Below are 57,399 nucleotides of genomic sequence, written 5' to 3'. Positions count from 1 at the left end.
GAAAAGGTGGGCAGCAATCTTCTCACCCTCCGCCCGGGTCAGGGCTGGGGGCCGCAATCCGCGCCGCTTTTCAGCCAGGACGATCTGGATTCCATCCGGGATCAGATCCCGGGCATCCGGTCGATCGCCCCGATGTCGAACACCAGTGTCCAGGCGATCTCCGACGAAGAGGCCCGGCAGACCGACATCCAGGGAACCACTCCGGCCTACTTCCCGATCGGAAACTGGGATCTCTCCGACGGACGCTTCTTCACGGACGAGGAGGTGGTCGATGGAGCGACGGTCGCCGTCATCGGCGAGACGATCCGCAAGGAGCTTTTCCCCCACGGCGATGCCATCGGTCAAAAGATCCGCCTGCAAAGCACCGCCGTCACCGTGATCGGCATCACCGCGGTGAAGGGACAGGCCGGCTGGGGTGATGACCTCGATGACAACATCATCATCCCCATCACCACGCTGCAGCGGCGGTTGAACGGCCAGCTTTCGAAGCAAAACCTCGGGCAGATCATGATCTCCACCGAGGACAACTACCCCAGCGAAGCCGTGGTGGCGGACCTGACCTCGTTGATGCGCGAGCGCCGCTACCTCAGCCGGAACCAGCAGAACAATTTCTCGGTCTTCGACAGCCGCCAGATCGCGGACGCCGTCAGCTCCAGCACGCAGGTGCTCACCTCGCTGCTCGGTGCGGTGGCCGGGGTCAGCCTGCTGGTCGGAGGCATCGGCATCATGAATATCATGCTGGTCTCCGTGACCGAGCGGACCCGCGAGATCGGCATCCGCATGGCCATCGGTGCGCGAGCGCGGGAAGTCCTTCTCCAGTTCCTGGTGGAGGCGGTGACCCTCTCCTGCGTCGGCGGCTTGTGCGGCATCGCCCTCGCCTACGGCCTCTGCGTGGGACTCGCGGAACTGGTGGGTGCGCCCTTCACCTTCGATCCGAAGATCAACGGCATCGCCTTCATCTTCTCCGCTGCCATCGGCATCCTCTTCGGCTTCATGCCAGCGCGCCGTGCGGCGAGCCTGGATCCCATCGAAGCACTCAGGCATGAATAGCGGGTGGAAGATGGCAGATGGTGGATGGCAGTGAAAAATGCCAACCGTCTTTCTTCCCTCTTCATCTACGATCCTTGCATCTACCATCCACGATCTCCACATGCGCCTACTCGTCATCGAGGACGATCCGCTGCTCCTCCACAGCCTGAGCGAAGGGCTGCGGGAGGAGTTGTATGCGGTCGATACCGCGGCGGATGGCGAGGAGGGACTGAGGAAGGCCCGCGAGACCGACTACGACAGCATCGTGCTGGATGGCATGCTTCCCGGCATCGATGGCTGGGAATTGCTCGCTCGCCTGCGCCGCGAGAAAAAGACTCCCGTGCTGATGCTCACCGCGCGCGATGCCGTGCCGGACCGCATCCGCGGCCTCGATGCCGGTGCGGACGACTACCTGACGAAGCCCTTCGATTTCGAAGAACTCCTCGCCCGCCTGCGCGCGCTCATCCGCCGCAGTTCAGGCCTCGGGACCAGCGTTCTCGAAATCGACGGCATCGAGGTGGATACCGCCGCGCGCATTGTCCGCCATGGCGGTGAAGCGGTCTCTCTCACGCCCCGCGAGTATGGCCTGGTGGAATACCTCGCGCTCCATCGCGGCAGCGTCGTCAGCAGGACGGAACTCTACGAGCACCTCTTTGACGAGAGCGACGACACGCTTTCCAACCTGCTCGACGTGCACGTCTCGAACGTCCGCAAGAAGCTCGGTGCCTCCTTCATCTCCACCCGCCGCGGCCACGGCTACTGCATCGAATGAAGCTGCTCTTCCAATCGGTGCGCTGGCGGCTGCTCCTGTGGTATTCGCTCATCCTGCTCGTGCTGATCACCGGGCTCTGCCTGCTTTCCTACCGGCTGGCCTCGAACTACCGCACGGACCAGATCGACCGCGAGATCCGCAGCTTCCAGGGCACCTTCTTCCGCAGCCTCTTCGCGTCACGGCCACCATCGGACAAGAAGGACTCCGAGAGCTTCGACAAGATCCTCGAGCGGCTGCGCAATCCCGCGGAGGTCTCGTCTTTCCCGCCGGAACTCCACGCGCTTTTCGAAGGCGGCGAGGGCGGATCCTACATCGCCTTCTGGGACAGCGACGGCTCACCGCTTTTCATCTCCGCGAACGCACCGGCGAACCTCTGCCCGCCGACAACCCCGACAACTGAGAATCCGACGAAATACATCGAGAAGGGAAACTTCCGCGAGCATCACCGCGCGAACCCCGACGGCATCCGTTCGATCACCGGTCGGGATATCCGCGCCGAGCAAACGGAGCTGCGGAACTTTTGCTTGCTGCTTGCACTGGGTGGCAGCGCCGTGTGGCTCGCCGGCCTCGGCGGCGGCTGGTGGCTGGCGGGACGCGCGCTCAAGCCCATCGACACCATTGGCCGCACGGCCTCGCGCATCGCCGCCGGCAATCTCGACGAGCGCATCCAGATCGCGAACACGGACAACGAGCTCGACCGCCTGGGCCACGTGCTGAATGACACCTTCGAGCGACTGTCCGCAGCGGTCGAGCGACAGAAGCGCTTCACCGCTGATGCCTCGCACGAGCTGCGCACTCCGGTGACGATCATCCTTTCCGAAACCCAGCGCGCCCTGAAACGCGAGCGTGAGCCGGAGCAGTATCGCGAGATCCTGGCGAATTGCCGCACCGCCGCCGAGCGCATGCGTGCCTTGGTCGAGTCGCTGCTCGTCCTGGCGCGGCAGGACCTGCCGACCTCAGGGACCGAGCCGGTGCCCTGCGATCTGGCGGACATCACGACCGGCGTCGCGGACCTGCTGCAGCCGCTCGCCGATGAGCACTCGATAACCGTGCGCCGCGAGCTTTCCCCCACCCCGCTGAAGGGCGATCCGCACTCGCTGGCGATGGTCGTGCAAAACCTGCTCTCTAATGCCCTCGTCCATCCGCCGTCTGGCAGCACCGTGGTCTTGAAAACCTTCGTGAGCACGGATGGCACGATACTGGAAGTCTCCGACGACGGCCCCGGCATCGCGGCGGAACACTTGCCGCGGCTCTTCGACCGCTTCTATCGCGCCGACTCCGCTCGCGGGCAGATCAATGGCCACACAGGCCTCGGACTGGCGATTGCGAAGACCATCGTGGAGAACCACGGCGGTCGCATCGAGGTGGAGAGCAACCGCGGCACGACCTTCCGCGTGGTGTTGCCGTGATGTGCTTTCCGGGAAGATTTCCCGCCGTCATGCCTCCCACTCGCCGGAAATTTGCTTGGATTTGCACATCGCTTGAAACATCCGGCACCTCCGGTGCTTAAACTCTCCCTATCATGAATGCGAAGAAACCCCAGTGGATCTGGAGCGCCGGTGGTCTCGCCCTAGCGCTCGGTGCCGGCGTGATGATCGGTCGAGTCAGCGCGCCCGATGGCGGCGACGCAGCCACTGCTGCCGGTGACTCCGCTGCGGGACGTGACGGGAAGAGCGGCGGGCCCGTGAGCCTGACTGAACGCCTCCAGCAAAAGAAGCGCGCGGGAGAAGATCGCGACTCCGCCAAGCCCGTGGACCGCGATCTCCAGTCGATCCTCAGCGCGACCAGCCGCCTCGATCGCACACAGCGCCTGCTCGCTTATCTGGACCGACTGCCCGCCGATCAATTCGCCGGAGTTTACGATGAACTCCGCAACTCCCCGTCCGCGAACCTGCGCGGATCGGAACGCTCGCTGATCCTCCAGGCATGGGCGGAGCGTGATCCGATGGGTGCCGTGACTTTCCTCCAGCAGGGCACCGCCGATGACTGGGAGCGCGAGACAGCCCTCTCCTCCTGGGCCGCGAAGGACCCGCAGGCGGCCTTTGCCTGGGCGTCGACCGCACCAGACGAGGGTCAGGTGAACAACTGGCTGCTCGGCGCGGCCCGCGGTATCGCTGCGGCCGATCCCCTGCTTGCGCGCGATTATCTTTCCCAACTCGAAGGCCGCACCCGCGATCAGGCCATCGATGCCATGCAGCCGTATGTCACGCAATTCGGCTTTGAATACTCCGCATCCTGGGTCGCGGGCTTGAGCGACGAGGGCCTGCGCAATCAGGCATCGCGCGAACTCGCCAGCGACATGGCACGGCTCGACCCGGCGCAGGCCGGTCAGTGGAATGCGGCCATCACCGACGTGAACACGCGCCGCGACGTCTCAGAGACCGTGGCCGACCGCTGGGCGCGTCAGGATCTCAACGCGGCACGGACCTGGGTGGAGGGCCTTCCAGAAGACACCAAGTCGGAAGCCGCCGAAGGCGTGGCCCGCCAAGATCCCGCGGGGGCTGCGCAGTGGCTCGCCGGTCTCGGCAACAATCCCGACCTCGACGGCGCGCGGCAGGTTTATATCGAGGAGAGCTTCCGCAACTCTCCCGAAGCATCGCTCGATTTCGTATCAAACGTCAGCGACCAACGCCGTCAGCAAGGCTACTACTGGCGCTACCTCGGCGACTGGATGCGCCGCGATGAAGCCGCAGCGCGCCAGTGGATGAATACGAATTCACAGCAACTCCCGCCACAGCTCATCGAGCGCTTCAACCGCCCACGCCAGCAGTGAGGTCCGGCGTTCTCCGGTCCGCGCCATCGCCGACCGGAGACAGGGCATGTCTGATCAATCGAGCACGGGGACATCGACCCACCCGCCGGTCTCGTGGGACTTCCAGCTTAGCTCGGCGAGTTGGACTCCCTTTGCCCCTTCACGCAGCGTCCAGCGGAAGGGCTCGTCATTGACGACGTGCTTCAGGAAGAGCTCCCACTGGATCTTGAAAGCATTGTCGAAGGCGAGTTGATCCGGCACCTCCACCCAGCGGTCGTAGTAGTTGATCGGGCTGTCGATGTCCGGATTCCACACCGGGCGCGGCGTGGTGCTCTGGTGTTGAGCCCAGCATTTCCGCAGGCCGACGACGGCCGAGCCTTCGGTGCCGTCGACCTGCATGGTGAGCAAGTCGTCGCGGCGGACGCGGACATTCCATGAGGAATTGAACTGGCAGATGATGCCGCTGTCCGTCTCAAACAAGGCATAGGCCGAGTCATCGGCGGTGCACTTGAAGGGCTGACCGCTTTCATCGACGCGATGCTCGATGTGGGTCGCGGCCTTGCAGAAGACGCGCGTCACATTGCCGAAAAGATTGTCGATCACGTAGCGCCAGTGGCAGTGCATGTCCACGATCATGCCGCCGCCATCCTCGCTGCGGTAGTTCCAGCTCGGACGCTGGATCGGCTGGCCCTGATGTTCACCGGTGAAGACCCAGTAGCCGAATTCTCCACGCACGCTGAGGATCTTGCCGAAGAATCCCTGCTCCTTGAGAAGCTGGAATTTCCGCAGGCCCGGCAGCCACAGCTTGTCCTGCACCGCGCCGTTCTTCACGCCCGCTTTCTCCGCGACTTCGGCGATGCGCAGCGCTTCATCGAAACTCACCGCGGTCGGCTTTTCACAATACACGTGCTTGCCCGCGGCAATCGCCTTCTCGAGGAAGCCGATGCGATACGGTGTGCCCGAGGCATCGAAGAAGATCTCGTTGTGAGGATCGGCCAGCGCCGTATCGAGGTCCGTGGTGAAGCGCTCCACGCCATGCTTTGCAGCGAGCGCACGGATCTTGTCTTCATTCCGGCCCGTGAGGATGGGATCGGGAATGACGAGCGTGTCACCACACACAACCCCGCCCTGGTCGCGGATGGCGAGGATGGAGCGCACGAGGTGCTGGTTGGTGCCCATGCGTCCGGTGACGCCGTTGAGAATGATGCCGAGCTTCTTGGATTTCATATTCTTTAAAAGGCAGTGTGCCGGGTGATCGGTGATCAGTGATCGGTGGAAATTTGTCGCAACGAGGCCGGATGGTAGAAGGCGGCTCTTGGTTTCTCACCGGCCACTCGGCCAATCGCTCATCAGAGCGGTTCGCAGCTTTCGATGATCTTCCCGAGAAAGTCGTGTTGGTTCTCGGACCAATACTTGCGTGAGAAAATTTCGACTTCGCTGAGTCCGTCAAAACCCGCAGCCCGAACCATCTTCGCGATGCGTGCCGCGGCATTCACGCCTTCGCCGGGTAGGCCGCGGTCAAGGAGGACGTGGTCGAAGTCCGGCTTGAATTCACAGACGTGGAAGGCGAACAACCGCTTCGCATCTGCACATCGCTGGATCTGCACTTCCAGCCCGCTCTCCCACCAGACGTGGAAGACATCGAGCGCCACACCGACCAGCGGATGATTGATCGACTCGGCGAGTTCGTTCGCATCGCGCATCGAGGCGACGGCGGAGCGATCACCCGCATACACCGGGTGCAGCGGCTCGATGGCGAGCTTGATCCCGGCACTCTCGGCCTGTGGTAAAAGCGCCGAGATACCGTCGCGGATCTGATCGAGATTCTCCTCCGGCGTCTGTCCGATCGTCGCGCCACAGACAAGGACGATCATCGGCAGGCCAAGAGCTTCGGCCTCGATCAAGGCGGATCTGTTAGAATCGATGGCGGCCTCGCGGGTCTCCGCATCCTTACCTGTGAAGAAGCCGCCGCGGACCAGACTGACAGGCTGAAGGCCGCTGTCATCGAGGTGCTTCTTCACCTTCGCGAGATCCTGCCCCGCCACGGTCTCACGCCAGATCGAGACGCCGCCGATGCCGCGACGCGCGTAGTTCTCCAAGCACTCGTGGATCGACCACGGCTTGTTCGTGAAGGTGTGGATGGCGAGGCGGTCGGGCGTCATGGCTGGATGGAAGGAGCGGCCGGGGTGGAATCCCCCGGCACAAGTTGGCCGCTCACCCGAAGAAGGGCTGCGGGCGCTTCATTCTCGATGATCTCCGCTTGCAGGCGCGTGGCGGCATAGCGGGCAAGCTCCTCCACCGGCAGACTGACCGTGGTGAGCAGCGGGCGGGAAAGCCGGCGCACCGGCGAATCGTCAAAGCCGGTCACGACCATCTGAGCCGGAACCGAAATGCCGAGGCGATCCAGCTCCGTCAGCACGACCGTGCCGACGATATCATTCACGCAGACCAGCACGTTCGCTCCCTTTGCCGCTGTGGCGACCTTGGAGGATTGGATCGATGCGATGTCACGGATCACCGTCGTGTCTTTCTCCCGGTCGAAGGAAATCCCGCGTCGTCGGCAAGCTTGCTCGAAGCCATCGAGCCGCTCCTCATGGATCTGCCCGAGGCCTTCGATCGAAACGAAACGCGGGCGGATCTCCCCCATCGTCGAGCGCAGGTGATCGAGCAGGTCCAGCATTCCCGCGGAGTGATCCGAGGCGACACAGGGCAGCCCGGGGATCGAGCGGTTCAGCACCACGAAAGGCGTGCCGTGCTCACGCAGGCTTTTCAGCGTCTGCTGCGACGGGCGTTGGAAGGCGAAGACGAAGGCATCGATGTCGCCTCCCTTCTTGTGCGGATAGGGCTCGAACTCGGGTGAATTGATCTCGCACAGGAGATTCAGCCCGCACTGGGTGAAGCCACGACGCAGCCCCTCGATGAGTGCGGCGAAGTCGTAGAATAGCGCCCGCTCCGGCTCCGCGTGGCGCGGCAGCACGAGCTTCACGCTCAGGATCGCGCGCCCACGATGGCGGCGGATACTACGTTTCTCGTAGCCGATCCGGTCCGCCACCTCGGCGACTTTCGCCCGCATGTCTGCCGTCACCAGCCGCGATCCATTGAGGGCACGCGAGACGGTGGCGGAGGAGATGCCCAGTTCGCGGGCGATGTCGTCGATCGTTGGCATACCTTCAGAGATCGTATCCGAGGCGCTTCGCGCAATCCCCGATGATGCCAGCCTCCCAGTCCGGACGGCGCGGGCAGAGCGGATGCGGCTCGGACGTGGGGATGCGGCCGATGAGATGCTGGAAGACGGCGCAACTGTGCTTGTAGGCAGGCACGGGCGCACGGAAGCCCACATTCCCGAGATACTGCAGAGCATCGGTCAGCTCCGCGTAGCGTTCGTCGCCCTCCAGCCAATACTGGTCGCGCAGCGCGAATTTCTCCGGGCAAAAGGCGGCGAGCCCGAGCAGGTAGTCGGAGCCATACTCGGTCATGTCGATGCCGAGGTCATTGCCGGTGAAGATCATGAAGTCCGGCCGCACCTCATCGCGGATCTCCAGGCGGCGGAGTTCCTTCCCGCGATCCAGAGAGGAGTGTTTGATGCCCTTCAGTGCCGGGATCGTCATCAGCCCGCGAATGGTTTCCTCATCGTAGATCATGCCATTCGGCGCGAACATCTTGCCGAGTTCGAAGCCGAAGACGGACTCGTGCCCTTCGCAAACCCTCGCATACAGCTCCACGATCTGCGCGGGCGTCCAGTCGTGAAAGCGGGTCGTCTGGAAGAGAATCGGCGTGCCACCGAAGGAGACGATCTCGTCCATCTGGCGGCGATAGAGATCGACGAGTTCTCCTTCCAGTCCCTCCACGAAAACTCCGGCCACGAAGTCGCGGCGACCTGCGATCACTTCCCTTGTTAGCCCCAGGATTTCGGTGCGCTCCGCTGCGGTCAGGTAGTTCGCGTAGCCGGTATCCATGTTCACCGCGCAGCCGAGACCGGCATCGGTGGTGCGGGCGACGGCCGCCTGGAATGCCTCGCGCGCAATCGACCCGTCGGCTTCGAAGGGCAAAAGGCATGCGGCATATCCGGTGATCTTGCGGCGGAAGCGCTTGGCGGCGTGGCGGGTTTCGAGCGACATGACGCCTCACTATTTGCATGCAAATTTACTGACGCAAGCAATTCCCGCTCACCCATCCATGGCATTGCGTCATGCGGGAAAGCCGCCTTTTCTCATGTCCATGCGCTATGCCATCTGCAATGAGACCTTCGGAGCCATCCCCCTCGCCGAGGCGGCAGCCATCGCATCGCGGATCGGCTATACGGGCCTGGAGATCGCTCCCTTCACTCTCGCGGATGACGTGCGGACGCTCACTCCTACGGATGCGAAGACGCTGGGAGATCAGGTGCGCGACACCGGCATGGAGGTGGTAGGCCTCCATTGGCTGCTGGCAAAAACCACCGGCTATCACCTGACCACTCCGGACGATGCGGTGAGAAAGGCAACCACCGACTACGCGCGACACCTCGCCGATCTCTGCCACGCCATGGGTGGCACGATCATGGTGTGGGGCAGTCCGGTGCAGCGATCGCTGGAGCCGGGATGGAATTACGATGACGCCTTCGCCCGGGCAGTGGAGGTGCTGCGTGCCGCCGCGGAACACTGCGGGCCTCTCGGCGTGACCATCGCGATGGAGCCACTGGGACATGTGGAGACGAACTTCCTCACCAGTGCCGCCGAGACAATCCGCCTCTGCGAAGCCGTCGCGCATCCCTCCTGCAAGCTGCACCTCGACGTGAAAGCCATGAGCTACGAAGACAAGCCCATCGGCCAGGTGATTCGCGAGAGCAAGGACTGGACCGCCCACTTCCACGCCAATGACCCGAACCTCCGCGGCCCCGGCATGGGAGCGGTTGAGTATTCGCCCATCGTCGATGCGCTGCGGGAGACGTCGTATGATGGGTGGGTGTCCGTCGAAGTCTTCGACTACTCTCCCACGCCCGAGGTCATCGCCACGGATAGCCTCGCGAACTTGAGGAAATTCTTCTCCTGAAAACACAAGCCGCCTTACCGCGCACGAGATCACGGCAAGGCGGGCTGCCTTTCAAAAGCCGGTGTCTTCTCAGCCACCGCAGCAGGCGTTCTTCGCCGCTTCTTGGATCTGCTCCGGAGTGAGGTCCTCGATGTGCGTGGCGACTGACCACTGGTGGCCGAAGGGGTCTTGCAGGCAGCCGTAGCGGTCGCCCCAGAACATGTTCGACAACGGCATCTTCACCTCGGCTCCGGCGGCGACGGCTTGCTCGAAGGTGGCATCCGCATCCTCCACCTGCAGGTGGATCGACACCGGCGAACCCTTCAGCGTGACGGGTGCCATCGCACCGCACTCCGGCATTTCGTCGACGAGCATCAGCGCGGAATCGCCGATACGGATCATGCCGTGCATCAGGCGGCCATCGGGGCCTTGCAGGCGGGCGATCTCGATGGCTCCGAAGGCCTTTTTGTAAAACTCCATCGCCGCCACCGCACCGGCACAGACGAGGTGCGGGGTGATGGTGTGCATGCCTTCCGGCACGGGCTTCACGGAAGACTTCGCGGCGGCGGGATTATCAATGGTGGACGTGCTCATGATGGTGGTTGGTTTCAAGGTTTGCCCGACCCCGACAACAGGGCCTCTACCATGACCGACGAACGAGCTGTCGAATTCAGGACACCGCAAATGGATTTTTCCCGCGCTCCCCCTCCCGCGCCGGAAAATGAGACATCTTCGGAAAAACTTCCGTTGCTTGTCCCGGGATCGTTCCTGTGTTCGTTGTTTGGGTGAACCTTATCTTGTCACCATGAGCATCCCTGCCATTCCCGATCTCACGAATCATCCCGTCGTCTCCCGCGAAGCATGGCTCGCCGCGCGGAAGGAACTGCTGGAAAAGGAAAAGGAAGATACCCGCGCCCGCGATGCCCTCAGCGCCGCACGCCGCGACCTGCCGTGGGTGAAGGTGGAGGAAAACTACGTCTTCGAGGGCCCCGATGGCCCGGTCACGCTGGCGGAGCTCTTCGACGGTCGCAGCCAGCTCGTCGTGTATCACTTCATGTTCGGCCCCGGGTGGAAGGAGGGCTGCTCGGGCTGCTCCTTCCTGTGCGACCACGTGGATGGCGCGCGCCAGCATTTCGAGAACGCGGGCGTATCCTACGTCGCCGTCTCGCGGGCACCGCTCGCCGAGTTCGCCCACTTCAAAAAGCGCATGGGCTGGAAATTCAACTGGGTGTCCTCCGCGGGGAACGACTTCAACTTTGACTACAAGGTTTCCTACACGCCCGAGCAGGTCGCCTCAGGGAAGGTGGAATACAACTACGGCGAGATCGAGCCGTGGGGCGAGGAGGCGCACGGCACCAGTGTCTTTTACAAGAACGAAGCCGGGGAGATCTTCCACACCTACTCCTGCTACGCGCGCGGTTGCGAGCAGACCGTCGGCGCGCTGATGTTCCTCGACCTCGTTCCGCTGGGTCGCAATGAGGAGGACACCATGAGCTGGGTGCGTCTCCACGACCAATACGAGCAGGCAAAGGGCTCCTGCTGCGGCTGCGGAAAGGACGCGTGATGAAGGCATGCTGTCAGAACTCCGGGCCCGATGTTCCGGTAGCCCGGGCAAGCAAGCCACCCGCGAGGGCGCGCCGCCTCGCCGGGTGGCTGGTGCCCGGTGGCTTACTACTGCTGGTGCCGAAGTGCCCGGTATGCCTCGCCGGTTACGTCGCCGTTTTCACTGGCATCGGCATCTCGCTGCCGGTGGCAACGTGGCTGCGCTATGGTCTCATCGCGACATGCTTGGCCATACTGGCAACCCGATTCCTGCTCCCCGCTCTGCGCGCGGCCCGGCAGCGGTGAGATAGGCCGGATTATCTTCACGAAGAATTCACGATTCCCCTGAAGAGATCTCCACGGTCCGCGCGTTGTATACTCAGGCGCTTCGCCGCGCTACCATGAGTCATCATCCTGCTCCAGAGCGTCACGTTCCCGGTCCGCTTCAAGCGCTGGCCTTCCAGTTCAAGTCGCGCGTCTTCCAGTTGAAGCGTGGCGTGGGGGAAATTTCGTCACGACCACCGAGACACGGGCGGGCCTCGGCGCTCGCGGACTCGCCGGTCATCGCCGAGAAAAGCGCGCCGCTTTGGCGGGAGATCACGCCCGCGGAATTCCCACTGACTGCGGGCAAGGTGGAGAACCTCCGCTGCGCCGCGCGCGCCTTCCATGGCGTGGAGATTCCGGCCGGGAAGGTCTTCAGCTTCTGGCGGCAGCTTGGACGTACGACCAAGGGCAAGGGCTTCACCGCAGGCCGCGAGTTGCGTGAGGGATGCCTCGTCCCGGCGATCGGCGGCGGGCTCTGCCAGCTCAGCGGATTGCTCTATCAGGCGGCACTGGAAGCGGGGCTGGAAATCGTGGAGCGTCATGGCCACTCGCGGGTGGTCCCGGGGTCGTGGGCGGAGCAAAATCTGGATGCCACCGTTTTCTGGAACTACGTGGACCTGCGCTTCCGCGGCACCTCGGCGTGGCGCGTGGAGGTGGAGCTGACCGCGGCGGATCTGGTGGTTCGCATCCGGTCGGCTGGCGCGGCGATGACGAAGACGGCGGCACCACCTGCGGAGGCCATCCCCCGCCCCGCGCCATCCGGAGACTGCCTCACTTGCGGCATGCTCTCGTGCTTCCGCCATCCGGCAGCGACGGCTGCGCATGCGCCTTCGATGGGGCACTCCGCATTTTTGTTAGACGCGCGCTGGCCGGAGTTCGACCGCTGGTGCCGCAGCCACTCGCGCGAGGGCGACCGCTGGCTGGTCCCACTGGACGGGCGTCGATGGAAGAAAGCAAACTACAAGTGGTCCCCGCCACCCGGCGTGACCACCGAGCGCGCGACGCTGCAGGCACTGCTGCGCTCGTGGCAGCAACGCCGCCTGCCGGGCCAAGGGGCAAAGCGGCAGCTCGCCCTGCTGGAGGGCGATGCCGCACTCGCACGACGCTACGCGAAGATGCTCTCGCCGGAATGCCGCCACCTCGTCGTCGCCCAAAACCTGCTGCCGCACCTGTGGCAGGCCGGGGTACTGGGTGGACGCAGCTTTGACGTGCTCATGCAGCGCTGGCCGATGGATGAGCTCCAGCGGCGGCTGGATGTGGCGAAGGAAAAGCACCCGCACTCCACCACTCTCGGCGACTTCCGCGCAGATCCGGAATTGGTGCGAGCGGAGCGCGAGGCACTGGCGGCTGCCGCACGACTGGTCACGCCGCATCGCGCCATCGCCCGGCACTTCGGCGCACGAGCCTGGCTGATCGATTGGGACATGCCCCAGCCACTGGAGTTGCAGCCCGCGGAAAAGGACACCGTTTTCTTCCCCGCCTCGCGTCTGGGTCGCAAGGGAGCTTTCGAGCTGGCCGCAGCGCTGCTCGATGAGCCGCTGGTGGAGGTGAAGTGCTTTGGCCGGGCGACGGAGGGCGCGGCGGATCCCTTCAAGGAAATTGCCTGCTCGCCCGGCACGGCGGCGGATCTCGCGGCAGCGCGGGTGCTGATCCTGCCCGCATGGATCGAGCACCAACCGCGTCTCGCGCTGCAGGCACTGGCCAGCGGCATCCCGGTCATCGCCACCGAGGCATGCGGTCTGCCGGAGCATCCGCATTTGCACACGCTTTCCTCGCCCGATCCCGCAGCCATGCGTATGGTCCTGCGCGCGGTGCTCCAACCCGCGCCCCCCGCATGCGTCGCTTCCTGATGATCTCCCTGCTGCCGCTGGCATGCCTCTGCGCGTGCCGGGAAAAGGCACGCACGGCGCAGGATACCGCCGCGCCCCGGGAGGAAAACAGTGCCACGCCGGACACTCCGGCTCCCCAGCCGCAGACGATGCAGAAGCCCGCGCCCAAGGCCCCGACCCGACCGGAAGATCTGACGCTCCCTGAAGACCCGGCCACGGCGCTACCCATGCCCGGTGCCGCCGATGCCATTCTCGTGAAGCCGACGGTGATTCCACAGGGAGTCATCCTGCCGGAAGAGCGCGCCGTGAGCTCGGACATCCCCGGACCGGAGCGCGCGAAGGCAGCCGCCGCGAGGGTGCGGCCCGAGTTGGAACGGTCGCTGGCCGTGAAAGGCCTGCATTTCGGTGATCCCGTCTTCATCCGCGCCTTCAAGGAAGAGGGGCAGGTGGAGGCGTGGATGAGAAGACGCGACACCGGAAAGTACGAGCACTTCCGTACTTGGGATGTGGCCGCGCAATCCGGCAAGCCAGGCCCGAAAATGGCCGAGGGCGACGGGCAGGTGCCGGAGGGCTTCTACTTCGTGCCGCCCGCCGCGATGAAGCCGGACAGCACCTTTCACCTCGCCTTCAACATCGGCTACCCGAATGCCTACGACCAGCACCACGGGCGCACCGGCTCCTTCATCATGATCCACGGGAACTGCGTCTCGATCGGCTGCCTGGCGATGACGGATCCCAAGATCGAGGAGATCTACACGCTCTGCGACGCAGCCTTGAAAAAAGGACAGCCGTATTTCCGCGTGAATCTCTTCCCCTTCCGCATGACGTCGGAACGACTGGCCCGGGAGGAAGGAAGCGAGTGGTTCGATTTCTGGACGAACCTCAAGGAAGGCTACGATCACTTCGAAAGCACCCACGTGCCTCCGCAGGCCGAGGTCACCGGGGGGCGCTACGAATTCAAATAGCCGCCCGTCTCAGGACGGTCGAAGAGTGCCCGCACCGACGGACGCTGCAGCACGATGATCGTGAAGATCCCCAGAGCCGTGCCCAGCGGGAAGCCAGCACAGGAGATGCACCCGATCACGAAGCAGAATGTCCGCTTCCGCCGGGCGGAGAGGCATCGCCCGGAATAGATCATCAGGATGGCTAAGGTCCACGCCAAGAGGATGAAACAACAACCCACGACGATGAAGAACCAGCCAAACTCCGGCGGAGGACCGCTACCGGGTGGACCGAAAGCCCTGCCGTCCACCATCATGAACCCCATCACGACATGAATGATCGGGAACGAGCCGAATAGCGCGGTCATCCCGCCCACCACATAGTGAAAGATCACAAGCAGCTTCAGATGCTCCGCATCTTGAATCGCTTGCGGGTGTGGAGGGGGCCCGTATGTCTGCATGCCCGCCAGCCAACCCGAAATCCCTCCCGCACGCCACTGGAAAGCAGGAGCTGATTTTCCCATCCTTTCGCGTTTTGACTTCCCTCGAAAATCCCGCTACACAAGCCGCAGGCACCCGTAGCTCAGTTGGATAGAGCATCCGCCTTCTAAGCGGACGGTCACTGGTTCGAATCCAGTCGGGTGCGCTTCTTCTGCCCATTCCTGGCGTTGTCGATCAGCGCGTCGCAAGACCCTGTCCGATCTCGAATGCACGCTGCAGGCCTTGCTGGGCGGAATCCTCGTCGAGGGGGAGGAGGATCTCGGAGCCAAGCACGGGGGCACCGCAGAAGCCGAAAATGCCTTCGTCGATCTCGGTGTGGAATGCGGTGCCGTAGCCGCGCTTTTCGTAGGTGCGCCGGGTGGCTCCGCCGATGCCGATGACATGGACGTGAAGGCGGGTGAGCAGCTTGGTGAGGCCGCCGTCAGGGTTGTCGATGTAGGCCCACTGTTGGGTGAAGACGCGGTCGATCCAGCCCTTCATGAGGCCGGGCATGGTCCACCAATAGACCGGGAAGACGAGCACGAGATGATCGGCGCGATCGAGGCGAGCCTGCTCGGCGAGGACCCGCTCGTCAGTAGGACGAATACCTGCGCGGAAGTCCGCTATGTCCTGCTTTGTGAAGCGCGGATCAAAGCCTTCCTCCATGAGGTCCGCGACCTCGTAGGTGTAACCGGGCGAGGAACCGATGCCTTCGATGACCTTGGCAACAACCGCATGGGTGTAGGATGAAGTGTCCGGGTGGGAGGTGACGATGAGCGTGTGCATGACGAGGGTCAGGGCCAAGTAGCTCCGCCAGATGCCGGAAGATGCAAACGGTCATCCGGGAAAAGAACGCCTCTCCCCTAGACTGCAAAATCGAACACCCGTCCCGGTCCAAAGGCCGCGACGGGTGTTCTTGCCTCCCTGAAAAATGGTGCCGATCTGACTGTTTACTTCTCCGGCTGACCGAAGCGCGGGGCAACGCGCAGGCGCAGGCCCTGACCCTTGAAGTTCATGTCGAGGTTCAGGTTGTCGATGCGATCGCGATATTCCTTCGGCACGGCTTCCTTGTCTTGCGGGGTGTCATAGGGACCTTCCCACTCGACCTTGCCGCCCTTGCCGATCACTCGGACCTGCTTGCCGCCGTTCTCGGACATTACTTCGACTCCGCTGCCGTCGGCATTTAGCATCCGGATGGTGCCCGAGCTCTTGATATTGATCCCGCCACCCTGCTGCTCCGCCTGGAGGTCCATGCCCTGCATCATCATCTCCATGCGCTTACGCATGGCATCGCCGAGCATCTGCGGAGGCAGCGCGCCATCGCGCTCGTGCTCCAGATTCTCGAAGGCCCTCAGATTTTGCTGGATGGCATCCTGGATGCGACGCGCCTGCTCCTGTGGCATGCCGTCGAGCATCAGGCGCTCCATGGGCATCATCTCGGCACCGGCGATGATCCCGGCATCTGCGGGTGCGCTGCCCAGCGTGATCTTCGAAGTCTTCGCATCACCCTGATGGATGTAGTCGAGCTCGATCTCGTCACCCGGCTTCATCGCAGAGACCGCGGCACGAAGACCGTCCTGGGAACCGACCGGCTTGCCGGCCACTTTCGTGATGACGTCGTTCTGAACGAGGCCGGCCTTGGCAGCCGGGCCCGCGGGATCGAGCGAGCGGACGACAACGCCATTGCCCGGCTCGAGCTTGAGATGATCTGCAAGCAACTCCGGGACCTGCGATCCACCAACTCCGAGATAGCCCCGCTCTGCTGCTGCGGCAGGGGCGGGTGCCACCTCGCCTGCGTGCTGTTCTTCCAGCGGCATCACTTCAGCGCCAGCCTGCGCCTGTGGCTGCGGTGCCACAGCCTCCTCGGGCGTGGCCTGCGGCGGGATCGGCGCGGGCGTGTGCGTCGGCTCGATGGCGAGGGCGGAAGAAGCCACTCCGAGCATCGTTGCAAATCCGTATGCGATGTGAGATTTCATCTTGTATCGTGTTAACATACTAGAAGCGTAGTAGCTCGCTCCGCTTGTCTCTCGAAAACAACATCAATCGATCTTTTCAGGAACCAGAAGCCACTCCACGCGAGGACGTTCCATCTCCACGATCTTGCCGTCCTCACCTGCATACTTGACCTTGTCCATATAGATGACCTTCACCTGGCGCAGCGGCTTTCCGTCACGAGTCCAGACGATTCCTTGGTCCTGCGTTTCGCTCACCGTGCTGCCCACCGAGGCTGGCACCAGATCCTTCACGGAGCGCAGGGGGGCCTCGGTCTTCTTGCCTCCATCGGCGACCGGGGCGGAACCCTGTTGCGGCCCCATCATCACGGCGCTGAAGGCACCGAGCACGGCGACCGCGGCGGCGGCAGCGATCCACGGGCGGCGGGCCGGAGCCTTGGGAGCGGCCTTCGAATGGGTCGTATTGCCCGGGAAAAGCACCACCTTCTCGTCCACCGGGAAAGGCACGTGGGACACGGTCTCCAGCAGCCTTGCCTGCAGTCCACCATCGAGTGCGACCGGGGAAAGCTTGCCGAGTTCCCGCTCAATCGACAAGTCCGCGGCAGGCGTGCGACGCTCCACGGCCGCCAGCAGGCGGTCCATGCACGCGGCATCCGGCCTCACCGGGCGCATGCCCTTCAGGCTGGCTTCAAGTTCCTGGAAGTCTTCGTCCATCGTGTGTCAGTCAGATCGGGATCAAATCGAGAAGTCACCCTTGCGGCGGGCGGAGGAGAGTTTTTTCTTCAGGGCTTCAAGACCATAGCGATACCGGGAAGCCGCGGTGTTTTGGGAAATTTCAAGCGCCTCGCCGATTTCCGCGAAGGTGCGTTCACCCCAGATTTTCATGATCACCACCTCAGCGAATTTCGGTGGCAATTCCTTCAGGCCCGCCTCAAGAAGCTGGCGGGTTTCGTCATCGGAAGACTCGCTCTCGAACCACGGGTGAAAGGCTTCCTTCTGGTCCGTCTCGGCCTCGCCGCCGACGAAGTCCTCGCGGCGCTTGCGGCGGTCGTCACGGCGTCCGAGGTCGATCGCGAGGCGGCGGATCGCGGTGAAGAGGTAAGGCATCCACGCTTCTTGCCCGCCGAAGAACTCACCGGAGTCGAGCTTCTCGACGAGCTTCACCAGCGCATCCTGCACGATATCCTCGGCATCCTCGGACGAGCGCGTTTGCTGCCGTGCGAAGAGGATGAGGCGAGGTGCGTGTTCTCCCAGCCACTCTTGCCAGGCGGCAGTGGACGGGGAGAGTTTTTCGGCAGAGGCGCTGCTCACTTTGTCTTGGGTATCCATGGTGGAAGCGCCGTTAATCTAACCTTTTGTCTGGAAATGGCGAGCGGAGCGCTGCGCCAATGCTCGCCCGGTGGGCGAGGCCGCGATTTTCTCGATGGCCCGCGGGGGCCCCTCGGCGACGAGTTGCCCGCCCTCCCGGCCACCGCCGGGACCGAGGTCGATGACCCAATCTGCCGCGGCGATGACATCCAGATGATGCTCCACCACCAGCACGCTGTGCCCCGCCGCCCGCAGGCCGCGGAAGGCAGCCAGCAGCCGCTCCACATCGCCGAAATGCAGGCCCGTGGTCGGCTCGTCGAAGAAGTAGAGCGTGTGCGGCGCGGCGGGCTTTGACAGCTCCACGGCCAGCTTCAGCCGCTGCGCTTCCCCGCCCGAGAGCGTGTTCGCCGCTTGGCCGAGACGCAGGTAGCCCAGGCCCAACTCGCCGAGCACCTCCAGCGTGCGGCGCAGCTTTGGCACCGCAGCGAATGCCGTCAAAGCCTCGCCCGCGGTGAGATCCAGCGCGTCGGCGATGCTCATGCCCTTGAATCGCACCTCCAGCGTCTCGCGGTTGAAGCGCTTCCCGCCGCACGAGCGGCAGGTGATCCACGCATCCGGCAGGAAATTCATCTCGATCTTCAGCCGGCCCGCGCCCTCGCAATTCTCGCAGCGTCCGCCGTGGGTATTGAAGCTGAAGCGCCCCGCCCCGTAGCCGCGCTGGCGCGAAAGAGGTAGCTTCGAATACAGGTCGCGGATGGCATCGAACATCCCCGTGAAGGTCGCGGGATTCGATCTCGGGCTGCGGCCGATCGGCGACTGATCCACCGCCACCACCTTGCCGAGGGCGGCCATGCCTTCGATCGCCCGATGGCGCCCCGGAGGATCGCCCCCGCCATTGAAATGCCGCTTCAGCGCGCGCAGCAGCACGTCATCGGCGAGTGTCGATTTCCCGCTGCCGCTGGGGCCGCTGAGGCAGACGATGCCGCCGAGCGGGATGCGGACGTCGAGGTCGCGGAGGTTGTGCTCGCTTGCGCCACGGATAACGAGGGCATCGGGTAGCAGGCCCATTCCCCCGCCCTGCTCCGACTCCGGCAGCGGGGACTCCAGCCAGCGCTTCGTCGGCGAGGTCTCGGGGAAATCCTCCGGCCTCCCGGCGGCAAGCAGCGCGCCGCCTTCCTTCCCCGCTCCGGGCCCGAGCTCGATCATCCAGTCGGCGGCGCGGATCATCTCCTCATCGTGCTCCACCACCACCACGGTATTGCCGCGGTCGCGCAGGCGTTTTAGGGCCGCGATCAGCTTCCCGGTATCCTCGGCATGCAGGCCTATGCTCGGCTCATCCAGCACATAGAGCACACCGGTGAGGCCGCTGCCGAGCTGGGTGGCCAGGCGGATGCGCTGGGCCTCCCCGCCGGAAAGCGTCGCGCTGGAGCGATCCAGACCGAGGTAGCCAAGACCGACTTCCTCGAGGAATCCCAGCCGCTCCGCCACTCCACCGGCAAGCTGTCCGCAAACCTCCGCGCGATCTTCCGGCAGGCACAGGCCGGCGAGCCAGCCCGCGGCCTCCTCCACCGGCAACTCGCAGAAATCCTGAATGCCAAGCCAACGCCCGCCATCGCCCTCGATCCGCACGGCCAGGATCTCCGGCCGCAAGCGCCGCCCGTGGCACGCCCGGCAAGGGCGCTCCGCCATCACGCGGGCGAGCCGCCTCCGCACTGCCTCGCTGTGGGCGTCGCGCAGCTTCCGCTCCGCCTCGACGCAGAGGCCTTCGTACTTTTTGACCTGCTTCTTCTTTTCCCGGCCGATGCGCCAGCCGGTGTCGAAATCGCCGCCGTGAAAAAGCAGCGACTTCGCCTCCTCCGGCAGTTCGTCCAGACGCGCGGTCTCGGGCAACTCGAACATCCGCAGGATTGCTTCGGCCTCGCGGGCGAATGCTTTTTCACGCTGCGCACCGGGCTTCCACCAACCTTTCAGCCCGCCCTTCGCGAGTGGCTTGCTCTCGTCGCCCACCAACAATGCCGGATCGCAAAAGGTCTCCGTGCCGAGGCCTTCGCAGGAGGGACAGGCGCCAAGGTGGGAGTTGAAAGAAAAATGCCGCGGCGTCAGCTCGCCGATCATGAAGCCGGTGGAGGCATTCCGATAGCTGGTCTGGAATGAGATCTCTTTCCACGAGTCATCCTCGGACACAAGCGCCCGCGCCTCGGTGCCGCAGATGCGCAGGGCGGTCTCCACGGAGTCGGCCAGGCGGGCCTCGCCACCGGGCCGCACGACGACGCGGTCCACGACCACCTCGACGTTCTTCGCCTGCTCCGGCCAGGCCTTTGCCGCGTCCTCAAGCTCCAGGATCTCGCCATCCACCCGCACGCGGACGAAGCCTTGCCGCCGCAGATCGCCGATCAGGCGCTCCGGTTCGCGGGCTTCCTCCGCCGGGACCGGGGCCAGCAGCACCACCTTCGTCCCCTCGGGCATCGCGGAGATTGCCGAGACGATGTCCGCCGCCCCCATGCGCTCCAGCTTCTCGCCAGTGACGGGGTCATGCGGAACACCCGCCGCCGCCCACAGGACGCGCAGGTGCTCATGGATCTCCGTGACCGTGGCGACCGTGGACCGGGGATTCAGGCCACCGCTGCGTTGTTCGATGGCAATCGCCGGGCTGAGACCCTCGATGGCGTCCACGTCCGGCTTTTCAAGCTGGTCAAGAAATTGCCTCGCATAAGCCGACAGCGACTCGACGAAGCGCCGCTGCCCCTCGGCGAAGAGCGTGTGAAAAGCGAGCGACGACTTACCCGACCCGCTCGGCCCGGTGATCACCACCAGCTTGCCGCGCGGGATCTCGACGTCGATGCCGCGCAGGTTGTGCTGCCGTGCTCCCCGGATCCGGATGCTGTCCACGGGGAGAGGGAAAAGTTCCAAGCGGGAACTTCCAAGTGCGAAACAAGTCGCCTGCCGAGCAGGACTACTTGCCCGGCGCGAAGACGATAATGCCCGCGCCGATCAGGCAGACGCAGGATCCAACGATGTCCCAGGTGGTCGGATTGGTCTTCTCGACCGCCTTCATCCAAGCGAGCGAGGAAATGAGGTAGATCGCGCTGTAGGCCGCGTACGCCCTGCCCGCCTGCTCGGTGTCGATCCGGGTCAGCGCATAGGCGAAGATGAGAAGCGCCGGCAGGCCCCAGAGAAGCGGGCCGGGACCTTTCTTGAGCCGCAGCCACATCCAGAAGGCGTAGCAACCGGCGATCTCTCCAACGGCGGCAATCAGGTACCAGTAGAGCGTCTTCATCGGAGAGGGAGGAAAGGTTCAAGTGAGAAGTTCCAAGTGCCCAAGCTAGCACGGAGTCTTTCGAGCCACCTCAAGATCGCTTTGCCAGCCCCATGAACTTGTTTCGAATCGAAGACGTATTTCGCCCCCGAGTTGGTGGCATCAATCCGTGTTTCCGGGGTATCCCGAAGTCAAAACGGGAACTTCCCCTTGAAGCCCTTGAGGAGATCGCCGAAGCCGCCTCCGGGGCCGCCGAGGCCGGGCATGCCGCCCATTCCGGGGAGGCCACCCTTGCCGCCGAGTCCCCCGCCCATCTGGCGCATCATCTTGTTCATCTTGTTCGGCGAGCGCATCATCTTGCGCATCTCGCCGAATTGCTTGAGGAGCTGGTTCACCTCGAGAACCTTCACCCCGGAGCCCTTTGCGATGCGTTCGCGGCGCGAGGCCTTGATGATTTCCGGGCGGCGGCGCTCGTCGGGCGTCATGGAAAGCACGATCGCCTCGGTGCGCTTCAGGCGCTTCGGGTCGAAGGCCGCGTCCGGGATCTGCTTCTTGATCTTGTTGAAGCCGGGCATCAGGCCCAGCAGGCCCTTCATGTCGCCCAGCTTCTGGAGCATCCGCATCTGGTCGAGGAAGTCATTGAAGTCGAACTTGCCCTCGGCAAGCCGCTCGATGGACTTCATCGCGTCCTTCTCGTCGATCTTCGAGGCGACCTGCTCGACCATTCCGACGATGTCGCCCATCCCGAGGATGCGGTCCGCCATGCGGTTCGGGTGGAATTCGAAAAGCTGGTCCAGCTTCTCGCCCTCACCCGCATACTTGATCGGCTTGCCGGTGATGGAGCGCATGGAAAGCGCCGCACCGCCGCGGGCGTCACCGTCGAGCTTCGTGAGGATGATGCCGGTGATGCCGACGGCCTCGTCGAAGTGCTTCGCCACGGAGACGGCCTGCTGGCCGGTCGCGGCATCGGCGACGAGAAGGGTCTCCTGCGGCTGCAGGAAGGTGTGGAGACGCTTGAGCTCTTCGATCAGGCGCTCGTCGATTTCCTGGCGACCGGCGGTGTCGAAAATGATCACGTCGTGCCGCTGCGTCTCGGCCCAGGCGAGCGCCTCGCGGGCGACCTTCACCACGTCCGACTCGCTGGCGTCCGGCGTGTAAACCGGCACGTCCACCTGCTTCGCCAGCGTGGCTAGCTGGTCGATGGCCGCCGGACGATAGAGGTCGATCGCCACGAGGATCGGCTTGCGGCCCTCCTTCTTCAGGCGCAGCGCGAGCTTGCCCGCCGTGGTCGTCTTGCCCGCGCCATTCAGGCCGCAGAGCACCAGCCGAGCCGGAGGGGTGAGATCCAGCCCCACCTGATCGCCACCAAGGAGTTCGGCCAGCTCGTCGTGGAAGATTTTGACGATCTGCTCGCCCGGCTTGATCGACTTGAGCACGTCCGCGCCCATCGCCTTTTCTTTGACGTGGGCGATGAACTCCTTCGCGATGCCGAATTCCACGTCGGCCTCAAGCAGGGCGAGGCGGACGTCGCGGAGCGCATCGGTGATGTTCGACTCCGAGATTTTCCCCACCCCCCGGAGGTTGCGGAAGGTCTTGTCGAGGGAGTCGGCGAGATTGGAGAACATGGCGGAGAGAGCTTGGTGTCTGATCAGAGGATTTCCAGCACTTCTATTCCAAGATCGGGATCAGACAGCAAATGGATCCGGTCTGCTGCCTGCCGGAGCTTCGCTTCGATCTGAGCCGTCGAGGTATTCCCGCAACGCAGCCATACGATCTTTGGCGGCGCTCCACGAAGCTTGTTCCAGTCGGCGTAATCAGAGTCATGGGTCACGATCACGAAGCCATTTGCCTTCGCATACTCCCAAATCGGCAGATCGTCCGCTTCAGCCATCCCCAAAAGCCGCACGTGCTGCGACCCGGGAAAAAGGTCATCAAGAGCAGCGACCAAGCGATGGCTGAGATTCTGATCGAAAAGCAGCCTCATGACGACGCAGCCACAAGGTGACTGTCGCGATCCGCCGCAAATGCGAGGCTGGCCTGAATGTCTTCGACGGTGAGATCAGGGAAATCTTCCAGAATTTCGGCATAACTCATCCCGGAAGCGAGCCACCCGAGGATGTCATAGACGGTGATGCGCAGGCCACGGATGCAGGGCTTTCCGCCTCGCTTGCCCGCCTCGATCGTGATCCGTCCGCGAAAATCGCTCATGATGAGGGGAAAATAACGCCGGAAGCCCTCAAGTCGAGACCGCGGTCACTCGACCGGCAGGTAGGCGGCTTCCGCATCGATGCGGAAGGACCAGCGCAGCGGAACTTCGGGGGGCTTGCCCTTGCTGTCCAGCCACGAGACGGCGACTTGGCAAACGGGTGCGCGCAGGCGGCGGTTCACCTGCCACGTGTAGGATTTCGTCTGCTCGTCATAGACGGCCGGGACTTCGCCGAAGCCGCCGACCTTCATCGTCAGCGTCTTCGGGTCCAGATCCGGCACGGTGGAAAGGTCCGCCGAGATCCTCGGCAACCGCGAATCGATGGGCACGCCGGGCTCCGGACGCACGGGGTAAGGAGTGCTCTGCGGCGCGATCTCCGGGCTGTGGGTGGAAGGCGCACCCGCCACCTCGTTGAAGCCCGTCGCGAGGTCGAAGACCCGGTCGCGCGTGCCCAGGATGATGTAACGCGGCAGCGTGTGGTCGTCATTCGAGCGCCGGATCTTCCCCGGCAGCACGGTGAAAAGGTGCTCGTAGCCAAGTGCTTCCGAAATCGCATCCATCTCCGGGGTGTGAATGCCGCCGGGATAGGCGTAGGTAGTAACACTGCCGCCGAATTTCTCCTCAAGGAACAGCTTCGACGCGCCGAACTCGCTGCGCAGGAACTTGTCATAGGCCTCCGCGCCCTTCCGTCGTTGCGGCCCGGGGTAGGAGTGGCTGACGGAGTGGCTGCCGACGGTGGCGCCGTGCTTCTGCATCTCCTTGATCATCTCGGTGGTCAGCGCCTTGCCGCCGCCATCCACGTAGTTCTTGTAGAGGAAGATGGTGAAGGGATAGCCGAACTCCTTCAGGATCGGGTAGGCATCGGTGTAAACGGCCTTCCAGCCGTCATCAATGGTGATGACGATGCTCTTGTCGGCGATCTCCTTTTCCCCGCGCTTCCAGGCCTGGAAGTCCGCCATGGGGATGACCGGCAGGCCGGCGTTCTTGATCGCCTCCATCTGCTTCCGGAATTTCGAGGTCCGGATAACCATTTCCGTCTCGGTGGCGGTCTCGGAGAAATCGTGGTAGCCCAGCACGGACACCCGCACCCCGTCATCCGGCACCGCGGGAGGGGCTGGCTCTGCCGAAGGGGTCACCGGAGCAGGCTCCTGGGCATGGAGCGGCAGGAGCAGGGCGAGCAGGAGGACGAACTTCATCGGACGGGCGCACTGTAGCCACGCCCGGCCCGGTGCGAAGCCCGAATTCGCCATTCTCCCCGGGTCAGGCGGGCCGCGTCGCGTCAGCGGCAGGCACCGGGAGGGCAGCCATGCGCGTCTTGCGCTTGCCCTTTTCCTCAGGCAGCCAGCCGAGGCAGGCACCTGCCAAGGCGAGCGCGACGACGAGACGGGTGGCGTTCATCATGACATGAGTATTTCCACGAATGCCGCTCCGGAGACATTACGTCATGACGTGTGTCCAAATCCGGGGTTGAGTCCGCCGCTCCCCTGCCCCAAAACCCCCCGCGCCAAATGAAGATCGTCGTCGTGGGAAAAGGTGGGCGCGAGCACGCGCTGGTGCGGGCACTGGTGGAGTCACCGGGACGCCCGGAGGTATTCTGTTTCCCCGGCAGCGATGCGATCTTCCAGCTCGCCCAGCCGGTCCCGGCCAGCGGACTGGAGTCGCTGGTCGGCTGGATGCAGGAAAACGGCATCGACCTCTGCGTCGCCGGTGAGGAGAGCTACTTGGTGAAGGGCGAAGGCCTCGCGAATCTCTGCGAAAGGGCCGGCATCCCCTGCTGGGGACCTCACCTCCAGTCCGCCCAACTCGAGGCCAGCAAGGAATTCGCGAAGAAATTCCTGGAGCGCCACGACATCCCCACCGCGAAGGCCACCGCTTGCGCGACGCTGGAGGAGACCGTTGCGGCCATCGGCGGGAAGTACCCCACCGTGCTGAAATTCGACGGCCTCGCCGCGGGCAAGGGCGTCGCGGTGTGCATGGCCGAACCGGAAGCGACCGCATTCCTCGATGAGGTCTTCGTGCAAAACCGCTTCGGACCCGGTCGCGTGCTGGTCGAGGATTTCCTGACCGGCCCGGAGGTGTCGATTTTCGCTGCAATCGTCGACGACCACTACCTGATTTTCACCCCCGCCCGCGATTACAAGCGCCTCGGAGAAGCCGATGCCGGGCCGAATACCGGCGGCATGGGTGCCGTGGCAAGCCGCAGGCTGATCCCGGCGGAGCTGCTCGCGGAGATCGAGCGCGGCATCGTCGGCCCCACCGTTTCCGGCCTGCGGAAGGACGGCCTGCCCTACCGCGGCTTCCTCTACTTCGGCCTGATGCTCACGCCGGACGGCCCGAAGGTGATCGAGTACAACTGCCGCTTCGGCGACCCGGAGTGCCAGGCCGTGATGCCGCTGGTGAAGGGCGACCTCGCCAGCTTCTGCCTCGCCGGGGCAAAGGGCGAGCTGGAGCCTGGAATGATTTCCTTCGACGAGGGCTGGAGCGTCTGCGTCGTGCTCGCCTCGGCGGGCTACCCGGAAAGCTCCCGCAGCGGCGACGTGATCTCCGGCTTCGATGCCGTGGAGAGCGCCCGCATCTACCACGCGGGCACCAAGCTCAATGGCCGCGGCGAATGGGAAACCAACGGCGGCCGCGTGCTCGCCCTCGTCGCCCGTGGCGAGACCCGTGCCGAAGCCGTTACCAATGCCCACGCCGCCACCGACCTCGTTTCCTTTGACGGCATGCAACGCCGCCGCGACATCGGGATCTGCAATTTCGAGGATTGATGGAACGCTTCCGGGTCAGCATCGGGGATGAAGTGCTTCACACCATCGGCGTGAGCGAGCCCGGCGTTCTGACGGTGAGCGTCTACAGTGTGGTGCGCAAACCTGAGGGCGAGTTGCCCGAACACAAATGTAATCTGACGTTGACCGGATTGGATTCCTCAAACCACCACGCCCTTGATTGGGGCGGGTTTTGTCTGGAAGCAGGAGACCGGATCAGTATCGAAGTTCTCCCGGAAGACTCCTTCGACCCGCCAGAATCCAAGACTCAGATCCGCCTGAGGGATCTGGATCCAGCCCCGAAGAGGGCGCCAGAGACAGATGAGGAGGAGCTCCGTAATATCGCCGACGAGCTCGGCTGGAAATTGATCGAGGAAGCTCCGCCTGTAGGGGCAGCAGGGCCCCCGTCATCAGTGCCACCCTTCGTCTCCGCCTTGCCGTCACCCGGGATCGATTGTTCATCGACCCTTGGCATGGAACGTTTCCTCGTTCGTGTCCGGGGTGAGACCCACACCATCGGCGTGCCAGGCCCAGGAGTTCTCTCCGTGATCATCGCCGCGGTGGTTCGCCATGTTCAGGGAGCTGAACCAGACCACGAATGCATGATGGAGTTGGGCGGACTCTGGGCCGACCGCGATACCGCCAACTGGCCGAAGTATGACCTGGTCCCCGGAGACAAGATTGAGATCGAGGTCTTGCCAGAAGGATCTTTCGACATTCCTGTCCGGCTACGGTCTTGGAATCAGATTTCCGAAGAACACCTCGCAGGCAAGCGTGTCTGGGCTAGAAGAACTGCATGGGACCTCGGCTGGACGCTAATTGAAAACGAACCTGAGCCCCATTCCATTTCCAACTAATGAACCGCACCCTCGGACCTGACGACATCGAGCAGGGCATCGTCGCCCTTGCCTCCGCCATTCGCGAAAAGACCGCGGGCAAGCCGATCGCCCTGGTGGGCATCCGCAGCCGCGGCGATGAAGTGGCGGAGCGCGTCTGCAACCACCTCGCCGAAGAAGATCGCGAGCTGGAACTCGGCACGCTCGATATCTCGCTCTACCGCGACGACTACGAGCACCTGCACGAGAATCCGAAGCTGCAGGAAAGCGACATCCCCTTCACCGTCGATGGCGCGCACATCATCCTCGTGGATGACGTGCTTTTCACCGGCCGCACGATCCGGGCCGCGCTCGATGCCCTCTCCGACTACGGCCGCCCGGCCTGCGTGGAGCTGGCCACGCTGATCGACCGCGGCCACCGTGAAATGCCGATCCAGCCGGACTATACCGGCATTTTGTTAGAGACTGCCCGGCACGACCACGTGCATGTTTCCTTGGAAGCCGCCGACGGCGAAGATAAGATCGAGATCGTAACGAAGAAACCGGACTGAGCCATGCTTCCCCAACGCCGGAAATCCGCCGAGGAAATCGCGAAACTCCGCGAATCGCTCGGTATTCCCGGCGAAGCGCAGGAGGAAGCCACCGCTCCGGAAGAGCCCGCCATCGAGACGTCCGCGCCGGTCTCGGCAGACGCGTCTCCCGAAGAGCAAGCCCCGGCTGACCCTGCTGTCGAGGAAGCGGCGAAATCCGAAATCCCCGCACCAAAGCCCCCGGTTACGGCAGAGGAAAAGCCACAGTCCACCGTCCCGCAGCGGCAGGTGCGCTCGCTGCGGAAGTCCGAGCAAAAGCCCGTCGAGCTACCCCGCGTAGAGACAAAGGGCGGCATCCCCGTCCGCCGCCACGACGACCGCGAACTGATGGAGATCCGCCGGGCCCAATCCGCCCCGCCGGAGCAGACCATCGCCCACGTCCAGAGCCAACTCGCTCCTTGGCCGCTCGTCTTCCTGATCTATCTGCTGCCGTTCACCGGAGCTCTCCTCGGCTGGCTCGCCGCATGGACGCCGAAGATCCCGCAGCCGCACTTCCCCGCCCTGTGGATGGGGGATCTCTCGCGAAAGGCGTGGCTGGGGGATGCCGGTTTTGCCGCGCTGACCATCTGCTGCGTGCTCGGCCTCGCCGGTGCCGGGTGGATCGCGAAGAAGAAGCGACTCTCGCGCCACCACGCCGGCTTCATCACCATTCTCGCCGTTCTCATCGCCGTCTTCGGCATCATTCACAAATTCGACCCCACGCATGGCCCGTAAGGACCTCCTCGACATCTCATCGCTCAGCCGGGAAGAAATCGATCTCCTCCTCGGCCAGGCTGTTCCCTTCAAGGAACTCTTCACCCGCTCCGTGAAGAAGGTCCCGGCACTGAAGGGCAAGTCCGTGCTGATGCTCTTCTACGAGCCGAGCACGCGCACCCACTCTTCCTTCGAGGTCGCGGCCAAGCGCCTCTCCGCTGACGTCACGAATTTCGACGTCCCCCACTCCTCGGTCGTGAAGGGCGAGTCCGTCCGCGAGACCATCGAGACCCTGCAGGCGATGCGCACCGACTACATCGTGGTGCGCCACGGCCATAGCAGCCTGCCCTCGATCATCGCCGGAATGACGAAGGCCAGCGTGATCAATGCCGGCGACGGTGCCCACGCCCACCCGACCCAGGCGCTGCTGGATGCCTTCACGCTCCAGGAAGTCTATCCGGAAGGCCTCGCAGGCAAGAAGGTGCTCATCATCGGGGACATCCTCCACAGCCGCGTCGCGCGCTCCACCAGCACCATCCTGAAGCGACTGGACGCGGAGGTCGCCTTCCTCGGCCCCGGCTCGCTGGTGCCGAAGTCCGGACCGGAAAACATCAAGCGCTTCACCGACTACGAGGAAGCGATGAAGTGGAAGCCGGACGTGGTCTATCTGCTGCGCGTGCAGATGGAGCGGCAGGACGTGCAATTCTTCCCCAGCCTGCGCGAATACCATCGCGTCTATGGCATCACCGAGGAGCGCCTGAAGCGCATCGATGGCGAGGGCCTCTGGCTCATGCACCCCGGCCCGGTGAACCGCGGCGTGGAGCTGTGCGATGCCGCGATGGATTACTCCCGCAGCCTGATCAACCGGCAGGTGGAAAACGGCATCGCCGTGCGCATGGCCGTGCTCTACTGGCTGAAGCCCGGCGGCGGCGGCGAGGAAGGCTGACGGACCCCGGCACGCCCGGAAATTTCATCGCCCTGCCAGCCGCGCCGCCGCAGACTGGCGGGGATGATTTCGCTCCGGCAGCTCACGAAGCGCTTCGGCACGCAGACCGCGGTCGATTCGCTCACGCTCGACATTCCCGCCGGACAGATCGTCGGCCTGCTGGGGCCGAATGGCGCTGGGAAATCCACCACGCTCAAGATGCTGACCGGCCTGCTGGTCCCCACATCCGGCAGCGCCACGATCTGCGGGCACGACCTGCTGCAGGAGCCGATGGAGGTGAAGCGGAACGTCGGCTTCGTCCCGGATTCCGGTGCGGTCTTCGAGTCGCTGACCGGCCTGGAGTATCTGGAGATGGTCGCCGCACTCTACGGCATCCCGGCGGAGGCGGCACGCGAGCGCATCCGGCAGTTCATCGCCTTCTTCGACCTGAGCTTCGAGACGCTGACGGACAAGCTGCTCGGCGCGTATTCCAAGGGCATGCGGCGGAAGGTGGTGATCACCGCAGCGCTGCTGCACAATCCGCCGGTGGTCTTCTTCGACGAACCCCTCGACGGGCTCGATGCGAATGCCGCGGTCGGCTTCAAGGCACTGATCCAGACGCTCGCCCGCGAGGGAAAGGCAATCGTCTATAGCTCGCACATCCTCGATGTAGTGGAGCGCGTCTGCGACCGCGTCATCATCATCGACCAAGGTCAGGTGAAAGTGGATGGCGAGCCCGCCGAACTCGTGCGCCGTCACGAAGCGCGCTCGCTGGAGCAGCTCTTCACCAGCCTGACTGGCGGGCAGGATCTGGAGCGAAAGGCGGAAGACTTCGCGAGGACCTTCCGGCCGTGAATGCCCCCGTCCCATCATCACCGCTCGCCGGCAAGACGCTGCGGAAGCTCTACCTGACGCTCTTCCTGCGCGGCCGGAGTTCGCGCGGGCTGAACAAGGACGGCACGCCCGCCTCCATCGCCTCGAAGCTGAAGGGCACGCTCTTTGTTTACACGCTCGCCGGGATGATGGCGCTGACGATGCTGCGCCAGCCGTCCTTCGCGCTGTCCTTCTATCTCCACGGCGTGTCGCTGCTGTTCCTCGGCATGTTCGTCGCGGTCTCGGCGGGCGAAATTCTTTTCAACAAGGACGAGCCGGAGATCCTGCTGCACCGGCCGGTGGACGTGCGCACGCTGCTGTGGGCAAAGGTCTCGGTGCTGGTGCGCGTGTCTCTGTGGGTGGCGGGCACCTTTAATCTGGTGGGCACGGTCGCCGGAGCGCTCACTTGGACGCCGCTCTTCGCGGCCGCTCACCTGCTATCCACGACGATCTCGGCGCTCTTTTGCACCGGCAGCGTGGTGCTGATCTACCAGCTCTGCCTGCGGTGGTTCGGCAGGGAGCGGCTGGACAATCTGATGACCACCGCCCAGGTGCTGCTCGCCATGGCGCTGGTCATCGGCAGCCAGACGGTGCCCTACCTGCTGCGCGGGATGGAGGGACAGACCGACTTCATCACGGGCAAGTGGTGGATCTTCCTGCTACCGCCCGCGTGGTTCGCAAGCCTGGACGAAGTGATCATCGGCAATGGCACGGCGGCGGGCGGGGCCCTCGCCGCCACGGGCATCGTCGCCACTGTCGCCGTGATGGCCTTGGCATTCGGCAAAATGGCGGGCGTCTATGAAGAAGGCCTGCAATCGCTCGCCGAGTCTCGCCCGCGCGCGCCACGCTCCACCGGTGGACGCCGCCTGCTGGATCGCGTGGCGGACCTGCCCCCGCTTTCGTGGCTGCTGCGTGATCCCGTGACACGCGCCGCCTTTCGCCTCTCCGCGGCCTACATGCTGCGCGATCGCGACATGAAGCTGCGGCTCTACCCCGGACTCGCGCCCATGCTGGTGATGCCTATCATCTTCCTGGTGCAAGGCCGCGCCGCCGCGGAATTCGGCATCGCCATCGCGGGTGGCTACATCGGTCTGGTGCCGGTCACTGCGATGGGCCTGCTGCAATTCTCGCAGCACTGGCAGGCGGCGGATCTCTATCGGCTTGCACCTGTCCCCGGGCCGGGTCGCTTCATCCTCGGCGCGGTGGCCGCCACCGGCACAGTGCTCGTCGCGCCCGCGCTGCTGCTGCTCGGCACCATCATGGCATTGCTGCCCGGCGGCTTGGAACACCTGCCGCTGCTGCTGCCCGGTCTGATCGCGCTGCCGGTCTATGCGCTCGCTCCCGGTGCCATCGACAAGGCGGTGCCGCTTTCCAAACCCACCGACGCCTCGAAGTCCGCCGGGCGCGGGGCCTCGATGTTCCTGCTGATGCTGAGCTCGATGATCCTCCCAGGACTCGGTCTCGCCGCGAAATACATGCACGCCTTCGGCATCTTCCTCTTCATCGAAGCCGTGGCCTCCGCGGTGATCTGCTTCCTGCTCGTGCGGTCGATTTCCGCGAAGAAGTGGGATCCCATCGAGTGACATGGCTCCCACCGACGAGACCGGCGGGGACGTGGCCTCGCACTACGACGAGCTGGACCCGGTGTATCGCAGCCTGTGGGGTGAGCACGTGCATCACGGGCTGTGGGAAACGGGCAGCGAGTCCCCCCTGGAAGCGGTGGCAAAGCTCAGCCGCCACGTGGCGACCCGTGCCGCGATCAAAGCCGGTGACCGGGTCTGCGACGTAGGCTGCGGCTACGGAGCGACGGCCCGGATGATCGCGGCGGAATACGGTGCACAGGTGACGGGCATCACGATTTCGCCAAAGCAGCACGCCGCGGCGGCTGCGACCGCCGGGCATGGCACGGACTTCGTGCTCGGGGACTGGATGCGGAATGATTTCCCCTGCGGGAGCTTCGACGTGGTGATCGCCATCGAGAGCACCGAGCACCTGCCGGATGTCGCACGGGGCATCGCGGAAATGGCGCGCGTGCTGGTGCCCGGCGGACGCGTCGTCATCAGCGCGTGGATGGCTTCATCGGCACCGCGAGAGTGGCAGCGTCGGCATCTGTTAGACCCCGTCCGCCGCGAGGGCCGCCTCTCGGGCATGGGTGCCGAAGAGGATTACCAGCGCTGGATCGCCGACGCCGGGCTCGAGCTGCGAAGTGCGGAAGACCTCAGCAAGAAGGTCCGGCGCACCTGGCCCGCCACCATCCGGCAGACCATCGCAGGATTCTTCCGCGATGCCGGGCTGCGTCGCTACCTACTGAAAGACCACCCGCGCAATCTAGCCTTTGCCCTCACGCTATTGCGCGTGTGGCTCGCCTATCTGACAGGCGCGATGCGCTACGTGGTCTTCACCGCGGAGAAGCCGCACGAGAAGTGACAGCCGCCGCTTACTTCAGGGCCACGCGCAAGATGCGGTCGTCGGAAGTGAGGTAGAGCCGCTTGCCCTTCTCGCCAAAGGCCACGTTCGCGGTCGGGCGTCCGCAGAGAATGCGTCCGAGCAGCTTGCCCTCCGGACTGAGGATCAGGCAGCCCCCCGGCCCCGTGGAGAAGACATTGCCCTTCGCATCCACCTTCAGGCCATCCGGCGCGCCGGGACCCTTGAGGTCCTTGCAATTGAAGAAAAGCTTCCCCTCACCCGCCGAGCCGTCGTCCTTCAGCGGATACGCCATGATGATCGGCGCGGGTCCGTGCGACTGCGCGACGTAGAGCGTCTTGCCGTCCGGCGAGAGCGCCACGCCATTCGGCCGGTCGAGTTCCTTCGTGATGAGCGAGACCTCTCCCTGCGGCGTCACGCGATAGACGCCGTGGAAATCCAGCTCGCGGAATTCCTTGTCGTTCTCCCGACCCGGCATGCCGTATGGCGGATCGGTGAAATACACGTCGCCGTTCTTCGCGATGGCGAGGTCGTTCGGCGAGTTGAAGCGCTTGCCCTCGAAATTGTCCGCCAGCGTGCGCTTGCCACCGCCCGGCGTGAGATACGAGACGCGGCGATCGCCATGCTCGCAGAAATAGAGCTGCCCCTTGTCATCCATCGCGATGCCATTCGATCCCGGCTCGGAGCCGTACGGGGCCACGCCGGTGTAGCCGGAGGGCTTCATGAAGACGGACGCCTCGGTGTCGCCCTCCTTCCATTGGTAAGCGATGTTCCGCGGCACATCCGAGAAGATCAGCCGCTGCCCCTTCTCATCCCACACCGGTCCCTCGGCCCAATCGAAGCCCGTGCACAGCGTCTCGATCTTCGCGTCGGGATCGAGGATCGCATCCAGCGCGGGATCGAGGCGTTCGATGCTTTCCTGGGCAGACGCCAGAGCAGGGATCAGGGCGAGAAGACAAAAGGCTTTCATGGTCCGTCCCTCTACGCGCGCGAAGGCATGAAGTCTTCGGGGAAAGATGTCATTTCCCCGGCTCGGCCTTCCCCGAGCCCAGAAACTCGAACTTGCCATCCTTCCCGATGATCACCGCCCCGCCGTAGGTGTTCACAAAAAGGCGACCGTCCTCCATGACACCGAACTGCTTCGGGCACCCCGGAAGCGCGTGCATAAGACGCACCTGCCAAGCGCCAGGCTCTCCTACCACTTCGTAAACCATGCCCACGTCAATCCCCAGGTGATTCAATCCGGACAGGGCAACCCAACGGCCATTCCATTCAAAGAAACCCAGGATATTCTCTTGCAGCAGGCGCTCCACCTTGTCCTCCCCAGAAAACACGAAAAGCCCCCCACCCCAATCCCCGGTACACAATCCCAGCAGGGTGTCTCCACCAACCTTTCTATGTCCCGAGAGTTCGCAAGAATCATCCCATCCCGCTTTCCCTGCTGCGACCGCGCCCTTGGAGAGGACCTGATATTCCAGCGGGAAAAGAAGCTCGACCGACCCGTTCCCACCCGACCCAGCGTTCCAAAATGGCCTTTTCTTCTGCTGAAACCCGAGCTTCTCGACGGCCTCGTCCGCCATTGAATCATCCTCGCCGAGAACAAAATATATAAATAAGAAATTCCGGGGCGAAGACAGATTGTCATCGATCAGAGGACCCACTCGAGCCACCAGACCGTCGTTCGGCTTTTCATTCCGGATCGACATCATGGCGTACTCAGCCGCGCTACGGACGCGGGGATACCAGTGGGATTTCTCGAGTTCTTTCAAAGAGTCAAGGGCCCCCTCGGCCTTCCACCTCGATAGCCCGAGACATGCGGAAAATGACACACGCCAATCCTGATCTTTCAGACAGCGGGTCAATTGCGGCCACAGATCAACGCGGTCCATGTACCCGAGAGTCAGACATGCACCCAGCCTGACATTCGGGTCGGGATCATCCAGCAAGCCCACCAGTTCCTCACTCACCGTACCGGCCTCCTTTCCCAGCGCGACAAGCTTCGTGAAGCGATCGATGTCGCGGTCCTCCCGGGCCACCGCCACGGCGTCGCGCAATGTCTCGGCAGCGGACTTCTTCTCGAGTAATTTCACTTCTGAACCTGAAGCCGCAGAGACATCAAGTTCGGGCTCGGCGGCAACAGGTTGCCCACAAGAAAGGACAAAACATAACCAACGCCACGTCATGATCCCCTATCCTGCGCCAATCTATCCGGCGAAGGGAAGCGAATCATTCAGGCTCCCAAAACCCGCTCGTAAACCCCGATCACCTTCGCGGTCATGGCGTCGAGCGTGACCTCGTTTGCGACGAGGTCGAAGGACGGGGCGAGGCGGGCATTCAGGCCGGGGAGATCGGCGAGGGCCTGGCGGAGGCCGCGGACCAGCTCCGGGACGGAGTGGGTTTCCATGAGGGCCTCGGCCGGGAGGAATTCCGGGGCGAAGCCGACCCGCGTGGAAATGCTGGGCACCTTCATGTGCAGCGCCTCGGCGAGGGTGTAGGGACCGCCTTCATTCCGCGAAGCGACGACGAAGAGATCCGAGCATCCCATCAGCCCCACGGCATCGTCACGATGGCCAGCCATCCAGACGCGGTCCCGGAGATCGAGGCGGGCAATGATCTCCTCGAGCAGGGGGCGCTGGAGGCCGTCGCCGACGAGCCAGAGCTTGAAGCCGGGCACCTGCGCCATCGCTTCCAGCAGCAGGTCCATCCCCTTCGCGGGGACGAGGCGGCCCACGGTGGAGAAAACCGGTTCCGGCCCACCGAGGAAGGGCGGATTCGTCGCCAGCGCAGCCTCGCGGGTGCCGGGCGGCGGCGGGGCGATGGAATTCCAGATGACCGTGGCCGGGATGCCGCCAAGCGAGTCTCGCACCTGTGCGGATGCCGTGATGACCGCATCGTAGTCGCGGAAGGCTCGCGCGCTCCGCTTGATATTCTGCACGGTGGCCACGCGGCGAATCCCCGGCAGCCAGCGGCGCAGCGAGCGGACCATGCCCCCGGCCTTGTTCGCATGCGCATGGACCACCTGCGGGCGAGCGGAGAGGATTTTCGCTCGCAAGGCGATCAGGTTGAAAGGATTGAGCCGCCCGCCACCCATCGGATGCGCGAGGAAATTCACCGCCGGATCGAAGTGCTGGCGCATCGTTTCATCCGCCACGGCGCTCACGGCATGGCCGAGGGCGGCCTGCCGGTTGGCGAGTTCGATGACGTTTTTTTCAAGGCCGCCCTTTTCGCCAACGCTGGCGAGGACGTGACAGACACGGATCACGCGGCGGAGGCTGGCGGGGCCGCCGGGAACTTCCAAGCGACAAAAACTCCGGCCCGGCCCGCCGGAATCCCGGCCCTCTCCGGGCGCTCACATCCTCCGGGGTTGCGGGGAGAAATCCGCGCCGCTAGACAGACCTCGTCGCCCGGCGGCACCAGCTCCCGTGATCTTCAATTCCTACACCTTCCTTCTGGTATTCCTGCCGCTGACCTTGCTGGTCTTCTCGCTGCTGCGGCGCTTTTTCCCCCGGGTGTCGTTCGCCTGGCTGGTGGTCGCCTCGCTCGCCTTCTACGGGGTATGGAATCCGGATCCGGAGCACGGCTGGTCGCCAAAGTACATCCTGCTCATCCTGGGCTCCTGCGGGGGCAACTATCTCATCGGCCGCTACATCACCGCCCACCGCGGCACGCCGCAGGGGAAATTCGCGCTGGCCGGGGGCATCACGACGAATCTCCTCCTCCTCGGCTACTACAAGTATGCGGGCTTCTTCGCCGCCATCGCCACGAAGCTGACCACCTGGCCGGGTGCCATCCCTCCGATCATCCTGCCGCTGGCCATCTCGTTCTTCACCTTCCTCCAGATCGCCTACCTGGTCGATGCGTGGCGCGGGCAGACGAAGGAGTACAAGTTCACGGACTACCTGCTCTTCGTCACCTTCTTCCCCCACCTCATCGCGGGGCCGCTGGTGCACCACAAGGAGATGATGCCGCAGTTCAAGCGGCGCCCCGGCCATACGCGCCATTGGGTGAATTTCTCGGTGGGCCTCGCCCTGCTCATCCTCGGTCTCTTCAAGAAGGTCGTCATCGCGGACAACCTCTCGCCCATCGCGTCGAACATCTTCGACCTCGCGGCCAACGGCGAACGCCCGCTGACGATCGGCGAGGCATGGGTCGGCGCAGTCGCCTACTCGCTGCAGCTTTACTTCGACTTCTCCGGCTACTCGGACATGGCACTTGGTGCGGCCCGCTTCTTCGGCATCCGCTTCCCGCTGAATTTCCACTCGCCCTACAAGGCGGTCTCGGTGGTCGATTTCTGGCGGCGCTGGCACATGACGCTGTCCCGCTTCCTGCGCGACTACCTCTACATCCCGCTGGGCGGCAACCGGAAGGGGCCGAAGCGCCGGTATGTGAATCTCTTCCTCACCATGCTGCTCGGCGGCCTGTGGCACGGGGCGGGGCTCACCTTCGTCATCTGGGGTGCGCTGCACGGCGCCTACCTGTGCCTGAACCACATGTGGTTCGGCTTCCGCAAGAAGATGGGCTGGAAGCCGATGCCGAAGCCGCTGGCTATCCTGCTCACCTTCCTCGCCGTGCTCATTTCCTGGGTGCCATTCCGCGCGGGCACCTATGAGATCATGGGTGGCCCCGAGGGCGGCCAGAAGGCGATCGCCGCCACCCGCGAGATCCTCGGTGCGATGTTTGGCATGAATGGCTTCCAAGGCTGGCCGGACCGCAGCGCGTATGTGGTGAAAGACAGCCACGCTTTCCGCGCCTGCCTCATCCTGCTGGTCGTCTGGTTCCTGCCGAATACCCAGCAATTCCTCCGCCGCTACCAGCCCGCGCTCGATCCGTCCCGCGTGATGGAGGGCCGCCCGGGAGTCCGCCGCTGGTGGGAATTCCGGCCAAATGCCGTGTGGGCCGTCGGGCTCGTGCTGCTCTTTGCCGGCGTCCTCTACCAGTTCGACAAGCTCAGCGAGTTCATCTACTTCCAATTCTAACCGGAGCTCCGCATGCGCCTGCCCCGCAAATCTTTCCTCAAGTTCACCCTGTCCGTGCTGATCTCCGCTGCGGTCATCCTCGCGGTCTTCATCGGCATCAATACCTGGGTCAATCCCCTTTGGGTCAGCAAGGCCCCGTGGAGCGACGACAGCTTCGCCGAATACCGGCCGATCTACCGTTACCAGCGCACTGGCAAGGCCGGCATCGCCGAGGCCCAGCCGTGGAAGGTCGCCTTCTTCGGCTCGTCACGCATCGACATCGCCTTCGACCCCGCCCTGCCCCAGTGGAATGGTACGCCAGCGGTGAATCTCGCCGTGAGCGCGGGCACCCTGCCCGAGACCGCGCCGATCCTCCACTACACGCTGGAGCGCGCGCCGCTGGAAATGGCCATCGTCGGCATCGACATCGGTGACCTGCTCGGAGGGAACTCCCCCATCAAGAGCACCGGCTTCATGGAGAGCCCGTTCAATCCGGACGGGAACCATCTGGAGCAGTCGCTGCGCTACTACGCGGGCATTTCCTCCTTCGAGTCCGCCGTCCAGACCATCATCAACAAGAGCAAGAACAGGCTCCCGGAATACACGCCGCTGGGCCATCGCCTGCGCCACCAAGAGACCGTGGACGTGGCCAAGGTGATCCAGCGTGACGCCATCTCCCATGCGCTGCGCGTGACCCGCCGCCGCAAGGCGAACCCGCCCGCCGAGCCGAATGAAACGAAGGCGGAAAAGCTCAGGCAGATCCTCAAGGAAACCAAGGAGCACAATTGCCGCCTGGTGCTGGTGATCCCTCCCAGCCACGCCACATACCTCGGCGTCTTCTACCACCAGGGAGATCCGGATCCCACCTTCAGCAAGGACCGCATCGCCATCGCGAGGATGGTCGCCGAGTCGAATGCGCAGTTCCCCGCCGCCCCGCCCGCGATCATCTGGGACTTCAATGACTTCCATCCGTTCAATGCCGAGAAGGTGCCGATGGACGCGTCCAAGATGCACTGGTGGCTCGACGGCACCCACGCCCGGAAGGCCCTCGGCGACGTGATGCTCGCCCGCATCATGGGCTGGCCGGTCGAACCCGCCGGAGCGGACTTCGGCTTCCAGCTCACCGAGGCAAATGCCGCCGAGCGCGACAAGGCCCTCCGTGATGGCTACGAGCGCTTCAAGACCGAGCAATCCGACCTCTGGAACTGGATGGAGCAAGGCATCCTGAAGTACCAGGACACCGCCGCGAAGAGCTCCGCGAAGGACGAGGCCGCTCCGGAATTCTGAGGCTAGCGGGTGGCTGGCCTCTCCGATCGACGCCAGCCCATTTGGAAGAGCAAGGCTGCGGATTTCAAAGGTCCGGGGCAATGCGTCGTGCCCTGCCGGGCCATGACAAAAGCGCCCTGCAACTTCTTTCCGGATGCACAGGTTTCATTTCGTTGGATCTTCTCACCAGCCATGAAACCAGACACCTTCCGATTCATTCCGTTTTCCCTCGTCCTGATTACAGCCGCCGTAGCCCAGGAGACCACTCCGGTGGCACCGGCCGAGCCCCCGGCGGTTCCCGAGCAGCCGCCTGCCGTGAATCCGACTGCGGATCTGGCCGGAGCCGCTGAAAAGCTGGCCGCGGCAACGAGCTACGCGTGGAGCCAGACAACTTCCTTCGGAGGGAATTTCGGCGACCGCACGACGACCGGGAAAAAGGGCAGCGGCGGCTACCTGCTGATCACCATGCCCGGTCGCGACCAGGAAATCCAAGTGCTCTCCCGCAAGGACAAGGTCGCCATGCTACGCGAAGGCACCTGGGTGGTGCCGAATGCGGAGGGTGAAGAGCAGGGCCCGGGCCGCTGGATCGCGCGGATGGTGCAGAATCTCCGCGAGCCCGTCACCGGTGCCAAGGACCTTGTTTCAAAGGTCACCGAGGTGAAGATCGAGAACAGCACCTATCAAGGGAAGCTCGATGAGACCGCGGCGAAGGAGCTGATGTCCTTCCGAGGATTTGGCCGACGCGGTGGCGGCGGCGGTCAAGGTGGAGGGGGCGGCACCCCGCCGGAAATCACCGGCGCGGGCGGCACCGTCACCTTCACCATCACCGATGGCGTGCTCACCGGTTACGAGACCACTTTGACCGGAAAGATGACCTTCAACGGTGAAGAGCGCGACGTGAACCGCACCACGAAGGTCTCCTTCACCGGAGTCGGATCGACGACCTTCGACATCCCGGAAGCCGCCGCCGGCCTCTTGGCGGAATGACGATTGAAACACCCGTAGCCGCCTGATCGGTCAATCTTGAGATATGTCCCCGCCAGCGGCGCGTCCGCCCAGGCGGTCCATGCTCCGGTCATCCCACCCCGCCGTGCCATGCCACCGGCGGGGTTTTTTCATCTTCCTGTTGTCTTGCCTCCATTCCCCTTGCGCCGCGGCGCGCGCCCCGTAGCCTCGCGGGATCATGCTAGCGCGTTTCGTAGTTCCGCTCGCCTTGCTTGTGGCAGGTCCAGCCCTTGCCCAAACGACCGCCACCCCCATCCCGAGAACGCCCGCAGGCGCTCCATCGGACATCTATCGCTCGGTCGTCCGCATCGAGAATGCCGCCCAGGTCCCGGACTACCGCACGCCGTGGAATAGCGGTCGCTTCGGCGGCGGCATCGGCACCGGCTTCGTCATCGGGAAAAACCAGTTCCTCACGAATGCGCACGTCGTATCAAACGCCCGCCGCCTTCTCATCACCATTCACGGCAGCCCGCGGAAGTATCCCGCACGCGTGAAGCACATCGCCCATGATTGCGATCTGGCGCTGCTCGAGGTCGAGGATTTCACCGACTTCGAGAAGTTCCCGGTCTTCTCCGTCGGCGATGTGCCCCAGCTTGAGAGCCAGGTCCGCGTCATCGGCTACCCCATCGGCGGCGAGCGCCTGTCCGTCACGCGCGGCGTCGTCTCCCGCATCGACTTCTCGTCCTACTCCCACTCGCGCGCCGACCAGCACCTCATCGTGCAGATCGATGCCGCGATCAACCCGGGCAACTCCGGTGGCCCCGTCGTGCAGGATGGCAAGGTCGTCGGCGTCGCCTTCCAAGGCCTGCGTCAGGCTGACAATACCGGCTACATCATTCCCCCGCCCGTCATCCGCCGTTTCCTGAAGGACATCGAGGACGGCCACTACGATCACTATGTGGATCTCGGGGCCTCCACCTTCCCGCTCTACAATCCCGCCATGCGGCAGGCCCTGAAGCTGCAGGACGATGGCAATGGCGTGCTCGTCACCGACGTCACCCCCACCGGCTCCTGCGAGGGCGTCCTGAAGTCCGGCGATGTGCTCGTCTCCATCGACGGCCACATCATCGACAGCGCCGGCCAGATCCTCCTCGACGGGGAAAAGGTGGACCTCAATGAAGTCGTCGAGCGGAAGTTCGCCGGGGACAAGGTCGCGCTACGCTGGCTCAGCAACGGCACCTGGAATGACAAGGACGTGGAGTTGAAGGCCCTGCCGCCTGCCCGCATGTATGCCATCCAGTATGAGAAGAAGCCGCGCTACACCGTCTTCGCCGGCCTCGTCTTCCAGCCGTTGGACACCAATCTCCTCGCCACCACGAAGCTCGATGACGTCAATGTCCGCCGCCTCTACAGCGACTACGTGCCGAAGGGCATCTTCACTGAGCGCGAGGACATCGTCATTCTCACCCGCGTCGAGAGCGATCCGGTGAATAGCCAGCTCGGCGGCTTCACCGGCAAGGCCGTGGACAAGATCAACGGCACCGTCGTGAAAAGCCTGAAGCACGCCCACGAGTTGCTCAATCCCGCCACCCCGCCCGAGTTCTTCGTCATCGAGCTCTTCGGCTCGCCTCGTCCCGTCGTGCTCCCCGGAGCCGCCATCGCCGCCGCCAACGAGCGCGTGAGCAAGACCTACGCCATCGAACATCTTTCCAATCTCGAAGAGTGAATCCCGCCATGCGCCCTCACCTCCTGCTCCCGCTCCTGCTGCTCGCCGCGTGTGATCGCTCCGGCACAGCCATCGGCACTGCATCCGCCGCACCGGAAGTGCCAGCCACCGCAACACCGCCCGCCCCTACGCCGGGCCCGGTGCCCGTGGTGAATCCCGAGTCTATCCTGCCCTCCGTCGTCCGCATCAATACGACCCAGCAATCCTGGAGTCAGGCCGAGCCATGGCAAAAGAACTCCCCCGGCAAGCGCCGCTCGCTCGGTGCCCTCGTCGGTGAAGGCCTCGTGCTGACCACCGCCGAGATGGCCGCGGATGCCACCCTCATCGAATTTGAGTCGCCGGACGGCAAGCGTATCGCCACCGCCAAGGTCGTCGCCGTGGACTATGAGGCAAACCTCGCGCTCCTCGGCCTGGCATCTCAGGACGACGCCAAGTTCTTCAACGGCACGAAGGCCCTAGAGATCGCCGCCACGCCGAAGCCCGGCGACACACTGGACATCCTCCAGGTCGAGGAGAACGGCACCCCGCTCATCACCAGCGGCGGCATCCAGAGCATCGACGTGGTGTCGAATTTCCTGCCCGGCCAATTCTTCCTCACCTACGAGGTGAAGGCCTCCATGCAGAGCGCCGCCAGCAGCTTCTCCCTGCCGGTGCTCCGCGAGGGCAAGCTCGCGGGCATCCTCACCAGCTACGACTCGAAGGACCAGCTCAGCGACGTCACCGCCACGGACATCGTCGCCCGCTTCGTGAAGGAAGGGGCCGATGGCGATTACGCCGGCTTCCCCTCGCTCGGCATTTCCATCAGCCGCACCGAGGACCCGAACTTCCGCCTCTATCTGAAGCTCGCCGAGGACGGCGGCGGACTCTACGTCTCCACCGTTCGCCCCGGCGGTGCCGCCGACAAGGCGGGCCTGAAGAAAGGCGACGTGATCCTCAGCATCGACGGCAACGAGATCGACCGCCTCGGCTATTTCGACGACGCCCACTACGGCCGCCTCTACTGGAGCCATCTCGTCCGCGGCGCAAAGGCCAGTGGTGACAAGGTGGACCTCTCCATCATCCGCGATGGCCAGCCCATGCAACTCAGTGCCGTGCTGGACCGCCGCGACGAGGTCAGCCAGCTCGTGCCCGCCTATGCCTTTGGCACCGCGCCTTCCTTCCTCGTGAAGGGCGGCCTCGTCTTCCAAGAGCTTACCCGTCCGCTGCTCGAGTCCTTCGGCAGCGAGTGGCAGACCCGCGCCCCGCTCAACCTGCTGGACGTGGTGGAAAACCCCGAGAAATACGAATCCCGCGGCCGCCGCATCGTCTTCCTCTCCAATGTCATCCCCACCCCTGCCACCGTCGGCTACGAGCCGCTGCAAAGCATGATCGTCACCAAGGTGAACGGGCAGGACATCAAGGACATGAAAACCCTCATCGAAGCCTTCAAGGCCCCGGCCGCCGATGGCCTCCATGCCATCGAATTCGACGAGGAGAAGATCCGCGTCTACCTCGACGAGTCGGCCTCGGACGCTGTGGATCAGCAACTTCTCCAGCGTGGATTGCCCCGCCTTTCGCGAGCCGAGGACTGATGGTCGAAAACCGTGATTTTCTTTCAATTTTCCTATTGTCAAAACCCGGTCGGCCACCCTTAATCCCGCCCCACCTCGCAGGGGTAACCAAGGCTCAGTAGCTCAGTCGGTAGAGCAGCGGATTGAAAATCCGCGTGTCGGCGGTTCGATTCCGTCCTGAGCCACCACCCCTGAAAAAGCAGGTAGAATGAAAAAGACCGCGGCACTCGCCCCGGTCCTTTTTCGTGCCGTCATGAAGCCACCAGGAGGCTCCGTTCGCTCACATCCCCCGGGAGAAGCGGGATCACCTACAGTGCCGCTTGGCGGACGGCCTCACCGGCCAGGCTAAGCCGGCTAAAGCCAGCGCTCCCGGCTCCGCCGATCCTAGCGCCCCCCTAGGAGCGCGAGCCACTGGCTCGCTTGGATGGAAGGCGAACCTTTGGAAGGAGCTGCACTAATGCGGAGCCCCCTTGGGCATCATGCTCTACCGGTCGCTTCGCCCGCCCGTCCAAGCGAGCCAGTGGCTCGCGTTCCCAGGGTGCCCGCTGTGTCACCGTCCGGGAATCGTCTTGCCAAGAACCGCTTCGTTTCGCGAATAGGAACACTTCCTAATGAGCAAGCGGATCCGACTCAAAGACGTCGCCGAGCGCGCGGGGGTGGCGGTCAATACGGCCTCCACGATCCTCAATCGACGGCCGAACTCCTGGGCATCGAAGGAGACCGAGGAGCGCGTCTTCCAGGCGGCACGCGAGCTGGGCTATCGCCCCTCGAAGACCGCCCGCGCCCTGCGCTCCGGCCGCTACCACACCATCGGCCTGCTTATCCAGGACCTGACGAATCCCTTCTTCTCCACCCTCGCCGACGAGTTGGAGGCCGCGGCCGAGGAACGCGGCTACGACTTGCTCGTGGAGAATTGCCGCTCGTCCCTCACCCGGGAAAAGCATCTGCTCGCGGATCTGGAGGACCTCGAGGTGGATGGCAGTGTCCTGTGGCTCTCGGACAATGAAGTCTTCCGCCCCGAACTCACCGAGATGGCACATGCCAAGCGTCCGGTGGTGGTGCTGGGCAATGGCATTCCTGAGACGCCCATCCCGGTTGATGCCGTGCTGTCCGACTTTTCCCAAGGCCTCGCCGATGCGGTGGATGCGCTGTGCCAGCTCGGCCACAAGCGCTTCGCCTTCGTCAGCGCGCTCGCGGAGGGACAGGCCGATGGACAGCGCCCGCAGCTCTTCCAGGAATTGCTCGCCGCGCGTGGCATCCCTGCGGGCAATATCGACATCCTCCGCACCGGCCACACGGTCGAGAGCGCCTGCGAGACCTTCGCCGGTTTTCTGAAGACGCGGCCCGACAAGCGTCCCACCGCACTTCTCGCAATGAACGACCTCGCCGCCATCGGCGCAATGCGGGCCGCCATCGAGGCGGGACTGAAAATCCCGGCGGATCTTTCGGTCGTCGGCGTTGATGATGTGCCCCTCTGCTCCTACCTGCCCATCAGCCTCACCTCCATCCGCCAGCGCTACCGGATGATCACTCGCACGGCGGCGGACCTGCTGATCTCTCGGATCGAGGCCGCGGAGGAGGAGCCGCTGCCACCACGGCAGGAAGTTTTCCCGACGATCTACACCCCGCGTGAAAGCGTCAGCCCGGCAAAGCCGTGACTGGAGCATCACCCGATGACCATCGTTGAATACCCCCACGGAAGCTCCGGCTACCAAGAACTCGTCCGCCTGCGCGACCTGCACCTGCGCCGACCCATCGGCCTGCAGATGAGCGAGAGCGATCTCGTGGGCGAGGAAAGCCAGCGCCACTTCGCGCTGGTGGAAGATGGCGTCATCCTCGGCGGCTTGGTCGCCAATCCCACCGGCGGCGGCATCACGAAGCTGCGGCAGATGTGGATCGACCCCGGACTCCGCGGCCAGGGACACGGCCGACTTCTGTTAGATGAAGTCGAGCGCAGGCTCGCTGCGGACGGGACGACCCACCTTGTCCTCCACGCGCGGGCGGAAGCGACCGGCTTTTACGAGAGCAGCGGATACCACGTGACTGGCGATCCCTTCACCGAGGTCGGCATCCCCCACTCTCGCATGGAGAAAAAAACAGGGGTGGCGTGACGCGAAGCCACACCACCCCCGGTAGCTTTTGATCGATCAGCGGAGGAAGGCCTCGTGCAGGCCGCCGTCCACGGTGATCACCTGGCCGGTCGTCTTGCTGAGGCGGTTCGTCACGAGGAGGAAGTAGGCTTCAGCCTGGTCCGCCGGGGTGATCGGGGACTTGGTCAGCGTGCGGTCCGCGTAGAATTGCGCGAGCTTCGTCACCAGGGAATCGGTCGCCTCATCATCCGTGTAGGGGATGTCGTACTTCGCCAGCGAACCGATGACGCGGTCGCGCGGGAACATCGCCGATCCCTGCACCACGGTCGCGGGAGCGACACCGTTCACGCGAACCAGCGGGCTCAGCTCGATGGCGAGTTCGCGGACGAGGTGATTCGCCGCGGCCTTCGAAGTGTCGTAGGCGAGGCTACCCTTCTTCGCCACGGCGGCATTCGCGCTCGTGGTGAGGACGAGGTTGCCACGCAGACCCTGCTCCTTCCACGTCTTCGACGCTTCGTCGGCGACGTAGTAGGAGCCGCTGACATTGATGGCGAAGGTGAGCGCCCACTTGTCATCCGGGATGTGACCGGACGTATCGCTCGGCACGAAGATACCGGCAGTCACGCAGATGTGGTCGAAGCCACCGTAGGCGAGCGCCACCTGGTCGAGCATCGCGCGGATGCTGGCGCGGTCGGTGATGTTCGCCGCGAGGCCGATGGCCGGGCCGCAACCGGAAACGCCGGTGCCTGCCACGCCGATGCCGAGGCCGTGCTTGTCGGTGATCTCCTTGGCGGTCGCTTCCGCGGCTTCCTTGTTCAGGTCCACGCACACGATGTGCGCGCCTTCCTTCACGAGGCGATGCGCGGTCTCCTTGCCAATGCCGGAGCCTGCGCCGATCACGATGACGATCTGGCGGGCCAGTTCCTTCTCGGCGGGCATACGCTGGAGCTTCGCTTCCTCGAGCAGCCAGTACTCGATGTCGAATGCCTCCTGCTGTGGCAGCGAGATGTACTCGTCGATCGCCTCGGCACCGCGCATCACTTCCACCGCGCAGTTGTAGAATTCCGCGGTCACGCGGCTCTCGGACTTGTCCTTGCCCCAGGCGACCATGCCGAGGCCGGGGATGAGCACCACGGTCGGATTCGGGTCGCGCATCGCCGGGCTGTTGGCGTGCTTGCAGGACTCGTAGTAGGAGGCGTAGTCCTTGCGATACTGCTCGAGACCGGCGGCGAGCTTGGCCTTGAGAGTCGCGACGTCTTCCGACTGCGGATTCCAGTCGACGTAGAGCGGCTTGATCTTCGTGCGCAGGAAGTGGTCCGGGCAAGAGGTGCCCAGCTCGGCGAGCCGCGGCGCATCCGCCGAGTTCACGAAGCGCAGGATCTTCTCGTCGTCCTGCACCGTGCCGATGAAGCGCTTCTGCTGGGACACCTGACCGCGCAGCCATGGCAGGATCGCGGCGAGCGTCGCCTGGCGCTCCGCTTCCGGCAGCGTGGTGTATTTCTGGCCGCCGAAGGCCGTGGCGTCGCCGCCCTTGGCCTGATACTTTTCCTCGATGTAATTGGCCGCCTTCTCGATGAGTTCCAGCGTCAGCGTGTAGCACGCCTTGTCGTCGTCATCCCACGAGATGAAGCCGTGCTGGCCCATCATGATGGCCTTCACGTCGGGCTGCTTCTTCGAGATCTCCTGCATGGCGAGGCCGAGCTCGAAGCCCGGGCGCATCCACGGCACATAGGACATGGCCCCGCCGAAGATCTCCTGCGTGAGCTTCTCACAATTCTTCGACGCGGCGATCGAGATGATCGCGTTCGGGTGCATGTGATCGACGTGCTTGCCCGGCAGGAAGCTGTGCAGCGGCGTGTCGATGGAGGATGCACGCGGGTTGAGATTGAAGGTGGTGTGGAAATACATCGCCACCATGTCGTCCTCGGCCTGCGACTTGAGGCCCTTCTCGCCGCGTGCCGCATAGACATCCTGCAGGGCGATGAGCTTGTCCTGATAGAGCGATGAGAAGTTCTCGCGCTTCGACGTGCGGAGGTCGCCACCCGAGCCCTTCACCCACAGCACCTCTGCACCGGCTCCGGAGAGAGGGTCCTTTTCCACGATCTTCGAGGACGTGTTGCCGCCGCCGGTGTTCGTGATGCGCTGGTCCGCGCCGAGGATATTGGAACGATAGACGAGACGCTCGACGGGATCGAGGGTTGCCGCATAAGCGTCGTCCCAGGAGAAGTTCACATTTTTAAAGTCCGCTGACATGGGTTGATCGAAGTTCGCGATTGACGTGAGCGGGGTGTGCGGGACAAAACCCACGAAAGCAAGCAATTTCCCACAAAAACCCACATGCTCGCCGCAGAACGCCAACGCCAGATTCTCGATCGTGTCCGCCGCGAGGGCACCGTACGCACCGCCGAGCTGGCAAAGGACTTCGCCGTGACGGAGGAGACGATCCGGCGCGATCTCGACTACCTCGGCCGACGCGGTCACGTGCGCCGCACCCACGGTGGTGCGATGGATGCCTCCGCCCCGCTCGGCGAGCTTTCGCAAAGCGAACGCGAGGCTCGGAAGCTGGAGGAGAAGGTGGAGATCGCCCGCGAGGCCGTCCGCCTGATCGGCCCCGGCGAGACCATCCTGCTCGATGCCTCCACCACCGCGTTGGAACTCGCGAGCTACCTGCCGGAAAACATGCCGCTGCGCGTGGTGACGTATTCGCTCGCCGTGATCGAAAGGCTGGCCGGCCGCGGCGATCTGGAACTCATCCAACTCGGCGGCACCTACGAGGCCCGCGGACGACGCTTCTCCGGCATGCTCACCGAATCTGTGCTGCGCCTGCTCAAGATCGACCGCTTCTTCTGCTCCGGCGCAGGACTCGATCCCGCCCAGGGCATCAGCGAGCCGAATCCCGAGCAGGCCCGCCTGAAGCGTCTCATGATCGAGATCTCCGCGTGGAATTGCGCGCTGCTCGACCACTCGAAGTTCGGCATCAAGGCCGATCACTTCTTCGCCACGCCCGCCGATGTCGATGTGGTGGTGACCGACCGCGAGTCGAAGGCCTACGCGAAGGGACAACTCAAGAACGTCCCCTACGAGCTGCGCTTCGCCCGCTAGGAGCCGGTGGCTCCCCGTCTTTCTTTTTGTAAACCCATCCCTCAATGCCCGTCTTCCTTTCCATCGACCTCGGGGCCGGCAGCGGCCGCGTCATCGCAGGCATCTCCGATCTTAAAACCCTCCGCCTGGAGGAAATCCATCGCTTCGACAATCCCGGCACCGATCTCCCCGGCGGCTCGTTTTGGAACATCGTGGGACTCTTCCGCGACATCGTGGACGGCCTGCGCCGCGCGGTGGAAAAGTATGGCAAGGACATCGTCGCCATCGGCATCGACACCTGGGGCTGCGACTACGGCCTGCTCGACAAGCAGGGACGCCTCCTCGGCATGCCGCACCAGTACCGGGACGCGCGCCACGAGGGCATGCCCGCGGTGATGCACGCAAAGCTGAGCGAGGCGGAGATCTATTCCATCACCGGCATCACGACGAACTTCTACAACTCCTCGCTGCACCTCATGGCCGAGGAGCAGGCCGCGTCCCCTGCGCTCGCGAATGCGAACTCGTTACTCTTCATTCCCGACCTCCTCGCCTTCTGGCTCTGCGGCGTGCAGGCGGTGGAAAGAACGATCGCTTCCACCTCGCAGCTCCTCGATGCCGCCACCGGAGATTGGGCGTGGGGCGTGATCGAGACGCTCGGTTTGCCCAAGGGGATCTTCGGCAAGATCGTCGAGCCCGGCACGGTGCTCGGCCCCATCCGCAAGGAAGTCGCCCGCCAGATCGGAATGGAAGGCATCCCGGTCGTGGCCAGTGCTTCGCATGACACCGCCTCGGCCGTGGCCGGCATCCCCATGGAAGGCGACGATGCCCTGTGGCTGTCATCCGGCACGTGGTCGATCATGGGGCTGGAGCGCAAGGATCCGATCCGCACGCCCGAAGCTTTCGCCGCGCGCTGCTGCAATGAGCTCGGCGTGGAGGGCACAGCACGCGTGCTGAAAAACATCGCGGGCCTCTGGCTCATCCAGGAGTGCAAGCGCCAGTGGACGCTGGACGGCGAAAGCATCTCCTACGCGGACATGGCCAAGCTCGCCGAGGCGGCACCGTCCTTCACCGCCTTCATCGATCCCGATGACGCCGTCTTCGCCGCACCCGGCGAGATGCCCGCGAAGATCCAGGCATGGTGCGAGCGCACCGGCCAGTCCGTGCCAAAGGACAAGGGCACGATCCTCCGCGTCGCCACCGAATCGCTCGCACTGAAATACCGCGTCGTTTACGAGAACTTCTGCTCGCTTGCGGGGAAGAAATTCGAGCGACTCCACGCAGGCGGCGGCGGCATCCAGAATGCCTTCCTCGCGCAGGCCACGGCGGACGCGCTGGGCATCGAGGTGATCGCCGGTCCCATCGAGGCCACCTCCTGCGGAAACATCGTCGTCCAGATGATGGCCACCGGACACCTCGCGGACCTCGCCGAAGGACGCCGCCTCGTACGCGAGTCCTTCGCCTTCCAGACCTACGCCCCGCACAATGGCCAGGCGTGGCAGGACGCATACGAACGATTCAAAGGCTTCATCGGCCGCTGAGCGGATTTGCCCGCGCCTTGCACTTCCATCGCTTCTTCCCCTCCCGGAACCATGATCGACCCCGAACGCATCTTTGAAATGGACTTCCTTCGGGCGACCGAAGGAGCCGCCATCATCGCCCATCGCTGGATGGGCCGCGGCGAGAAGGAGGCGGCCGATGCCGCCGCGTGCGATGCCATCCGCGGCATGTTCGACCTGATGGACATGCGCGGCGAGGTGGTCATCGGCGAAGGCATCAAGGACGAGGCACCCGGCATCTTCAAAGGAGAGAAGGTCGGCTCGTGGGAAGAAGGTGCGCCGCAATTCCACATCGCGCTCGATCCCGTGGACGGCACCACGAATGTCTCGAAGGGCATGGCGAACTCCGTCTCGTGCATCGCCGCGGCGATCCCCGTGGATGGCGAGGCCAGCGCGCTTGAGGACATCCCGGCCTTCTATCTCGAAAAGCTCGCCTACCCGGAAAAGGTCCGGCAGGCCTTCATCGCCGATCCCAAGCTGCCTATCAGCGTCGAGGCCCCGACTGAGGAAGTCATCAAGATCACCGCGAAGATCCTCGAGAAAGACATCCGCGACATCGTCGTGATGATCCTCGATCGCCCTCGCAACCAGCCCTACATCGACGCCGTGCGCCGCATCGGCGCGAAGCTCCGCATGATCGCCGACGGAGACATCGCCGCCGCGATCGCACCAGCCCTGCCGGAGAGCAACGTGGACCTCTACATCGGCATCGGCGGTGCACCGGAGGGCGTGCTTTCCGCCGCCGGACTGCGCTGCCTCGGCGGCGGCCTGCAGGCAAAGATCTGGCCGAAGGATAGCCTGGAGAAACGGGTCCTCATCGCCGAGGGCTACGGCCACCTGCTCGAGCGTGTGTATCTTTCCAAGGATCTCGCAAAGGGCGACCGCATCCTTTTCAGCGCCACCGGCATCTCGGACAGCCCGCTGCTCCGGGGCGTGGAGGTGAACGGAAACATCGCCCGCACCCACTCAGTGCTCATGCGGGTGAAGAGCCGCACCGTGCGCTCGATCAAGGCCGCGCACGACCTTTCCAAGAAAACCTTCCACCTGCGTTCGAAAGGCGGGGAGGTGCTGCTGGTAGACTGATCATTCGCGGGCAGCCTGACGGGGGAAAATCGGCGGACTTTTCGCGCGTCCTAGGTATTTTCACAGGATGCTTTTTCAAAAGTTGTCCGACAGACTGCCACGGACAGAAGCACGCCCGGGCAATGTGGCCAAGCACATCGTCCGGAGGTCTGCTCCGTGGCGAACGAAGGACTAAGCCTCCGTGGTCATGGGGACGTTTACACCCATGCCCTGATCGCGCCTTCCCGGCGGGGTCCGGGCTAAAAAACCCAAAAACCCCATGAAGAAATCAACGAAGATCCTGCTCACGTCCCTGACGTCCGGAGCCGGTCTGCTCGCGCTCGGTTGGCTTCAGGAAAAACCCGAAGCCACGACCACCGCGCAGCCGACCCCAGCCACCCCGGCAAGGGCGATGGCGAGGAAAGCCGCACCTACCCTGCCGGTCACGCAGCCCGTGGCGGTGGACGTGGACGCCGCCGCGCCCTTCACCGACATCGGCTCGCTGGAAAAAGGCGCGGTGATCCGCCTGCCCCTGCCCGATGGCGGCGAGAAAACCGGCCGCCTGAACTACGTGAACCGCTACCCGAATGGCGCGGCAGCCGCCGGCGGGGACATGGAGGACGGCAGCGGTACCTTCGAGATCGGCGGCGAGCCATGGGGCTATCGCGGATTCATTCTCCAGCGGCAGGACGGCGTCGCCTACGTTTATTCGAGCGGGAAGGACGGCGGACTACAGGTCGCGCGGCGTCCGCTCGGCGAGGTGATCTGCGAGCCGGAGCCGCATTGGAAGCCTCTCGCGAAAGTCGAGGGCCCGGATCCGGAAAAGGCGGCGATTTACAATGGCGGCCGCTCGGTTGGCGTCATCTATGAGGCGATCCCCATCCTGAGCAGTCTGCCGCGGGCCGCGGCGACCATTTACCTCGACTTCGATGGCGAGGTGATCGAGGGCCACTCGTGGGAAGGCGGACGGCGCATCATCGCCCCGGCTTACAATCTCCCGGCAAGCGAGGTGACGGACATCTGGCGGAGGGTGGCGGAGGACTTCGCGCCCTTCGAGGTGAACGTGACGACGGACCTCCAGGCCTACCTGCGCGCGCCGCAGGGCATGCGCATGCGGTGCATCACCACGACGAACAACTTCGCGGGTGCGGGCGGCGTGGCCTTCAACAACACCTTCCGGGAATCCGGCGATCCGGTGTGCTGGAACTTCTACCGCGGCAATGGCGGCGCGGTGGTGATCTCGCACGAGGTGGGCCACACCTTCGGCCTGCATCACGACGACACCACCACGCAGGGCTACTACGGCGGCCATGGCAGCGGTGCGATGAGCTGGGGCCCGATCATGGGCGCTCCCTACAGCCAGAACATCTGCCAGTGGAGCAAGGGCGACTACGTGAATGCGAACCAGCAGCAGGACGACCTCATCCAGATCGGCTCCTCGGTGGCGCGACGCGTGGACGACCATGCGCCGGATGCCGTGCAGGCAACCCCGCTGGTCATCGGCGCGGGCGGCTCCGTTTCCAATAGCGGCATCATCGGCAGCCCGGATGACATCGACGCCTTCACCTTCACAACCGGCGGAGGCACGCTGAACCTGCAATTCGACGGGGCGGTCAACAGCCCGAACCTCGACATCGAAGCGAAGCTCTACAATTCCGCGGGCACGCTGCTCGCCACCGCCAGTCCGGCAAACCAACTGAATGCCACGCTCAACACCACCGTGGCCGCGGGCACCTACACGGTGACCGTGGACGGCGTGGGCAATGGCACCTGGGCGACCAATGGCTACGACGACTATGGCTCGCTCGGTGAATTCACGATCACCGGCACCGTCCCCTCGCCCGGCTGGCGCTTCCGCGTGCCGGTGAATGCGCTGAATACCGCAGTGCTCGGCACCGTGGCACCCGGCGGGTCCGGCTACTCCATCACCGCGGGCAATACCGGCACGGTATTCGCCATCCAGAGCGGCACCGGAGTGCTGACTCTGGCGAACGCCTCCGCACTCGTGGGAGCCACCACATTCAATCTCACCGTGAACTTCACCTCGGGCGGCTCGCCGCAGTCGGTGCCGGTGAACGTGCGCGTCGGCCCGCTCCGCGGCGTGAAGCAGGAGATCTGGACCGGCCTGAGCGGCAACAGCCTCAGCAGCCTGACCTCGAATGCCAACTACCCCAACAGCCCGAACGTGACCCTCCACGCGGGCACCTTCCAGGGTGCATGGCCCGCGGACAATTACGGCCAGAAATTCAGCGGCTACCTGGTTCCGACCGAGACCGGCAACCACGTCTTCTGGACTGCCGCGGATGACATCAGCGAGCTGTGGCTCTCCACCGACAGCAATCCCGCCAACAAGGTCCGCGTCGCCTACAACAACTCGAACACCAACGTGGACTGGGCCAACCAGGCCTCGCAGCAGTCCGCGAACATCGCCCTGGTGGCCGGGCAGCGCTACTACATCGAGTATCTGCACCGGGAGAATGCCGGCGGCGACCATGCCGCGGTGGCTTGGCAAACACCCACCCTCTCCCGCCGCCTCATCGGCATGGAGTATCTGGAATTCCCCGGCACCATGCCAAACCGCGCGCCATGGCTCGCGAACATGACCTTCCGCGTTCGCGAGGACAGCGGTTCGGGCACGGCGGTCGGCACCCTGCTGGCGGGAGATTACGAACCCGGCTCGGTGGTTTCCGGCTACACGATCACAGGCGGCAATACGGGCAGCGCCTTTTCACTGAATGCCACCACGGGTGCGCTAACGGTGAATGGTCCCCTCTCCTTTGCCACGCTGCCGAAGTACCTGCTGGACGTGCAGGTGACCGACTCCGGCGGACTCCAGCGCACCGCGCAGATCGCAGTGGAAGTCGAGCCGCGCGCGGTGAAGCGCGAATACTGGAGCGGCATCAGCGGCACCCAGATCACCAACCTGACGTCGAACGCGAACTATCCCAACAACCCGACCACGGTCACCTATCAGGCATTCTTCGAAACGGGATCGAACATCGGCGACAACTACGGACAGCGTCTCAGCGGCTACGTGCGCGCACCGGATACCGGCAGCTACACCTTCTGGATCGCGTCCGATGACGCGGGCGAGCTGTGGCTCTCCACCGACAGCAACCCGGCGAACAAGGTCCGCATCGCCTACCACACCGGCGCGACGAATTCCCGCGAGTGGGGCAAGTTCGCGACCCAGCGCTCCGCGGCGATCACGCTGGAGGGCGGCAAATTCTACTACATCGAGGCTCTCCACAAGGAAGGCTCCGTCTCGGACAATCTTGCCGTCTCGTGGTCCGGCCCGGACTTCGGTCAGGTCATGCTCGGCGCGCCACATGTGACCCAGCAGTTCTACAACCACGCGCCGCCTGTGCTGGAAAACAAGACGGTCACCGTCTTCGACCGTGATGGCTTCGTCACGAATCTGGAAGCGAAGGACTGGTCGAATCCCGGCACCACGGTGACCTACTCCATCACCGGCGGGAATGCGGACGGCGCATTCACGATCAATCCCGCCACCGGCACCATCACCGCCACGGGCTCGCGCCTGCCCACCGGCAACCGCGTGCTGAGCGTGACCGCGACAGACAACGGCCCGACGCCGCTTTCCACCACCGCATCGATCACGGTGAATGTCGTGCGTGCCGGGCTGAAGCGCGAGGTCTGGACCGGCCTCGCCGGCGGCCAGGGTCTGGCCGAGCTGACCGACTCGATCTACTTCCCGCGTTCGCCGGACCAGACCGGCTTCGTCCAGCATTTCGAGGCTCCGACCAACTGGGGCGACAACTACGGCCAGCGCCTGAGCGGCTACCTGATCGCCCCATCGACCGGCAACTTCACCTTCTGGATCGCCTCCGATGACGGCGGTGAATTGCGGCTCTCCACCGACGCGAATCCAGCCAATGCAAGGGCCATCGCCAGCGTGACCGGTGCCACGGGGAACCAGGCATGGACCCAGCAGGGCAGCCAGCAGTCCGCGGTGATCCCGCTCGTGGCTGGCCAGCGCTACTACATCGAGGCGCTGCACAAGGAAGGCGGCGGCGGTGATCACCTCGCCGTGGCATGGCAGGGCCCCGGCATCACCCGCACCCGCATTCCGGGTGGCAATCTGGAGTATCCCGACAGCTATCGCCCCGCACTGAAGCGCGAGATCTGGCTGGGCAATACCACCATCACCCCGCCGGCCACCGCGCCGAGTTCGGAGAGCCAGCTCTTCACCTTCAAGTCCTCGCCGAACGTGGCGGACACCTACAGCGACCGAGTGAGTGGCTTCCTCGTCCCACCGGCGACGGGCAGCTACACCTTCTGGATCGCGTCCGATGACAACAGCCAGCTCCGGATTTCCACCGACGAGAACCCCGCCAACGCGGTCCAGATCGCCTCGGTGGCAAACAACACCGGCGTGGAAGCCTGGGACGCGAACGCTTCCCAGAAATCCGCCGCCCGGACGCTCGTCGCGGGCAAGCGCTACTACATCGAGGCTCTTCACCGCGACGGCACCGGAGCCGACCACATGGCCGTGGCCTGGGAAGGCCCGGGCATCACGCGACGGGTCATCGGCAACGAGTATCTGGAGCACCCGACCGCCCCCTCGGACCGCTCGCTGGCGAAGCGCGAGGTCTGGACCGGCATCTCCGGCGATTACCTGCCCGCGCTGACCGGAAACGCCGCATTCCCGGCGTCTCCGTCCACCGTCACCACCCTCTCCGCCGGAGCGGGGCTGATGAGCGGCACCAATGTGGCTGACAATTTCGGCCAGCGTCTCAGCGGCTACATCGTCGCGCCGGACCACGGGCACTACACCTTCTGGATCGCGTCCGACAATGCCAGCGAGCTGTGGATTTCCACGGACGACAATCCGGCGAACCGGATCAAGGTCGCCGGATTGAGCGAGCACGTCACCCCCCAGAACTGGGACGCGCAGGCCGGCCAGAAATCCGCGCCGCTCGCCTTTGAGGCAGGTCGCCGCTATTACTTCGAGATCCTTCACAAGGAAGGCATCGGCGGGGATCACCTCGCGGTGGCCTGGCAGGGACCGGGATTCGCCCGCCGCGTGATCCCGAATCAATTCCTGGAGCACCCGCTGGTCATCCCCGGCAAGTCCTCGATCCGGCGCGAAGTCTGGTCCGGCGTCACCGGCGAGACGATCGCCGATCTCACGGGGAATGCCGCCTTCATCGCGGGAACGCCGACGGCACGCGGTCAGCTCGCGACCTTCGAGACACCCTCCGGCCATGGTGACAACTACGGCCAGCGCCTCACCGCGACGCTCGTGGCCCCGGAGTCCGGGAACTTCAAGTTCTGGATCAGCGGCGACGACGCCACGGAGCTGTGGCTCTCCACCGACGCCAATCCGGCCAACAAGGTGCGGGTCGCCTACGCCACCGCCCACACCGCCTTCCGCGAGTGGACGAAATACGCGACGCAGGAGTCCGGCAGCCTGCCGCTCGTCGCAGGCACCACCTACTATATAGAGGCACTGCACAAGGAAGGCGGCAGCGTCGATCACCTCTCCGTCGCGTGGCAGGGTCCGTCCTTCACCCGGCAGGTGCTCGACGGGCGCTTCCTCCAGTATCCCGGCACGCCGCCCGCGGTGGCGGCGCTCAAGCGCGAGGTCTGGACCAGCATCGGCGGCAACAACGTCGGCGACCTGACCAACAAGCCCGCCTACCCGAACTCGCCGAACCAGACGCTGACCCTGAACAGCTTCGACTCCCCGGTGAACTGGAGCGACAACTACGGGCAGAAGATCAGCGCCTACCTGATCGCGCCGAAGACCGGAGACTACACCTTCTGGATCGCTTCGGACGATGGCGGCGACCTGAACCTCGCCACGGACGGCAACCCCGCCAACAAGTCCCGCGTAGCCTACACGACCAACGCGACCGGCCACCAAAACTGGACGAACAACGCGAACCAGCAATCCGCGACGATCGCCCTCGTCGCCGGCCAGCGCTGCTACATCGAGGCGCTGCACAAGGAAGGCGGCGGCGATGACTATGTATCGGTGGCCTGGCAGGGTCCGGGCTTCGGACGCCAGATCATCCGGAAGGAATTCCTGGAGTATCCCGGCCTGATGCCTGCCGAGGCTTCCTCGGGCAGCCCGATTATGGTACTGCCGGGTAATCCGGGCTTCACCTTCTGGCTCGACTACATGGGGCTGGAAGGCGCGGACCGCCTGGCCACCGCGGATCCGGACGGCGACGGTATTCCGAACAGCCTGGAATTCGTCCTCGGCGGCAAGCCGTCCGGACCGGGCGCGGCCTCCCTCGCCATCCTGCCAAAGCTGAGCCTGGAGCCGACGTGGGCGACCTTCGTCTTCCGCCGGGCCGACGTGGCCACCGCCACCGATCCCTTCGTGGAATACGGCGACCTCAGCGGCTGGAAACGCGCCAACGACGGAATCGATGGCGTCCAGATCCAGGTGGACAAGAACGGCTTCGAGCCCGGCGTGGACCGCGTGACCGTTAGGGTCCCGAGGACCGCGGACAAGCTGTTCCTGCGGCTGAACGGCAACCAATGATGCAGGGTGCAATTCCGCGCGGTTTGTGACGTAATTCCGTCATGAACCGCCGCGGATGGCTCCACCTCACCCTGGCCTCCCTGCCCGTCGCCTGCCGACGGGCACCGGAGGCGCAGGCGATCCACGAGGAGGAAATCCCGTGGCAAC

Annotated in this window: 50 protein-coding genes and 2 tRNA genes (2 of these 52 cut by a window edge); 31 read left to right on the top strand and 21 right to left on the bottom strand. The window is 64.3% G+C overall.

Features of this window, described 5'->3' with window-relative positions:
- The 4 genes from OKA04_RS14205 to OKA04_RS14190 form a co-directional block, all read left to right on the top strand.
- Positions 1-1,050: the 3' portion of an ABC transporter permease gene (locus OKA04_RS14205; RefSeq protein WP_264501843.1), read on the top strand. 162 nt of this gene lie to the left of the window's left edge; the window shows 1,050 of its 1,212 coding nt (coding positions 163-1,212); the start codon falls outside the window, past its left edge; the stop codon is at positions 1,048-1,050.
- 100 nt (positions 1,051-1,150) lie between these two features.
- Positions 1,151-1,801, top strand: coding sequence for a response regulator transcription factor (locus OKA04_RS14200; RefSeq protein WP_264501842.1), 651 nt, complete (start codon positions 1,151-1,153; stop codon positions 1,799-1,801).
- Positions 1,798-3,210 carry a sensor histidine kinase gene (locus tag OKA04_RS14195; protein ID WP_264501841.1) on the top strand — a complete coding sequence of 471 codons (1,413 nt, stop codon included), beginning with the start codon at positions 1,798-1,800 and terminating at the stop codon, positions 3,208-3,210. The genes OKA04_RS14200 and OKA04_RS14195 overlap by 4 nt, the downstream gene beginning before the upstream one ends.
- 113 nt (positions 3,211-3,323) lie before the next feature.
- A complete protein-coding gene (locus OKA04_RS14190; RefSeq protein ID WP_264501840.1) occupies positions 3,324-4,574 on the top strand; it encodes a hypothetical protein in 1,251 nt (416 codons plus the stop codon).
- A gap of 54 nt (positions 4,575-4,628) precedes the next feature.
- Here the strand turns inward: OKA04_RS14190 and OKA04_RS14185 are convergent, their stop codons facing one another.
- The 4 genes from OKA04_RS14185 to OKA04_RS14170 all read right to left on the bottom strand — a co-directional run bounded on the left by OKA04_RS14185 (position 4,629) and on the right by OKA04_RS14170 (position 8,671).
- A complete protein-coding gene (locus OKA04_RS14185; RefSeq protein WP_264501839.1) occupies positions 4,629-5,780 on the bottom strand; it encodes a Gfo/Idh/MocA family protein in 1,152 nt (383 codons plus the stop codon).
- A gap of 122 nt (positions 5,781-5,902) precedes the next feature.
- Entirely contained in the window at positions 5,903-6,715 is an 813-nt protein-coding gene (locus OKA04_RS14180; RefSeq protein ID WP_264501838.1) for a sugar phosphate isomerase/epimerase family protein, read from the bottom strand.
- Positions 6,712-7,719, bottom strand: a complete 1,008-nt coding sequence (locus OKA04_RS14175) for a LacI family DNA-binding transcriptional regulator (protein ID WP_264501837.1) — start codon at positions 7,717-7,719, stop codon at positions 6,712-6,714. Before OKA04_RS14175 ends, OKA04_RS14180 begins: the two co-directional genes overlap by 4 nt.
- 4 nt (positions 7,720-7,723) lie before the next feature.
- Positions 7,724-8,671, bottom strand: coding sequence for a dihydrodipicolinate synthase family protein (locus tag OKA04_RS14170; RefSeq protein WP_264501836.1), 948 nt, complete (start codon positions 8,669-8,671; stop codon positions 7,724-7,726).
- Between the two features lie 100 nt (positions 8,672-8,771).
- On the opposite strand from OKA04_RS14170, the gene OKA04_RS14165 reads away from it, so the two are divergent.
- Complete coding sequence (locus OKA04_RS14165) at positions 8,772-9,584, top strand: sugar phosphate isomerase/epimerase family protein (protein WP_264501835.1); 813 nt, start codon at positions 8,772-8,774, stop codon at positions 9,582-9,584.
- 69 nt (positions 9,585-9,653) lie between these two features.
- Here the strand turns inward: OKA04_RS14165 and OKA04_RS14160 are convergent, their stop codons facing one another.
- Positions 9,654-10,157, bottom strand: a complete 504-nt coding sequence (locus OKA04_RS14160; protein WP_264501834.1) for a VOC family protein — start codon at positions 10,155-10,157, stop codon at positions 9,654-9,656.
- A 211-nt stretch (positions 10,158-10,368) separates the two neighbouring features.
- Here OKA04_RS14160 and OKA04_RS14155 point away from each other — a divergent pair, with 211 nt between their 5' ends.
- From OKA04_RS14155 to OKA04_RS14140, 4 genes are all read left to right on the top strand, one after another.
- On the top strand, positions 10,369-11,127 hold the full coding sequence (locus OKA04_RS14155) for a DUF899 domain-containing protein (RefSeq protein ID WP_264501833.1): 759 nt from the start codon (positions 10,369-10,371) through the stop codon (positions 11,125-11,127).
- Complete coding sequence (locus tag OKA04_RS14150; protein WP_264501832.1) at positions 11,127-11,411, top strand: hypothetical protein; 285 nt, start codon at positions 11,127-11,129, stop codon at positions 11,409-11,411. The genes OKA04_RS14155 and OKA04_RS14150 overlap by 1 nt, the downstream gene beginning before the upstream one ends.
- 95 nt (positions 11,412-11,506) lie before the next feature.
- Entirely contained in the window at positions 11,507-13,279 is a 1,773-nt protein-coding gene (locus OKA04_RS14145; RefSeq protein ID WP_264501831.1) for a VanW family protein, read from the top strand.
- Positions 13,264-14,223, top strand: a complete 960-nt coding sequence (locus tag OKA04_RS14140; protein WP_264501830.1) for a L,D-transpeptidase family protein — start codon at positions 13,264-13,266, stop codon at positions 14,221-14,223. The genes OKA04_RS14145 and OKA04_RS14140 overlap by 16 nt, the downstream gene beginning before the upstream one ends.
- Here OKA04_RS14140 and OKA04_RS14135 read toward each other — a convergent pair.
- The gene (locus OKA04_RS14135) at positions 14,208-14,723 is read right to left on the bottom strand and encodes a hypothetical protein (RefSeq protein WP_264501829.1); all 516 of its coding nucleotides are present in this window, start codon (positions 14,721-14,723) and stop codon (positions 14,208-14,210) included. The genes OKA04_RS14140 and OKA04_RS14135 overlap by 16 nt on opposite strands.
- Before the next feature lie 48 nt (positions 14,724-14,771).
- Between OKA04_RS14135 and OKA04_RS14130 the strand changes: the two genes are divergently transcribed.
- A tRNA-Arg gene (locus OKA04_RS14130) sits at positions 14,772-14,845 on the top strand.
- A 29-nt stretch (positions 14,846-14,874) separates the two neighbouring features.
- On the opposite strand, the gene OKA04_RS14125 is transcribed toward OKA04_RS14130, so the two are convergent.
- From OKA04_RS14125 to OKA04_RS14075, 11 genes are all read right to left on the bottom strand, one after another.
- Entirely contained in the window at positions 14,875-15,465 is a 591-nt protein-coding gene (locus OKA04_RS14125) for an NAD(P)H-dependent oxidoreductase (RefSeq protein WP_343226886.1), read from the bottom strand.
- Between the two features lie 164 nt (positions 15,466-15,629).
- On the bottom strand, positions 15,630-16,655 hold the full coding sequence (locus OKA04_RS14120; protein WP_264501827.1) for a PDZ domain-containing protein: 1,026 nt from the start codon (positions 16,653-16,655) through the stop codon (positions 15,630-15,632).
- A 63-nt stretch (positions 16,656-16,718) separates the two neighbouring features.
- The gene (locus OKA04_RS14115) at positions 16,719-17,345 is read right to left on the bottom strand and encodes a hypothetical protein (protein WP_264501826.1); all 627 of its coding nucleotides are present in this window, start codon (positions 17,343-17,345) and stop codon (positions 16,719-16,721) included.
- A gap of 21 nt (positions 17,346-17,366) precedes the next feature.
- The gene (locus tag OKA04_RS14110; protein WP_264501825.1) at positions 17,367-17,960 is read right to left on the bottom strand and encodes an RNA polymerase sigma factor; all 594 of its coding nucleotides are present in this window, start codon (positions 17,958-17,960) and stop codon (positions 17,367-17,369) included.
- 18 nt (positions 17,961-17,978) lie between these two features.
- Positions 17,979-20,828: an excinuclease ABC subunit UvrA gene (gene uvrA / locus OKA04_RS14105; RefSeq protein ID WP_264501824.1), complete on the bottom strand. Its 2,850-nt coding sequence runs from the start codon at positions 20,826-20,828 to the stop codon at positions 17,979-17,981.
- Positions 20,829-20,892: 64 nt separating this feature from the next.
- On the bottom strand, positions 20,893-21,216 hold the full coding sequence (locus OKA04_RS14100; RefSeq protein WP_264501823.1) for a YnfA family protein: 324 nt from the start codon (positions 21,214-21,216) through the stop codon (positions 20,893-20,895).
- 170 nt (positions 21,217-21,386) lie between these two features.
- The gene (gene ffh, locus OKA04_RS14095) at positions 21,387-22,820 is read right to left on the bottom strand and encodes a signal recognition particle protein (RefSeq protein WP_264501822.1); all 1,434 of its coding nucleotides are present in this window, start codon (positions 22,818-22,820) and stop codon (positions 21,387-21,389) included.
- Positions 22,821-22,843: 23 nt separating this feature from the next.
- Positions 22,844-23,179 (bottom strand): DUF5615 family PIN-like protein, encoded by a 336-nt coding sequence (locus OKA04_RS14090; RefSeq protein ID WP_264501821.1) that lies wholly within the window; start codon positions 23,177-23,179, stop codon positions 22,844-22,846.
- Positions 23,176-23,403: a DUF433 domain-containing protein gene (locus tag OKA04_RS14085; RefSeq protein WP_264501820.1), complete on the bottom strand. Its 228-nt coding sequence runs from the start codon at positions 23,401-23,403 to the stop codon at positions 23,176-23,178. Before OKA04_RS14085 ends, OKA04_RS14090 begins: the two co-directional genes overlap by 4 nt.
- Positions 23,404-23,448: 45 nt before the next feature.
- Positions 23,449-24,597: a polysaccharide deacetylase family protein gene (locus OKA04_RS14080; protein WP_264501819.1), complete on the bottom strand. Its 1,149-nt coding sequence runs from the start codon at positions 24,595-24,597 to the stop codon at positions 23,449-23,451.
- Positions 24,598-24,661: 64 nt separating this feature from the next.
- Positions 24,662-24,802: a hypothetical protein gene (locus tag OKA04_RS14075; protein WP_264501818.1), complete on the bottom strand. Its 141-nt coding sequence runs from the start codon at positions 24,800-24,802 to the stop codon at positions 24,662-24,664.
- 107 nt (positions 24,803-24,909) lie between these two features.
- Here OKA04_RS14075 and purD point away from each other — a divergent pair, with 107 nt between their 5' ends.
- The 8 genes from purD (at position 24,910) to OKA04_RS14035 (ending at position 32,507) form a co-directional block, all read left to right on the top strand.
- Positions 24,910-26,166 (top strand): phosphoribosylamine--glycine ligase, encoded by a 1,257-nt coding sequence (purD, locus tag OKA04_RS14070; RefSeq protein WP_264501817.1) that lies wholly within the window; start codon positions 24,910-24,912, stop codon positions 26,164-26,166.
- On the top strand, positions 26,166-27,020 hold the full coding sequence (locus OKA04_RS14065; RefSeq protein ID WP_264501816.1) for a hypothetical protein: 855 nt from the start codon (positions 26,166-26,168) through the stop codon (positions 27,018-27,020). The genes purD and OKA04_RS14065 overlap by 1 nt, the downstream gene beginning before the upstream one ends.
- Positions 27,020-27,550, top strand: a complete 531-nt coding sequence (pyrR, locus tag OKA04_RS14060) for a bifunctional pyr operon transcriptional regulator/uracil phosphoribosyltransferase PyrR (RefSeq protein WP_264501815.1) — start codon at positions 27,020-27,022, stop codon at positions 27,548-27,550. The genes OKA04_RS14065 and pyrR overlap by 1 nt, the downstream gene beginning before the upstream one ends.
- Positions 27,551-27,553: 3 nt before the next feature.
- Positions 27,554-28,303 (top strand): hypothetical protein, encoded by a 750-nt coding sequence (locus OKA04_RS14055; protein WP_264501814.1) that lies wholly within the window; start codon positions 27,554-27,556, stop codon positions 28,301-28,303.
- On the top strand, positions 28,293-29,228 hold the full coding sequence (locus OKA04_RS14050; protein ID WP_264501813.1) for an aspartate carbamoyltransferase catalytic subunit: 936 nt from the start codon (positions 28,293-28,295) through the stop codon (positions 29,226-29,228). The genes OKA04_RS14055 and OKA04_RS14050 overlap by 11 nt, the downstream gene beginning before the upstream one ends.
- A 63-nt stretch (positions 29,229-29,291) precedes the next feature.
- Complete coding sequence (locus OKA04_RS14045) at positions 29,292-30,062, top strand: ABC transporter ATP-binding protein (RefSeq protein WP_264501812.1); 771 nt, start codon at positions 29,292-29,294, stop codon at positions 30,060-30,062.
- Complete coding sequence (locus OKA04_RS14040; RefSeq protein ID WP_264501811.1) at positions 30,059-31,663, top strand: hypothetical protein; 1,605 nt, start codon at positions 30,059-30,061, stop codon at positions 31,661-31,663. The genes OKA04_RS14045 and OKA04_RS14040 overlap by 4 nt, the downstream gene beginning before the upstream one ends.
- Position 31,664: 1 nt before the next feature.
- A complete protein-coding gene (locus OKA04_RS14035) occupies positions 31,665-32,507 on the top strand; it encodes a methyltransferase domain-containing protein (protein ID WP_264501810.1) in 843 nt (280 codons plus the stop codon).
- A 10-nt stretch (positions 32,508-32,517) separates the two neighbouring features.
- On the opposite strand, the gene OKA04_RS14030 is transcribed toward OKA04_RS14035, so the two are convergent.
- The 3 genes from OKA04_RS14030 to OKA04_RS14020 are packed head-to-tail and all read right to left on the bottom strand — an operon-like array spanning position 32,518 to position 35,766.
- Positions 32,518-33,474, bottom strand: a complete 957-nt coding sequence (locus OKA04_RS14030) for an SMP-30/gluconolactonase/LRE family protein (RefSeq protein ID WP_264501809.1) — start codon at positions 33,472-33,474, stop codon at positions 32,518-32,520.
- Positions 33,475-33,523: 49 nt separating this feature from the next.
- Positions 33,524-34,687: a HEAT repeat domain-containing protein gene (locus OKA04_RS14025; protein WP_264501808.1), complete on the bottom strand. Its 1,164-nt coding sequence runs from the start codon at positions 34,685-34,687 to the stop codon at positions 33,524-33,526.
- Between the two features lie 47 nt (positions 34,688-34,734).
- Positions 34,735-35,766 carry a glycosyltransferase gene (locus tag OKA04_RS14020; protein WP_264501807.1) on the bottom strand — a complete coding sequence of 344 codons (1,032 nt, stop codon included), beginning with the start codon at positions 35,764-35,766 and terminating at the stop codon, positions 34,735-34,737.
- A gap of 160 nt (positions 35,767-35,926) precedes the next feature.
- Between OKA04_RS14020 and OKA04_RS14015 the strand changes: the two genes are divergently transcribed.
- The 8 genes from OKA04_RS14015 to OKA04_RS13980 all read left to right on the top strand — a co-directional run bounded on the left by OKA04_RS14015 (position 35,927) and on the right by OKA04_RS13980 (position 45,057).
- Positions 35,927-37,480, top strand: a complete 1,554-nt coding sequence (locus OKA04_RS14015; RefSeq protein WP_264501806.1) for an MBOAT family O-acyltransferase — start codon at positions 35,927-35,929, stop codon at positions 37,478-37,480.
- Between the two features lie 12 nt (positions 37,481-37,492).
- On the top strand, positions 37,493-38,746 hold the full coding sequence (locus OKA04_RS14010) for a hypothetical protein (protein ID WP_264501805.1): 1,254 nt from the start codon (positions 37,493-37,495) through the stop codon (positions 38,744-38,746).
- 171 nt (positions 38,747-38,917) lie between these two features.
- Positions 38,918-39,712 (top strand): hypothetical protein, encoded by a 795-nt coding sequence (locus OKA04_RS14005; RefSeq protein ID WP_264501804.1) that lies wholly within the window; start codon positions 38,918-38,920, stop codon positions 39,710-39,712.
- 196 nt (positions 39,713-39,908) lie between these two features.
- Positions 39,909-41,396: a S1C family serine protease gene (locus OKA04_RS14000; RefSeq protein WP_264501803.1), complete on the top strand. Its 1,488-nt coding sequence runs from the start codon at positions 39,909-39,911 to the stop codon at positions 41,394-41,396.
- An 8-nt stretch (positions 41,397-41,404) separates the two neighbouring features.
- On the top strand, positions 41,405-42,967 hold the full coding sequence (locus tag OKA04_RS13995; RefSeq protein ID WP_264501802.1) for a S1C family serine protease: 1,563 nt from the start codon (positions 41,405-41,407) through the stop codon (positions 42,965-42,967).
- 91 nt (positions 42,968-43,058) lie between these two features.
- A tRNA-Phe gene (locus OKA04_RS13990) sits at positions 43,059-43,134 on the top strand.
- Positions 43,135-43,557: 423 nt separating this feature from the next.
- On the top strand, positions 43,558-44,604 hold the full coding sequence (locus OKA04_RS13985; RefSeq protein WP_264501801.1) for a LacI family DNA-binding transcriptional regulator: 1,047 nt from the start codon (positions 43,558-43,560) through the stop codon (positions 44,602-44,604).
- A 15-nt stretch (positions 44,605-44,619) separates the two neighbouring features.
- Positions 44,620-45,057, top strand: coding sequence for a GNAT family N-acetyltransferase (locus OKA04_RS13980; RefSeq protein WP_264501800.1), 438 nt, complete (start codon positions 44,620-44,622; stop codon positions 45,055-45,057).
- A 36-nt stretch (positions 45,058-45,093) separates the two neighbouring features.
- Here OKA04_RS13980 and OKA04_RS13975 read toward each other — a convergent pair whose 3' ends face one another.
- Positions 45,094-47,289, bottom strand: coding sequence for a bifunctional rhamnulose-1-phosphate aldolase/short-chain dehydrogenase (locus OKA04_RS13975; RefSeq protein ID WP_264501799.1), 2,196 nt, complete (start codon positions 47,287-47,289; stop codon positions 45,094-45,096).
- An 84-nt stretch (positions 47,290-47,373) separates the two neighbouring features.
- Between OKA04_RS13975 and OKA04_RS13970 the strand changes: the two genes are divergently transcribed.
- From OKA04_RS13970 to OKA04_RS13950, 5 genes are all read left to right on the top strand, one after another.
- Positions 47,374-48,138, top strand: coding sequence for a DeoR/GlpR family DNA-binding transcription regulator (locus OKA04_RS13970; RefSeq protein ID WP_264501798.1), 765 nt, complete (start codon positions 47,374-47,376; stop codon positions 48,136-48,138).
- Positions 48,139-48,182: 44 nt separating this feature from the next.
- A complete protein-coding gene (locus tag OKA04_RS13965) occupies positions 48,183-49,655 on the top strand; it encodes a rhamnulokinase (protein ID WP_264501797.1) in 1,473 nt (490 codons plus the stop codon).
- Positions 49,656-49,706: 51 nt separating this feature from the next.
- Positions 49,707-50,756, top strand: a complete 1,050-nt coding sequence (gene glpX, locus OKA04_RS13960; protein ID WP_264501796.1) for a class II fructose-bisphosphatase — start codon at positions 49,707-49,709, stop codon at positions 50,754-50,756.
- Between the two features lie 259 nt (positions 50,757-51,015).
- Positions 51,016-57,252: a PA14 domain-containing protein gene (locus OKA04_RS13955; protein ID WP_264501795.1), complete on the top strand. Its 6,237-nt coding sequence runs from the start codon at positions 51,016-51,018 to the stop codon at positions 57,250-57,252.
- A 41-nt stretch (positions 57,253-57,293) separates the two neighbouring features.
- Positions 57,294-57,399, top strand: partial view of a 3-keto-alpha-glucoside-1,2-lyase-like domain-containing protein gene (locus OKA04_RS13950; protein ID WP_264501794.1) — the beginning only. It continues 530 nt past the right edge of the window; only the first 106 of its 636 coding nucleotides appear in the window; the start codon lies at positions 57,294-57,296; the stop codon falls past the right edge of the window.

Origin of the sequence: Luteolibacter flavescens (assembly GCF_025950085.1) — a bacterium.
Classification (GTDB): Bacteria; Verrucomicrobiota; Verrucomicrobiia; order Verrucomicrobiales; family Akkermansiaceae; genus Haloferula; species Haloferula flavescens.
The sequence above is the reverse complement of the archived record's forward strand: the minus strand, read 5'-3'. Positions and strand labels throughout refer to the sequence as shown.

Bases quoted from the DNA above. Each gene is read 5' to 3' on its own strand.
- OKA04_RS14200 (WP_264501842.1), top strand. From the start codon at position 1,151: ATGCGCCTACTCGTCATCGAGGACGATCCGCTGCTCCTCCACAGCCTG.
- OKA04_RS14195 (WP_264501841.1), top strand. From the start codon at position 1,798: ATGAAGCTGCTCTTCCAATCGGTGCGCTGGCGGCTGCTCCTGTGGTAT.
- OKA04_RS14190 (WP_264501840.1), top strand. From the start codon at position 3,324: ATGAATGCGAAGAAACCCCAGTGGATCTGGAGCGCCGGTGGTCTCGCC.
- OKA04_RS14185 (WP_264501839.1), bottom strand. From the start codon at position 5,780: ATGAAATCCAAGAAGCTCGGCATCATTCTCAACGGCGTCACCGGACGC.
- OKA04_RS14180 (WP_264501838.1), bottom strand. From the start codon at position 6,715: ATGACGCCCGACCGCCTCGCCATCCACACCTTCACGAACAAGCCGTGG.
- OKA04_RS14175 (WP_264501837.1), bottom strand. From the start codon at position 7,719: ATGCCAACGATCGACGACATCGCCCGCGAACTGGGCATCTCCTCCGCC.
- OKA04_RS14170 (WP_264501836.1), bottom strand. From the start codon at position 8,671: ATGTCGCTCGAAACCCGCCACGCCGCCAAGCGCTTCCGCCGCAAGATC.
- OKA04_RS14165 (WP_264501835.1), top strand. From the start codon at position 8,772: ATGCGCTATGCCATCTGCAATGAGACCTTCGGAGCCATCCCCCTCGCC.
- OKA04_RS14160 (WP_264501834.1), bottom strand. From the start codon at position 10,157: ATGAGCACGTCCACCATTGATAATCCCGCCGCCGCGAAGTCTTCCGTG.
- OKA04_RS14155 (WP_264501833.1), top strand. From the start codon at position 10,369: ATGAGCATCCCTGCCATTCCCGATCTCACGAATCATCCCGTCGTCTCC.
- OKA04_RS14150 (WP_264501832.1), top strand. From the start codon at position 11,127: ATGAAGGCATGCTGTCAGAACTCCGGGCCCGATGTTCCGGTAGCCCGG.
- OKA04_RS14145 (WP_264501831.1), top strand. From the start codon at position 11,507: ATGAGTCATCATCCTGCTCCAGAGCGTCACGTTCCCGGTCCGCTTCAA.
- OKA04_RS14140 (WP_264501830.1), top strand. From the start codon at position 13,264: ATGCGTCGCTTCCTGATGATCTCCCTGCTGCCGCTGGCATGCCTCTGC.
- OKA04_RS14135 (WP_264501829.1), bottom strand. From the start codon at position 14,723: ATGGGAAAATCAGCTCCTGCTTTCCAGTGGCGTGCGGGAGGGATTTCG.
- OKA04_RS14125 (WP_343226886.1), bottom strand. From the start codon at position 15,465: ATGCACACGCTCATCGTCACCTCCCACCCGGACACTTCATCCTACACC.
- OKA04_RS14120 (WP_264501827.1), bottom strand. From the start codon at position 16,655: ATGAAATCTCACATCGCATACGGATTTGCAACGATGCTCGGAGTGGCT.
- OKA04_RS14115 (WP_264501826.1), bottom strand. From the start codon at position 17,345: ATGGACGAAGACTTCCAGGAACTTGAAGCCAGCCTGAAGGGCATGCGC.
- OKA04_RS14110 (WP_264501825.1), bottom strand. From the start codon at position 17,960: ATGGATACCCAAGACAAAGTGAGCAGCGCCTCTGCCGAAAAACTCTCC.
- OKA04_RS14100 (WP_264501823.1), bottom strand. From the start codon at position 21,216: ATGAAGACGCTCTACTGGTACCTGATTGCCGCCGTTGGAGAGATCGCC.
- ffh (WP_264501822.1), bottom strand. From the start codon at position 22,820: ATGTTCTCCAATCTCGCCGACTCCCTCGACAAGACCTTCCGCAACCTC.
- OKA04_RS14090 (WP_264501821.1), bottom strand. From the start codon at position 23,179: ATGAGGCTGCTTTTCGATCAGAATCTCAGCCATCGCTTGGTCGCTGCT.
- OKA04_RS14085 (WP_264501820.1), bottom strand. From the start codon at position 23,403: ATGAGCGATTTTCGCGGACGGATCACGATCGAGGCGGGCAAGCGAGGC.
- OKA04_RS14080 (WP_264501819.1), bottom strand. From the start codon at position 24,597: ATGAAGTTCGTCCTCCTGCTCGCCCTGCTCCTGCCGCTCCATGCCCAG.
- OKA04_RS14075 (WP_264501818.1), bottom strand. From the start codon at position 24,802: ATGATGAACGCCACCCGTCTCGTCGTCGCGCTCGCCTTGGCAGGTGCC.
- purD (WP_264501817.1), top strand. From the start codon at position 24,910: ATGAAGATCGTCGTCGTGGGAAAAGGTGGGCGCGAGCACGCGCTGGTG.
- OKA04_RS14065 (WP_264501816.1), top strand. From the start codon at position 26,166: ATGGAACGCTTCCGGGTCAGCATCGGGGATGAAGTGCTTCACACCATC.
- pyrR (WP_264501815.1), top strand. From the start codon at position 27,020: ATGAACCGCACCCTCGGACCTGACGACATCGAGCAGGGCATCGTCGCC.
- OKA04_RS14055 (WP_264501814.1), top strand. From the start codon at position 27,554: ATGCTTCCCCAACGCCGGAAATCCGCCGAGGAAATCGCGAAACTCCGC.
- OKA04_RS14050 (WP_264501813.1), top strand. From the start codon at position 28,293: ATGGCCCGTAAGGACCTCCTCGACATCTCATCGCTCAGCCGGGAAGAA.
- OKA04_RS14045 (WP_264501812.1), top strand. From the start codon at position 29,292: ATGATTTCGCTCCGGCAGCTCACGAAGCGCTTCGGCACGCAGACCGCG.
- OKA04_RS14035 (WP_264501810.1), top strand. From the start codon at position 31,665: ATGGCTCCCACCGACGAGACCGGCGGGGACGTGGCCTCGCACTACGAC.
- OKA04_RS14030 (WP_264501809.1), bottom strand. From the start codon at position 33,474: ATGAAAGCCTTTTGTCTTCTCGCCCTGATCCCTGCTCTGGCGTCTGCC.
- OKA04_RS14025 (WP_264501808.1), bottom strand. From the start codon at position 34,687: ATGACGTGGCGTTGGTTATGTTTTGTCCTTTCTTGTGGGCAACCTGTT.
- OKA04_RS14010 (WP_264501805.1), top strand. From the start codon at position 37,493: ATGCGCCTGCCCCGCAAATCTTTCCTCAAGTTCACCCTGTCCGTGCTG.
- OKA04_RS14005 (WP_264501804.1), top strand. From the start codon at position 38,918: ATGAAACCAGACACCTTCCGATTCATTCCGTTTTCCCTCGTCCTGATT.
- OKA04_RS14000 (WP_264501803.1), top strand. From the start codon at position 39,909: ATGCTAGCGCGTTTCGTAGTTCCGCTCGCCTTGCTTGTGGCAGGTCCA.
- OKA04_RS13995 (WP_264501802.1), top strand. From the start codon at position 41,405: ATGCGCCCTCACCTCCTGCTCCCGCTCCTGCTGCTCGCCGCGTGTGAT.
- OKA04_RS13985 (WP_264501801.1), top strand. From the start codon at position 43,558: ATGAGCAAGCGGATCCGACTCAAAGACGTCGCCGAGCGCGCGGGGGTG.
- OKA04_RS13980 (WP_264501800.1), top strand. From the start codon at position 44,620: ATGACCATCGTTGAATACCCCCACGGAAGCTCCGGCTACCAAGAACTC.
- OKA04_RS13975 (WP_264501799.1), bottom strand. From the start codon at position 47,289: ATGTCAGCGGACTTTAAAAATGTGAACTTCTCCTGGGACGACGCTTAT.
- OKA04_RS13970 (WP_264501798.1), top strand. From the start codon at position 47,374: ATGCTCGCCGCAGAACGCCAACGCCAGATTCTCGATCGTGTCCGCCGC.
- OKA04_RS13965 (WP_264501797.1), top strand. From the start codon at position 48,183: ATGCCCGTCTTCCTTTCCATCGACCTCGGGGCCGGCAGCGGCCGCGTC.
- glpX (WP_264501796.1), top strand. From the start codon at position 49,707: ATGATCGACCCCGAACGCATCTTTGAAATGGACTTCCTTCGGGCGACC.
- OKA04_RS13955 (WP_264501795.1), top strand. From the start codon at position 51,016: ATGAAGAAATCAACGAAGATCCTGCTCACGTCCCTGACGTCCGGAGCC.